General features: G+C 49.0%; 59 protein-coding genes and 1 riboswitch (2 of these 60 cut by a window edge). Of the genes, 17 read left to right on the forward strand and 42 right to left on the reverse strand.

Annotated elements, in window-relative coordinates; genetic code table 11:
• Positions 1-47, reverse strand: the beginning of a protein-coding gene (locus KB559_RS17660) for a glycosyltransferase family 4 protein (RefSeq protein ID WP_211023406.1). It extends 1,138 nt beyond the left edge of the window; only the first 47 of its 1,185 coding nucleotides appear in the window; the start codon lies at positions 45-47; its stop codon lies beyond the left edge, outside the window.
• Positions 48-544: 497 nt separating this feature from the next.
• Here KB559_RS17660 and KB559_RS17665 point away from each other — a divergent pair, with 497 nt between their 5' ends.
• Entirely contained in the window at positions 545-1,648 is a 1,104-nt protein-coding gene (locus KB559_RS17665; RefSeq protein ID WP_211023408.1) for a YheC/YheD family endospore coat-associated protein, read from the forward strand.
• A 70-nt stretch (positions 1,649-1,718) separates the two neighbouring features.
• Here KB559_RS17665 and KB559_RS17670 read toward each other — a convergent pair whose 3' ends face one another.
• From KB559_RS17670 to KB559_RS17680, 3 genes are read right to left on the reverse strand one after another with little or no spacing between them, the layout of a single operon-like run.
• Positions 1,719-2,531, reverse strand: a complete 813-nt coding sequence (locus KB559_RS17670; protein WP_211023410.1) for an energy-coupling factor transporter transmembrane component T family protein — start codon at positions 2,529-2,531, stop codon at positions 1,719-1,721.
• Complete coding sequence (locus KB559_RS17675) at positions 2,528-4,132, reverse strand: ABC transporter ATP-binding protein (protein WP_211023412.1); 1,605 nt, start codon at positions 4,130-4,132, stop codon at positions 2,528-2,530. Before KB559_RS17675 ends, KB559_RS17670 begins: the two co-directional genes overlap by 4 nt.
• Before the next feature lie 2 nt (positions 4,133-4,134).
• Positions 4,135-4,767 (reverse strand): ECF transporter S component, encoded by a 633-nt coding sequence (locus tag KB559_RS17680; RefSeq protein ID WP_211023414.1) that lies wholly within the window; start codon positions 4,765-4,767, stop codon positions 4,135-4,137.
• Positions 4,768-4,875: 108 nt separating this feature from the next.
• Positions 4,876-4,987: riboswitch (TPP riboswitch) on the reverse strand.
• A 156-nt stretch (positions 4,988-5,143) separates the two neighbouring features.
• On the opposite strand from KB559_RS17680, the gene asd reads away from it, so the two are divergent.
• The gene (gene asd, locus KB559_RS17685; RefSeq protein ID WP_211023586.1) at positions 5,144-5,938 is read left to right on the forward strand and encodes an archaetidylserine decarboxylase; all 795 of its coding nucleotides are present in this window, start codon (positions 5,144-5,146) and stop codon (positions 5,936-5,938) included.
• Positions 5,939-5,951: 13 nt separating this feature from the next.
• Here asd and KB559_RS17690 read toward each other — a convergent pair whose 3' ends face one another.
• The 3 genes from KB559_RS17690 to pdxR all read right to left on the reverse strand — a co-directional run bounded on the left by KB559_RS17690 (position 5,952) and on the right by pdxR (position 9,838).
• Positions 5,952-6,833, reverse strand: a complete 882-nt coding sequence (locus KB559_RS17690; RefSeq protein ID WP_211023416.1) for a hypothetical protein — start codon at positions 6,831-6,833, stop codon at positions 5,952-5,954.
• A 479-nt stretch (positions 6,834-7,312) separates the two neighbouring features.
• Entirely contained in the window at positions 7,313-8,098 is a 786-nt protein-coding gene (locus KB559_RS17695) for a helix-turn-helix domain-containing protein (protein ID WP_211023418.1), read from the reverse strand.
• Between the two features lie 276 nt (positions 8,099-8,374).
• Positions 8,375-9,838, reverse strand: coding sequence for a MocR-like pyridoxine biosynthesis transcription factor PdxR (gene pdxR / locus KB559_RS17700; RefSeq protein WP_211023420.1), 1,464 nt, complete (start codon positions 9,836-9,838; stop codon positions 8,375-8,377).
• Between the two features lie 147 nt (positions 9,839-9,985).
• Between pdxR and KB559_RS17705 the strand changes: the two genes are divergently transcribed.
• The 3 genes from KB559_RS17705 (at position 9,986) to KB559_RS17715 (ending at position 12,236) form a co-directional block, all read left to right on the forward strand.
• Positions 9,986-10,600, forward strand: coding sequence for a pyridoxamine 5'-phosphate oxidase family protein (locus tag KB559_RS17705; protein WP_211023422.1), 615 nt, complete (start codon positions 9,986-9,988; stop codon positions 10,598-10,600).
• Between the two features lie 113 nt (positions 10,601-10,713).
• Positions 10,714-12,009 (forward strand): aminotransferase class I/II-fold pyridoxal phosphate-dependent enzyme, encoded by a 1,296-nt coding sequence (locus KB559_RS17710; RefSeq protein WP_211023424.1) that lies wholly within the window; start codon positions 10,714-10,716, stop codon positions 12,007-12,009.
• Positions 12,010-12,119: 110 nt separating this feature from the next.
• Entirely contained in the window at positions 12,120-12,236 is a 117-nt protein-coding gene (locus KB559_RS17715; protein ID WP_211023426.1) for a YjcZ family sporulation protein, read from the forward strand.
• A gap of 180 nt (positions 12,237-12,416) precedes the next feature.
• Here KB559_RS17715 and KB559_RS17720 read toward each other — a convergent pair whose 3' ends face one another.
• From KB559_RS17720 to KB559_RS17740, 5 genes are all read right to left on the reverse strand, one after another.
• Complete coding sequence (locus KB559_RS17720) at positions 12,417-13,634, reverse strand: ABC transporter permease (RefSeq protein WP_211023428.1); 1,218 nt, start codon at positions 13,632-13,634, stop codon at positions 12,417-12,419.
• Between the two features lie 3 nt (positions 13,635-13,637).
• Positions 13,638-14,384 (reverse strand): ABC transporter ATP-binding protein, encoded by a 747-nt coding sequence (locus KB559_RS17725; protein ID WP_211023430.1) that lies wholly within the window; start codon positions 14,382-14,384, stop codon positions 13,638-13,640.
• A 61-nt stretch (positions 14,385-14,445) separates the two neighbouring features.
• Positions 14,446-15,996: a DEAD/DEAH box helicase gene (locus KB559_RS17730; protein ID WP_211023432.1), complete on the reverse strand. Its 1,551-nt coding sequence runs from the start codon at positions 15,994-15,996 to the stop codon at positions 14,446-14,448.
• 568 nt (positions 15,997-16,564) lie between these two features.
• Positions 16,565-17,341 (reverse strand): SDR family NAD(P)-dependent oxidoreductase, encoded by a 777-nt coding sequence (locus tag KB559_RS17735; protein WP_211023434.1) that lies wholly within the window; start codon positions 17,339-17,341, stop codon positions 16,565-16,567.
• A gap of 33 nt (positions 17,342-17,374) precedes the next feature.
• The gene (locus KB559_RS17740) at positions 17,375-17,836 is read right to left on the reverse strand and encodes a chemotaxis protein CheX (protein WP_211023436.1); all 462 of its coding nucleotides are present in this window, start codon (positions 17,834-17,836) and stop codon (positions 17,375-17,377) included.
• A 236-nt stretch (positions 17,837-18,072) separates the two neighbouring features.
• Between KB559_RS17740 and KB559_RS17745 the strand changes: the two genes are divergently transcribed.
• Together KB559_RS17745 and KB559_RS17750 are read left to right on the forward strand one after the other, a co-directional pair.
• Complete coding sequence (locus tag KB559_RS17745) at positions 18,073-18,975, forward strand: LysR family transcriptional regulator (RefSeq protein WP_211023438.1); 903 nt, start codon at positions 18,073-18,075, stop codon at positions 18,973-18,975.
• 36 nt (positions 18,976-19,011) lie between these two features.
• On the forward strand, positions 19,012-19,821 hold the full coding sequence (locus tag KB559_RS17750; RefSeq protein ID WP_211023440.1) for a histidinol-phosphatase: 810 nt from the start codon (positions 19,012-19,014) through the stop codon (positions 19,819-19,821).
• Positions 19,822-19,943: 122 nt separating this feature from the next.
• On the opposite strand, the gene KB559_RS17755 is transcribed toward KB559_RS17750, so the two are convergent.
• The 6 genes from KB559_RS17755 to KB559_RS17780 form a co-directional block, all read right to left on the reverse strand.
• Positions 19,944-20,558, reverse strand: coding sequence for a GNAT family N-acetyltransferase (locus KB559_RS17755; protein WP_211023442.1), 615 nt, complete (start codon positions 20,556-20,558; stop codon positions 19,944-19,946).
• A 31-nt stretch (positions 20,559-20,589) separates the two neighbouring features.
• A complete protein-coding gene (locus tag KB559_RS17760; RefSeq protein ID WP_211023445.1) occupies positions 20,590-21,264 on the reverse strand; it encodes a potassium channel family protein in 675 nt (224 codons plus the stop codon).
• Between the two features lie 77 nt (positions 21,265-21,341).
• Entirely contained in the window at positions 21,342-21,785 is a 444-nt protein-coding gene (locus tag KB559_RS17765; protein ID WP_211023447.1) for an aminoacyl-tRNA deacylase, read from the reverse strand.
• Complete coding sequence (locus KB559_RS17770; RefSeq protein WP_290406547.1) at positions 21,739-22,530, reverse strand: DUF1361 domain-containing protein; 792 nt, start codon at positions 22,528-22,530, stop codon at positions 21,739-21,741. Before KB559_RS17770 ends, KB559_RS17765 begins: the two co-directional genes overlap by 47 nt.
• Before the next feature lie 98 nt (positions 22,531-22,628).
• On the reverse strand, positions 22,629-23,135 hold the full coding sequence (locus KB559_RS17775; protein ID WP_211023449.1) for a GNAT family N-acetyltransferase: 507 nt from the start codon (positions 23,133-23,135) through the stop codon (positions 22,629-22,631).
• 1 nt (position 23,136) lies between these two features.
• Positions 23,137-23,691 (reverse strand): GNAT family N-acetyltransferase, encoded by a 555-nt coding sequence (locus KB559_RS17780; RefSeq protein WP_211023451.1) that lies wholly within the window; start codon positions 23,689-23,691, stop codon positions 23,137-23,139.
• A 48-nt stretch (positions 23,692-23,739) separates the two neighbouring features.
• On the opposite strand from KB559_RS17780, the gene KB559_RS17785 reads away from it, so the two are divergent.
• Complete coding sequence (locus tag KB559_RS17785) at positions 23,740-24,048, forward strand: MGMT family protein (RefSeq protein ID WP_211023453.1); 309 nt, start codon at positions 23,740-23,742, stop codon at positions 24,046-24,048.
• Between the two features lie 408 nt (positions 24,049-24,456).
• On the opposite strand, the gene nagZ is transcribed toward KB559_RS17785, so the two are convergent.
• Both nagZ and KB559_RS17795 read right to left on the reverse strand, forming a co-directional pair.
• Complete coding sequence (gene nagZ, locus KB559_RS17790; RefSeq protein ID WP_211023455.1) at positions 24,457-25,770, reverse strand: beta-N-acetylhexosaminidase; 1,314 nt, start codon at positions 25,768-25,770, stop codon at positions 24,457-24,459.
• Complete coding sequence (locus tag KB559_RS17795; RefSeq protein ID WP_211023457.1) at positions 25,767-26,309, reverse strand: hypothetical protein; 543 nt, start codon at positions 26,307-26,309, stop codon at positions 25,767-25,769. Before KB559_RS17795 ends, nagZ begins: the two co-directional genes overlap by 4 nt.
• A 156-nt stretch (positions 26,310-26,465) precedes the next feature.
• Between KB559_RS17795 and KB559_RS17800 the strand changes: the two genes are divergently transcribed.
• Both KB559_RS17800 and KB559_RS17805 read left to right on the forward strand, forming a co-directional pair.
• Positions 26,466-27,056, forward strand: a complete 591-nt coding sequence (locus KB559_RS17800; RefSeq protein WP_290406548.1) for a bifunctional transcriptional activator/DNA repair enzyme AdaA — start codon at positions 26,466-26,468, stop codon at positions 27,054-27,056.
• A gap of 1 nt (position 27,057) precedes the next feature.
• A complete protein-coding gene (locus KB559_RS17805; protein WP_211023461.1) occupies positions 27,058-27,570 on the forward strand; it encodes a methylated-DNA--[protein]-cysteine S-methyltransferase in 513 nt (170 codons plus the stop codon).
• 233 nt (positions 27,571-27,803) lie between these two features.
• On the opposite strand, the gene KB559_RS17810 is transcribed toward KB559_RS17805, so the two are convergent.
• The 6 genes from KB559_RS17810 to KB559_RS17835 form a co-directional block, all read right to left on the reverse strand.
• The gene (locus KB559_RS17810; protein WP_211023463.1) at positions 27,804-28,451 is read right to left on the reverse strand and encodes a hypothetical protein; all 648 of its coding nucleotides are present in this window, start codon (positions 28,449-28,451) and stop codon (positions 27,804-27,806) included.
• A 293-nt stretch (positions 28,452-28,744) separates the two neighbouring features.
• On the reverse strand, positions 28,745-29,491 hold the full coding sequence (locus KB559_RS17815) for an adenylate/guanylate cyclase domain-containing protein (RefSeq protein WP_211023465.1): 747 nt from the start codon (positions 29,489-29,491) through the stop codon (positions 28,745-28,747).
• Between the two features lie 53 nt (positions 29,492-29,544).
• Positions 29,545-30,099 (reverse strand): Pycsar system effector family protein, encoded by a 555-nt coding sequence (locus tag KB559_RS17820; RefSeq protein ID WP_211023467.1) that lies wholly within the window; start codon positions 30,097-30,099, stop codon positions 29,545-29,547.
• Between the two features lie 313 nt (positions 30,100-30,412).
• A complete protein-coding gene (locus KB559_RS17825; RefSeq protein ID WP_211023470.1) occupies positions 30,413-31,690 on the reverse strand; it encodes a hypothetical protein in 1,278 nt (425 codons plus the stop codon).
• A 137-nt stretch (positions 31,691-31,827) separates the two neighbouring features.
• On the reverse strand, positions 31,828-32,538 hold the full coding sequence (locus KB559_RS17830) for a hypothetical protein (RefSeq protein ID WP_211023472.1): 711 nt from the start codon (positions 32,536-32,538) through the stop codon (positions 31,828-31,830).
• A gap of 287 nt (positions 32,539-32,825) precedes the next feature.
• Positions 32,826-33,119 (reverse strand): DUF6809 family protein, encoded by a 294-nt coding sequence (locus KB559_RS17835; protein ID WP_211023474.1) that lies wholly within the window; start codon positions 33,117-33,119, stop codon positions 32,826-32,828.
• Positions 33,120-33,270: 151 nt separating this feature from the next.
• Between KB559_RS17835 and KB559_RS17840 the strand changes: the two genes are divergently transcribed.
• Entirely contained in the window at positions 33,271-33,495 is a 225-nt protein-coding gene (locus KB559_RS17840; RefSeq protein ID WP_211023590.1) for a helix-turn-helix domain-containing protein, read from the forward strand.
• A gap of 236 nt (positions 33,496-33,731) precedes the next feature.
• Positions 33,732-34,544 (forward strand): class I SAM-dependent methyltransferase, encoded by an 813-nt coding sequence (locus tag KB559_RS17845; RefSeq protein ID WP_211023476.1) that lies wholly within the window; start codon positions 33,732-33,734, stop codon positions 34,542-34,544.
• Positions 34,545-34,571: 27 nt separating this feature from the next.
• Here KB559_RS17845 and KB559_RS17850 read toward each other — a convergent pair whose 3' ends face one another.
• Entirely contained in the window at positions 34,572-35,213 is a 642-nt protein-coding gene (locus KB559_RS17850) for a hypothetical protein (RefSeq protein WP_211023478.1), read from the reverse strand.
• A gap of 167 nt (positions 35,214-35,380) precedes the next feature.
• Between KB559_RS17850 and KB559_RS17855 the strand changes: the two genes are divergently transcribed.
• A complete protein-coding gene (locus KB559_RS17855; protein ID WP_211023480.1) occupies positions 35,381-35,848 on the forward strand; it encodes a hypothetical protein in 468 nt (155 codons plus the stop codon).
• 3 nt (positions 35,849-35,851) lie between these two features.
• Here the strand turns inward: KB559_RS17855 and KB559_RS17860 are convergent, their stop codons facing one another.
• From KB559_RS17860 to selD, 8 genes are all read right to left on the reverse strand, one after another.
• Positions 35,852-36,868 carry a serine hydrolase domain-containing protein gene (locus tag KB559_RS17860; protein WP_211023482.1) on the reverse strand — a complete coding sequence of 339 codons (1,017 nt, stop codon included), beginning with the start codon at positions 36,866-36,868 and terminating at the stop codon, positions 35,852-35,854.
• Positions 36,869-36,894: 26 nt separating this feature from the next.
• Complete coding sequence (locus KB559_RS17865) at positions 36,895-37,719, reverse strand: MerR family transcriptional regulator (protein ID WP_211023484.1); 825 nt, start codon at positions 37,717-37,719, stop codon at positions 36,895-36,897.
• Between the two features lie 137 nt (positions 37,720-37,856).
• Complete coding sequence (locus KB559_RS17870; RefSeq protein WP_211023486.1) at positions 37,857-38,483, reverse strand: DNA-3-methyladenine glycosylase family protein; 627 nt, start codon at positions 38,481-38,483, stop codon at positions 37,857-37,859.
• Between the two features lie 131 nt (positions 38,484-38,614).
• Positions 38,615-39,283 carry a DinB family protein gene (locus KB559_RS17875; protein ID WP_211023488.1) on the reverse strand — a complete coding sequence of 223 codons (669 nt, stop codon included), beginning with the start codon at positions 39,281-39,283 and terminating at the stop codon, positions 38,615-38,617.
• Between the two features lie 12 nt (positions 39,284-39,295).
• Positions 39,296-40,048, reverse strand: a complete 753-nt coding sequence (locus tag KB559_RS17880) for a MerR family transcriptional regulator (protein ID WP_211023491.1) — start codon at positions 40,046-40,048, stop codon at positions 39,296-39,298.
• Positions 40,049-40,600: 552 nt separating this feature from the next.
• Entirely contained in the window at positions 40,601-42,994 is a 2,394-nt protein-coding gene (locus tag KB559_RS17885; RefSeq protein ID WP_211023493.1) for a YcdB/YcdC domain-containing protein, read from the reverse strand.
• 148 nt (positions 42,995-43,142) lie between these two features.
• The gene (gene mnmH / locus KB559_RS17890; protein WP_211023495.1) at positions 43,143-44,192 is read right to left on the reverse strand and encodes a tRNA 2-selenouridine(34) synthase MnmH; all 1,050 of its coding nucleotides are present in this window, start codon (positions 44,190-44,192) and stop codon (positions 43,143-43,145) included.
• A gap of 28 nt (positions 44,193-44,220) precedes the next feature.
• Entirely contained in the window at positions 44,221-45,270 is a 1,050-nt protein-coding gene (gene selD / locus KB559_RS17895; RefSeq protein ID WP_211023497.1) for a selenide, water dikinase SelD, read from the reverse strand.
• Between the two features lie 177 nt (positions 45,271-45,447).
• Between selD and KB559_RS17900 the strand changes: the two genes are divergently transcribed.
• Entirely contained in the window at positions 45,448-46,512 is a 1,065-nt protein-coding gene (locus KB559_RS17900; RefSeq protein ID WP_211023499.1) for a permease, read from the forward strand.
• 49 nt (positions 46,513-46,561) lie between these two features.
• On the opposite strand, the gene KB559_RS17905 is transcribed toward KB559_RS17900, so the two are convergent.
• From KB559_RS17905 to KB559_RS17935, 7 genes are all read right to left on the reverse strand, one after another.
• Positions 46,562-47,590 (reverse strand): LacI family DNA-binding transcriptional regulator, encoded by a 1,029-nt coding sequence (locus KB559_RS17905; protein ID WP_211023501.1) that lies wholly within the window; start codon positions 47,588-47,590, stop codon positions 46,562-46,564.
• Positions 47,591-47,767: 177 nt separating this feature from the next.
• Positions 47,768-48,601, reverse strand: coding sequence for a carbohydrate ABC transporter permease (locus KB559_RS17910; protein ID WP_211023503.1), 834 nt, complete (start codon positions 48,599-48,601; stop codon positions 47,768-47,770).
• Positions 48,601-49,443, reverse strand: a complete 843-nt coding sequence (locus tag KB559_RS17915; RefSeq protein ID WP_211023505.1) for a carbohydrate ABC transporter permease — start codon at positions 49,441-49,443, stop codon at positions 48,601-48,603. Before KB559_RS17915 ends, KB559_RS17910 begins: the two co-directional genes overlap by 1 nt.
• Before the next feature lie 126 nt (positions 49,444-49,569).
• Positions 49,570-50,964: an ABC transporter substrate-binding protein gene (locus KB559_RS17920; protein WP_211023507.1), complete on the reverse strand. Its 1,395-nt coding sequence runs from the start codon at positions 50,962-50,964 to the stop codon at positions 49,570-49,572.
• Positions 50,965-51,616: 652 nt separating this feature from the next.
• Positions 51,617-52,387 carry a succinate dehydrogenase iron-sulfur subunit gene (gene sdhB, locus KB559_RS17925; protein WP_211023509.1) on the reverse strand — a complete coding sequence of 257 codons (771 nt, stop codon included), beginning with the start codon at positions 52,385-52,387 and terminating at the stop codon, positions 51,617-51,619.
• Positions 52,388-52,400: 13 nt separating this feature from the next.
• Positions 52,401-54,146: a succinate dehydrogenase flavoprotein subunit gene (gene sdhA, locus KB559_RS17930; protein WP_211023511.1), complete on the reverse strand. Its 1,746-nt coding sequence runs from the start codon at positions 54,144-54,146 to the stop codon at positions 52,401-52,403.
• Between the two features lie 73 nt (positions 54,147-54,219).
• The gene (locus KB559_RS17935) at positions 54,220-54,891 is read right to left on the reverse strand and encodes a succinate dehydrogenase cytochrome b558 subunit (RefSeq protein ID WP_211023513.1); all 672 of its coding nucleotides are present in this window, start codon (positions 54,889-54,891) and stop codon (positions 54,220-54,222) included.
• A 240-nt stretch (positions 54,892-55,131) separates the two neighbouring features.
• Between KB559_RS17935 and KB559_RS17940 the strand changes: the two genes are divergently transcribed.
• The 3 genes from KB559_RS17940 to KB559_RS17950 form a co-directional block, all read left to right on the forward strand.
• On the forward strand, positions 55,132-56,034 hold the full coding sequence (locus KB559_RS17940; protein WP_211023515.1) for a LysR family transcriptional regulator: 903 nt from the start codon (positions 55,132-55,134) through the stop codon (positions 56,032-56,034).
• Positions 56,035-56,174: 140 nt separating this feature from the next.
• Entirely contained in the window at positions 56,175-56,549 is a 375-nt protein-coding gene (locus KB559_RS17945) for a GntR family transcriptional regulator (protein WP_211023518.1), read from the forward strand.
• A gap of 20 nt (positions 56,550-56,569) precedes the next feature.
• A protein-coding gene (locus KB559_RS17950; protein WP_211023520.1) for an ATP-binding cassette domain-containing protein crosses the window boundary here: on the forward strand, positions 56,570-57,068 show its 5' portion. The gene runs 404 nt beyond the window's last position; only the first 499 of its 903 coding nucleotides appear in the window; the start codon lies at positions 56,570-56,572; its stop codon lies off the right edge, out of view.

Raw genomic sequence — 57,068 nt, forward strand, 5'->3', positions numbered from 1 at the left:
ATCACGAACGATCCTGGGGTGACCACCGCTACTTTACGGAAACTCACGGGAATACTCCCTCCTTGCCTCCATTTTCTTATAGAGGTTGTTCAAAAAGTCATCTTTCCACGACGAAGCTGATCATGATGAGAACTCGGCATCGAATCTTGAATTCAGCCGGGCCTTCCGTTGCTCACGTACCTCATGTACGCTCCGCTACTCAGCCCCTAGCTTCATCCAACCTTCTTGGTCCTAAAAACCTAACTTTTTGAACACGCACTTATATTGTAGTTATACGATGCGAGCGTATCCGGTGTGACTTATTTTTTAAAGTGTACGAACATCAAACCATAGTTTTCTCTTAACAATCGCTATAAAAGGCAGGCACAAAAAAAGCCGGAATTCTCCGGCCCGAAGTATGTGGAATTACGAATTACCCTGCTAAGTCAAATCAGGCTGTTGACTTCCCTCATCCGTCCATGCTGAATCGGGACGAACAACATAAATTAAAGGGAGCCACAACAAGGTCAAAGGAGATTTCAGACTTGCAGAAGGAGGGAGGAACATGCCGCCCGATTATGTCGGTATTCTGTTAAACGCCAAAGCACACCAGGGAGCAGGGAAAGGCAGAACCGGTCAGGAGGCTCTACCCTTCTACGAAGAAGCCGCCGCCCGATACGATCTCAAACCTTGTTATCTGCGTCTGGATGATATCCATCCCGAATCCGGCAAAAGTCTCGTTTACCTGAAAGAAAACGATAGATTCAGGAAAGCGCTCATTGAAACCCCGCCGGTTATTCATAATCGTGCGATCTATAAAGCGCCGTCCGCGCTGGGGAAAATCCGGGGCCTGCAGCAGCAGGGAATAACCATTTACAATCACAACAACCGGTATGGCAAAGATGAAATCCACCGACTGCTGGCTGAGCATCCCCGACTCTCGTATCATCTGCCTGCTTCCCTGCGCGCCACGCCGGGAAATATTGACCTGATGATGCAGCGCTACAGCGACTTGCTGCTCAAACCGGCAAGCGCTTCGGTTGGCCGCGGAATTATGCGCCTGAAGCTGGACAACCGGGGATGGTGCCTGCTCTACAAGGGACGCCGGACAGTAGACCGGTGGAAGGCGCTCCGTCTTGATAAGCGAACTCCATTACCAATCTGGGTGAAGCGAAGAATCACGCAAATTCCATACTTGATACAGGAAAGACTGCCCCTGGCTGAAACGGATGGCCGCCCCTTGGACGTCCGCGTAACCGTTCAGCGGGGACTGACCGGAGACTGGGGCGTAACGGGGCTATATGCCAAGGTTTCCGCTCCCGGCCGTTTCCTTTCCAATCTTGCCCAGGGAGGCAGCGCTTTTCCGGCAGCTTCGTTATTCCGCCGCATATTTCCGCCATCCACGGCAGCACGCGTCCTTGCGGACAGCCAGACTGTAGCCCTTGCGGCCGCCGCTTACCTGTCCGGCCGGTTGCCTCTGCTCGCCGACCTGGGCATGGATATCGGAATTACCAATGACGGGCGGATTTACATTATTGAATGCAACGGCAGAGACCAGCGTTACGGATTTCGTAAAGCCGGCATGAACGAAATATGGTTTGACACCTACCAGCAGCCTATGGCTTTTGCCCGCTATTTGCTGCAGCATCATTCAGGCCCTCGCGGATAACTCTGTACAGCAAAAAACACAAGTCTTACCGGAAAAAGCCCTGACATGGCGAATACATGATGAACGCTTATTACGGATTGGCGGAATACCTGACATCCGCAATGTGAAACAGCGGGAAAACGTCGCTAAGCATCAGGGCCAATACTACTGCCGCTGCGAATACCGCAGCGGCCAGCGGATCATAGCGCGTGAATAGCGAAGGATAATAGTAGGATCTCCGGCCGTTCCCGTTGAAAGCCTTCGCCTCCATCGCTACCGCCACGCGATGGGCTCTCCGTATACTCTGGGACAGCAACGGGACCGCGTACATCTTGATGCCGGCAAACCATCCCCGCGGCCCTTTCAGACTCCGCGCTCCCCGGATACGGAGGGCGTTCCGCCGGATCAGGAATTCTTCCCAAACCATCGGTAGCAGCCGGATCGAGGCCATAAAGCTGTACGCATATTTGGGGGGAAGCTTTACTTTCTGCATCAAAGCATAGAACAAATCCACAGAAGATGTCGTGAGAACAAACAACAGCCCCTCCGACGCAAAGGTTACGGATTTAAACCCGATATGAATGCCGCGATAGAAGCTTTCCTCCGTAATCCGGATCAACCCCCACTCCCACCACATTTCATCCCCTTTACCGAAAAGGATCATCGTCGAAGAAGACGATATAAACACCAATCCGAAAGACAGCACGATCAACAACACCTTCCAGAAGGCATATCCGCTTTGCCAGAACAGCAGCAGCGTGAACATCACCGCCTGGTAGAACATAAAATCAAGCCGATGCGTAAACAAAGCCACGAAAAAGAGCAGGATGACAAGCACCAGTTTAAGTACCGGATTGGCTCTGTGCATCCATGTCGTAAAGGAAGGATTCAGCCATTTCTTCATAGCAATACCTCTACCGCGCCGGTCTCGCACACTTTATGCGGAAGTGAGGATCCCCGATTCGTATATCCGCAATCGGTCAGGGTCCCCTCTCTGACTTCCCATCGGCGTGTCGCTACCGCTTCCGCAATCTGTTCCTCGTGGGTTACCATCACGACCGCTGTTCCTCTACGCCGCATTTCCTCGCACAAATTCAAAATAGCAAAAGTGTTCACGGCATCCTGCCCGAACGTCGGCTCGTCAAGCAGCAGCACCGGTCTCTCCATGACAGCTGCTCCCGCCACGCTCAATCTCCGCTTCTGTCCGAGCGATAATTGATACGGATGACGCAGCTCTAATCCGACAAGACCGAATTGGTCCAGCGCATGATCTACTCGCCGCTGAATCTCTTCCGAAGAGAACCCTTCTTCTATTAACGAAAAACCGATTTCCCGGTCGACCCGGTTCTCGACAAACTGAAATTCGGGATTTTGAAAGACGAATCCTATTTTTTTCGACAGCGCCAGGATTTGCCGGGTTCGAGTCTTCTTTCCGTCGAACCGTTCACCGCATAGAAGATAGCTTCCCTCGGAGGGAAGCAGTCCCATCAGCGCAAGCAGGAGCGAGCTTTTTCCGGCCCCGTTCGGGCCCGTAACCGCAATGAAATCCCCGGGGTACACTTCAGCCCGCTCGATCTGAATAACCGTGCGGTCCCCGCGAAAGCCTTGGAACTCGGAAAGCTCGATAACCGGCCGGAGTAATGGTTCCCCGGCAGTCAGCCGGGTGGAATTGGCCCAAGGCATGATCCCCTTTTCCGCTTCCTGTGCTTGGCCTTCCGATGCCCGAAAACGATCCCAGACGCCGGGATGCCAGATCCCGTATTCCTCCAATTCCGTTTGGCAGCGGACAAACAACTCCTCCGGAGCCCCTTGCCCCAACAATTGTCCCTGGGGGCCGAACAAGGCTACCCGATCCACCAGCCCCAGATCAAGCACCTCCTCGATCCGGTGCTCGACAATAATGAGTGTCCTTCCCTCGGCCACCCGGGAAACTGCCTCCCAGATTTGCCTTCGCCCCTCTGGATCCAACAGAGCGGAAGGCTCGTCAAGCAGCAGTACCTCCGGATCCATCAGCAGAATTGAAGCGAGGGCCAGCCGCTGCTTCATTCCCTGGGACAACGAATCAATCGGAAGATGAATCTCCGGCAGATGAAGCCCGACTTGTTCTAGAGCATCTACCATCCGCGGTCGCATTTCCTCTCTTGGAATTCCCCGATTCTCCAGCACAAAGGCCAGTTCCTCATCAACAAAAGGCATGCAAAACTGAGTATCTGGATCTTGGAACAGCATTCCCCACGATGGGGGAATCACTTGCTCCGAGCTCCTCATAGGCACCTCCACTAGCCCCGGAATGATGCCCGCAAGCACCTGCAGCAGCGTTGACTTTCCGCTGCCGCTTGGCCCAAGCAGCAGCAGTCTCTCTCCGCGCCTGACCGAGAAGGAGAGATCTTTAAACACAAAGGAGTCCGTCTCAGGATATTTGAGACGTAAATCCCGAACCGCCGCAGCCGTATTGAATTCCGTGTATGTACTTGATGCTGTGGCGTTGTTCCGCAAAAGATCCATCGTTAATCTTCCAATGCGGCGTAATCCTTCGCCGCAACGGGCCGAAGCAGCGAGGTGACGCCGGTCGCTTCTACCGCCTTAGCCAAAGCATAGGCCAGATAACCGGCAATCAAAGCGGAGCTGACTGCACGCATCGAGTATTTGGCAATGAGCATCCAAGTGCTATAGTCAGCGACGTAACCGTAATAAATATCGGGGATCAGAGAGCCCACGGAGGCGCCGACTCCCGCCAGAGCAGCCACGGAGCCGGAAAATTTACGGTAACGGAACAAAGCGAACACGAGCTCAGCTCCTAACCCCTGGAGCACACTGTATAGCACCAGTTGAATCCCCCATTCGCTCCCGAACAAAATCTCCACGTGGGCCGCCGCCACTTCGGCCAGAACAGCTACACCGGGTTTTCGAATCAGCAGAAAGACGAGGGTTGCAGCAATAAACCACATGCCGTAGACCAGTTCGTCCGCTTGAAAGAACAATGGGGAAAACAGCTTGTAGACGGAAGACCAGAAGTGATAGATTACTCCGAGCACAAGCGATACCAGTATCGTCACCAGAATGTCGCTCAGCTTCAGACCCCTTCTCTGGGCGGGAATAGGCGCCCCAGGGCCATTTCCTTGATTCAAACTCTCTTGCATGATAAATCCTCCTTTTGACTAAATAGTGGTTTGGACGCAAAAAAACCGGCTGAATAAGCTCAGACGGTTGCTAGGTCCACGGGAGAAAAGCATGAGTAATAAACATGCATTCCGGAACGTTAGATTCTCTACGCTGGCATTATCCAGTTCAGATTAACGGTCTGCAGCGGGTTAAGCTGCCATCTCAGCCTGATTCACTCAAGCCCCCGTATCCCTTATGCGATTGGAATAAATATACTCTAGAACCTTCCAAATAATCAAGCAAAAAAACAAGAAGGCACTTTCGCAGTTGATTTCAAGCCTATTCTATGTCAATATTAGCGGAAGTGGAAAAGGGATTATTGTCCCGTTGATCATGGTGTTAGGGGGATACGACTTGGCCGCAAACTGGATGAAATGGATGACAGAACTGACCTCCCGAAAGTGGATTTCCAGGCTAATGGGCCGGTTCTCGCATTCGCAAGCGAGCCGCTATTTAATTCCTTGGTTCGCAAAATCATACGGTATTCCGCTGCATGAGGCAGAGATGGAATTGAAAGAATACCGTACGCTAAACCAATTTTTTACGAGAAAACTAAAGAGCGGCATGCGGCCGATTGCTCAGCTGGAAGGCGGGTTGATCAGTCCGGTCGATGCGCTCATTACTTTTATGGGGGAAATCCGGTCGGGCACGATTCTGAATGTCAAAGGCCAGGATTACACCCTGAAAGATTTGCTTAACCATTCACCGCATGCGCAGACCTATGAGCATGGATATGCCTTTGTCCTTTATCTGAGCCCGACCGACTATCATCGGATTCACGCTCCCGTAGCCGGTACCTTGGTGGAAAGCGAGCATATTAAAGGCCGTGTGTATCCCGTCAATGATTTCAGCATGCGGAATATGAAATACGTGCTCAGCCGCAACGAGAGGTTGATAACCTACATATCGCATGAACGCGGAGAGATTGCCGTGGTCAAGGTCGGAGCGATGAACGTAAGCAGCATCCGCTATACCGACGATCAAGCCGAGATATGGAATCAAGGCGACGATCTGGCCTACTTCGAATTTGGCTCCACAGTGGTGCTCTTGACCGAGAACGGCACCTTCGAGCCGTCCCCGGAGCACGCCGTCGGCCAAAAGGTCAAGATGGGCGAACTCCTGGGGCGCTTCTACCCGCCTTCCAAATAACCCGAGGGGCCAGTTACTTTACGGTAATGGCCCCTACGGATGCGTTCAGCGACAGAAGCGGACCTCCGTCTCCCCGCTTGCTCTTGCCTTTCGGTGCCCCATCAACCCCGCCGATATCGGCATTCGTTTCCAGATCGCAGTTCACCGAATCGGCCAGCGTGGCTTCAATGCTTCCAATATCCGCATTAACATATAAATTCCCGCCGCTCTCCATCCGTCCTATGCTAAGCTCGATACTGCCCGTTGAGGTGTTCACCTTCGATTCACCCGTAATTCCCGCATCCACAATTACAATTCGGCCTACGTCATTATCAACATCATAGCTTCCGCTCAGCCCGGTAAGAGTGATGTCTCCGACATTGTTGGTCACCCGGAAATCGGTAATATGTTCGGGAAGACCGATCGTGTAATCAATGCTGAACTCGGAATAATTGTATTTCTCTTTTGCCCACTCCCAAAGACTTCGGTCCGGATCGTCCTTCGCATGTGTAGATACGATAAGCCCTTCTCCTTCAGGGGTGATGGATACGGCCGCCTGATCAAGCACTTCTTGCAGATCAACCTTACGGAAGGTGCTCTTGTGCGCCCAAATCTTCGCTTTTACCGTAACTTCGTTTCCCTTCGTCCCCTGAATCTCCACATTTCCAACACTGTTATCCAGCGTAAGCTTTGAAGCCGAATCGCCTTGTGTCGAAGCCGAAAGCTCCAGCGTCGTTCCGTTTTCCTTCAGTCTTTCTACCTGACCGTCGACGGTTTTTTCTACCGTTTGCCCGATCGCCCCTGTCGCCGCTTCGGCGATTTCCTTCGCTTTTTCGTTCGCTCCCGAACAAGCGGTAAGCATAACCAATACTGCTGTCGCCGCCGCAATCGCTAACGGTTTATATTTTGTATTCATTCTTTGTCCTCCTCATATGGGGTTCTCTATGTATTCTTGTGCGCTCATATAAATCGATGCTACTATCGTAATCCACCGGAGGATAAATGAACACTGGCTGCAGACCAGATTCCTCCTGGACCAAAGTCGGAAGGACAGCCGCCTCTAAATAACCCCATAAAAAAACAGCCGTCCAGAGCAAGCTCCGATCGACCGTCTTTATCAATCATATCTTATTTGAACACCGGAATCGTAATTCCCGGCGCATGAAATTAATGTTGGAAATGACATATCATATCCCAGCCAATCGGCTTAAAACCAGGTTTCATCATCCCGGTCGGACCGTCTTGGCCGACGAAAACGGTAACGAAAAATACCGCTTCCCGGTACTGAACATGCTCTGCTGCGCATCCGCCGTCTCTTACTCATTGCTGTACACCTCCTCCCGGACCTCGGCTATAAAAAACAATTACCCGCCAAGAATAAAGGTGAAACAAGAATCAGCGAATTTCGGACGGACTTTTTCCGGTATACTGCTTGAACTGACGGCTGAAAAAGAAAATATCACGGTATCCAAGCGCGTCGGCCACCTCGGTAACGTTCATGCCGGCGTGCAAAAGCAGATGCTGGGCCCGGTCGATCCGGGTCTTGATAATGTAGGATTGCACGGATAACCCGATAATTTCCTTGAACTTAATCGAGAAATATCTTGGCGACAATCCGGCACGCGCCGCTAAATCTTCCACTTTATGCGGCAGCCCCGGGTGCTGCGAGCAATAATTCGCCACCTCTTGAATCACTTCGTTCAGTTGATGGCTTACTTTTTTCTCCCGGGGCACTTCCCGTTCTTCCCGGAGTAAATAAATCAGCAGCTGCTTTAAAATGAGGCGCGCTTCCTCTTCGGCTCCGTACGCCTTAACCAAAAACAGCCGGACATAACGCGAAAGCATGTATTCAAAATCCAGCCTATCCTCCAGCTTCCGGTAAGATGAAGGTACCTCGGTGACAGGCTCGTCGACGTCAAAATGAATATAAGTTAAAACTAACGGACGCTGCGGATTATGCGTAGCGCTCGTATGATCGCCCTTGCGGAACAAAAAACAGCTTCCCGGGCCGACCTGAATGGGTTGATCGTTCAAAACCACCGTACCTTCGCCGCTCCATACATAGAATAAATCGTAGTTTTGCAGCGCTTTTTCCCGCTTATGCCATTTCCAACCTGGTTCGCATACGATCTTGGCAAAGGCCGGCTTCAAAATGAACGAGGACGGGGATATATGGAGCATCTCCTTACCTCCTGAAGACTATTAGAGGTTGTTCAAAAAGTCATCTTTCCACGACGTAGCAGATCATGAAGCGGATTCGACGTCGAATCTTGAATTCAGCCGGGCCTTCCGTTGCTCACGTACCTTATGTACGCTCCGCTACTCAGTCCCTAGCTTCATCCAACCTTCTTGGTCCTGAAAACCTGACTTTTTGAACTCGCACTCTTAGAATTTGAATGATACCTGCATAAAAATACAGCAAGTATTATTTCGATTATACTCCTATTCGCAAATTTCTTAAATATCCTTCCACGCAAGAGCCATTCGAAATACGCCTTCTATGATTTGGTCGTCTTCCAGATGGGAAAGGCTGAAGCAAGCGGCAGGCGGGCCGGGGGTCAACCGGTAAACGTCACCGTCCCTAAATTGCACGCCACGATTCCGGGCCGCCTTCTTAAAAGCCGCATATTCCTCCGGCGAATGCCGCCAATCCGCAAACAACAACAGGCCCGCATCCGCCTGCTTAAGCGCGAATAAACCAGGGACTTCCGCCTCCAGCGTGCGGCGGAACAACTCCTGCTTCGCGCTGTAAATTCTGCGCATCCGGCGCAGATGCCGCTCGTAATCGCCCCGGCGCATGAAGCGGGCCAGCGCCCGCTGCTCCAGCCGGGCCGGGGGCACCGGCTCGTAAAGCCCTTTGGCCAGCAGGACCGGCGGGACCAGGCTGCGGGGCAGCACGGCATAACCGATGCGCAATGAGGCGAACATCGTCTTCGAGAACGAGCCGATATAGACGACGCGCTCATCGCGGTCCAGCGCCTTGAGCGGCTCCAGCGGGCGGCCGCCCCAGCGGAATTCCGTGTCATAGTCGTCCTCGACGATGACGGCATTCCGCGCCGCGGCCCACGCCAGCAGCTCCTGCCGCCGCTCAGGCGAGAGCACCGCCCCGGTCGGGAACTGGCGACCGGGGGTTACAAACAGCACCCGCGCGTCCCAATCGCGCGGGATGATGCCGTCCCCGTCCACCGTCCCGGGGACGGCGATCCCTCCGCAGGCGGCCACCGCCTTGGAGATCCCGTGGTAACACGGGTCCTCCAGCACGGCCTGCTCGCCCTCACCCAGCAGCAGCTGGGTGAGCAGCATAATCGCCTGCATCGAGCCATTGAACAGGCAGATTTGCTCCGCATCTGCCGCTATGCCGCGGCTGCGCCGCAAGTACGCTGCGATGGCGCCGCGCAGCTCCGGATCGCCCGCCGCCGTGTCCGCGGCGGGTCCGCCGCCTGGGCCGCGCTTCTCCCGGGCGGCCCAGGCGAGCGCGCTCTTCCACTCGGCGTGCGGAAATGCGGACGCCGATGGTCCGGCGTCCTTGAACGAAATGACGCCGCCCGCGGGACCGCTCTCCGGCTCGCCACTTCCCGGATCATCCGGCGGCGCCTGCTCCATCACTCTTGTCCCCCAGGGGGACAAGCAGATATCCGCCGCCTCCCCGCCGGGCTCTGCACTGGGCCGCATTACCTTGGACACGAACGTTCCGCTTCCCATCTCGGAATGGACGTAACCCTCCGCTTGCAGCAGGTCGTAAGCATGGGCCACGCTTCCCCGGGACAAGCCGTAGATCTCAGCCAATTCCCGAGAAGAAGGAAGACGCGTGCCCGCCGGGAGAGTTCCGTCATGAATGGCAGCCCGGATCGCATGATATAAAGCGAGATATTTATACCGGTACTGCTCGCTATAAACATCTAACGGAATGGAGAAGTTCAAACCAAACCCTCCTCTAACTTTTAAAGTGGACTATTAAAATTAATGTAAATTGGTTCTTTTTTTATGTCAATTCCGGAAATAAACTGTTAGAAATATACGGGTTGTTCGAAATCGAAATGCAACCCATTCAAGCGGAGGGGAACTGAAATGAGAAGAAAAGAATTTGAAGTAGAGGAAGCACAGGAAGTCGAGGCCTTTTTGAAAGAGATGAGCTTCGGATTTCTCGGCACGGTCGGAGAGGACGGATGGAGCCGGGTAACTCCGCTCTACTTTGCGTATGACGGGCAAAATTTTTATTTTCACGGAAGTCTGGCCGGGGAGAAGATGAAGCATCTTGCGCATGATCCGAGGGTGAGCTTTACGGTAGCCAAGGAATATGCGATCATTCCGTCTTATTTTACCGATCCGAATCTGGCTTGTCCGGCTTCCGCCTTTTTCAAGAGCGTAATGGTCCGGGGCAGAGCGGAAAAAGTTCAAGACCCGGAGGAAAAAGCGACGGCATTGACGCTGTTCATGGAGAAGCTTCAGCCGGAAGGCGGCTACGACCCTATTCGGGCCGATGATCCTCAGTATACGGGACAGCTTAAGAGCGTCGCATTATTTAAAATCGTTCCCGAAACGGTCAGCGCCAAATTCAAATTTGGACAAAATATGAACGAACGAAAGTTTTCCGGGGTTATGGACGGGCTTCAGGAGCGGAACCTTCCGCTCGATCCCGAAACGATTGAATTAATGAAGAAATTTTGTCCGCGGCATGCTTGAATTCCCGGGTAGAGCGCGATTTGACCGTGACGGTAATGGGACGAAATGATATAATGTTAGGCAGTCAAAACGGAACTGTCCATTATCAAACCCGATCGGAAGGATGAAACGTGATGAACCCACTCGCGGAGCAGTTAAACGAGAATTTGAAGTCCGGCAATATCCATGTGTACGAAATGCTGTCCACTCTTGGCAAGGAGATTTATTTCCCGAAAGAAGGCATTCTGAGCCAGTCCGCTGAAGCGACGGCCGGAGCGAAAAAATACAATGCCACGATCGGCATCGCAACCGAGAACGGCGGACCGATGCATCTGGCCGCTATTCAAGACACCCTGTCCGCTTATAAGCCGCAGGATTTGTACCCTTATGCGCCTCCGGCCGGCAAACCGGAGCTTCGCACCGTATGGCGCGAAAAAATGATCCGGGAAAACCCGTCACTTGCTGACCGCAACTTCGGCAATCCCGTCGTTACCACCGCGCTTACCCACGGCCTCAGCATCGTAGCCGACCTGTTCGTCGATGAAGGCGATGCGGTCATCTATCCGGATAAAAACTGGGAGAACTACGAGTTGACGTTCGGCATCCGTCGTCACGGCTCGATCGTCAACTATCCGCTGTTTACCGACGATATGAGATTCAACAGCCAAGGCCTGCGCGAAGCTCTCCTGGCCCAAAAGGACAAGGGAAAAGCGATCGTAATTCTGAACTTCCCGAACAACCCGACCGGATACACGCCGGGAGCCAAGGAAGGCGAAGAGATCATTGACGCTGTCACGGAAGCCGCCGAAGCGGGAATCAACGTCGTGGTGGTTACCGATGATGCCTATTTCGGACTGTTCTTCGAGGACTCCTTGTCGGAATCGCTGTTCGGCAAGCTGGCCGGACGCCATCCGCGCATTCTGCCTGTCAAGGTTGACGGCGCTACAAAAGAAGAGTACGTATGGGGATTCCGGGTCGGGTTCATCACTTATGCCGCCGAGGAGGCGGGAGTTCTGGCCGCCTTGGAGCAAAAAACGATCGGCATTATCCGTGCGACCGTATCCAGCGGCGCCCATCCTTCCCAGACCTTTGTGCTTCAAGCCTTGAAGTCTCCGGAGTTTGAAGCTCAGAAGGAAGATAAATTCAAGGTCATGAAAGGCCGCGCTAACAAAGTCAAAGCCCTGCTGGACAGCGGCAAATACGGAAATGTTTGGGAATACTACCCTTTCAATTCGGGTTACTTCATGTGCCTCAAGCTGAGCACGGTGAATGCGGAAGAATTGCGTCAGCATTTGATCCGCGAATATGGCGTAGGCACCATCGCCCTCGGCGATACCGATCTGCGGATTGCCTTCTCCTGCATCGCCGAGGAGAATCTGGAGGATCTGTTCGATCTCATATACCGGGGCGTTCAAGATTTGCAAGGCTAGGCTGAACCCATTTACGCAACTTCCCGTTATATCCGCCCAAGCACTCAGTACGCCCTGCTCATAGAATATTTTGTACGAACGATCTATTCTTTGAGAAAGGGGAATTGTACATGAGCGGAGTTGGAGATGAAGGAAGAGGCGGCTACGGCGGCGCTTTTACTAGCACAGGAGTAATTTTGGTACTCTTTATTCTGTTGGTAATTATCAGCCGCACCATTTTCTTATAAGAAATTTATAAACGTAAAGAAGACCGCCGGAGTAAGTTCCGGCGGTCTTCTTTTGCATGTACTTGAGATCTTGCATGCTTATGTTTTTGTGATCTTGAATGCTCTTGCATGCTTTGTGCTCTTGCCTGCTCTTGCCTGCTCTTGCCTGCTCTTGCCTACTCTTACATGCTCGCGCATGTTTCAATCCTCTTCTTCTTCCTTCCATTTACGGTTCCAGGAAGACTTCATTCCGAAGGCCAAGCCGACCCCGACAACAAGACTGCCGATAAGGATCGTCAGATTGCCCCCCGGAGCAAATATCATCGGTACCCACATCAACACTGTGATCGCCAGCAGCACGCGCGAGGCCAGAGCCACGACTTCCTTCTGCCGGGAGCCGGCGGGAATCGGGTAATAAGCATCCGCGGGAGTATCTCCATGAACATGGCGAAGGGCGGTCAACTGCGTACCCGCCAGGAAAATAAAGAACAGGTACAGCACGGCGCCAAGCCAGTTTTTCCCGTTCCAACCTACGACCAACATGCCCAGCAAGGTCAAACGGACCACGATACCAAGCAATTCGCCGCGCAAAAACGTTTTGGCGAGCAGGAAGCGGTACGCTCCCTCGCGCGACCAGGAGATGCCGTTACCGAGCTTGGAAAGCCAGCGCCGGTGAGAGACCTTTTGCCCTTCCGCAGGAACATCCACAAACCAGCCGAGCAAGAGCATTACCCGGGCAGCGCCGGACTTTTCAGCCGCAATGAGGTTCTCCCAGGGAACAGCATGCTTCATCGGGAACCGCAACGCGAGTATATAATTGATACCGACCAGCAGCATGAACAAGACGCTCTTCCATGCCGGTTGCCATAACCAAGCCGCGAGCAGCAGCAAAATAAAACTCCACCGGAGCAGCCTGTATCCGGTTCTGGCCCGGGCCGTCGAAATTCTCAGCTCCTGCCAAGCTCCATAGGCACTCAACAACTTGAGAAACAACAGAACGAGCAGAACGACCCAAAGCGGATGCTTCACTTCGGCCTCACTGCGGATGTACATAGGCCATAAGATCATAAGAACGATATAAAGCCCGATCAGTTTATAAATGATACCGCTGCGAAACGCGGGCTTGAAATACTCCTTCATCCCGGTTTCCTGGGGCAGCAGAAAAACAACGTCCGCCGGCTGCACATACGTCCGAAAACTGGAATATACAGTCAATGGGCCCAGCAGAATCAGCATGATCCATTGGACCGGGAGACCTGCGGGCATATTTTGCAGGAAAGTCGTATACCAGGCGGAAAATGCGATCAGCAGCAGCAGGAAGAGGACCGCCACTCCGCTCTGAAAGACGTACGGCAGATACGGGAGCACTTTACTCCAGAAGGACGACTTGCGCCGGCTGCGCAGCTCTCGAAGCTTCATGGTTTATTCTCCGCCCTTTACTAAACTGTAGAAAATATCCTCAAGCGCCGCTCCGGGCATGCCGGCCTGTTGAGCGATTTCCGTTAATGATCCTTGCGCGATAACCACTCCGCGGTGAAGCACGATAAAGCGGTCGCAGTAATTCTCGATCGTGGATAAAATATGCGAGCTAAGCAGGATCGAAGCTCCCGCCTCTTTCATTTCCATCATGAAATCAAGCAGCGAACGGATGCCCAGCGGATCAAGCCCGAGAAACGGCTCGTCGATGATATACAGCGGCGGCCGAGCGACGAACGCGCACATGATCATGACCTTCTGCTTCATACCTTTGGACAAATGGATGGACAGGCTGTCCGCCTTTTCCTCCATATGAAAAAGTTTAAGCAGCCGCTGACTTCTTTCACGGTAATCCTCGGTTCCCACCCCGTAAGCCCGGGCGGCAAACTCAAGATGTTCCCGTACGGTCAACTCCTCATACAGCATCGGAGACTCCGGGACAAAAGCCAGAGAGCTCTGGTATCCTTCCGGGTCCTCATCCCGGGTCTTCCCCTGTACAGCTACCCCGCCGCGATGCGGAGTCATCAGCCCGAGAATATGCTTCATCGTTGTGCTTTTCCCTGCCCCGTTCAATCCGATCAGGCCAACCATTTCCCCCGGCTTCACTTCGAAGTTAATATTATGGAGCACCGGGCGCCCGAGGCTGTACCCCCCGGTCAGCTCTTCAATTTGCAATACGGGCGTCTCACTCAAAACGGCTCCCCCTCAATAAATATTGATTCATCCGATTCCAGTTCAGTTATTCTGCAAAAAGCTAGCTTCGCGACTGTTTATCTTTCAGCCACTTAGGAGCGCCTTTATTCTTGCGGTCCTGCTTGCGGTCGTTTTTGCGGGCACTTCCCGGCGCCGGGTTTCTCGTCCCAGCGGAACTGGTGCGGGCCGGTCGGACCGCATCGCGTTCGGCAGATTCCTTTGGTGCGCCATTTTCGCGCCCGGATGGAGCATAGCCAGTTTGAGCCTTGGCTCTTCCGCCATTTTCAGCTCCTCCGGATTGGACTCGTCTTCCTTGGTCTCGTCCTTGGTCTCTTCCTTGGTCTCGTCCTTGGTCTCTTCCTTGTTCTTGACCTTGGTATTGTCCTTGCTCTCGTCCTTGCTGCTCTCGTCCCTGTTCACGACCCTGGCCTGGGCTCTGCCCCTGCCGTTGTCCGCCCTTGCGTCCGCCAGATTGATCACTCGGATCTATGACCCGGCCGCCAAAGAGCCCGCGCTCCAAAATATCGATTCCCAGCTCCCGTGAGAACTTACGCATAATAAATTGCTCTTTCGGCGCGATGATCGACACGGCCAGCCCTTTACGGCCCATCCGTCCGGTCCGGCCAACCCGATGCACATAGTGCTCCGCATCGATCGGTGGGTCTAGATTGACAACAAGGGACAACTCTTCGATGTCGAGTCCCCGTGCCGCAACGTCCGTAGCCACGAGCACCCGGATTTTCCCTTCGCGGAATTTGCGGAGGGTTACGCTTCGGACCGTTTTGTCCGCATCGCCATACAGCGCGCCTGCGCTTAATCCGACGAAGTTCATCTTTGCCTCAACCTCGGCGATGTCCGCCGTGTTGTTGATGAACACGATGGACCGGGCCGGATCGTAGTGCCGGATCACCCGGCGCAAAGTATCGATTTTGTCCCGATCGCTGATAAAGTATAGATGCTCCACACTCTTCGAGGTCCGATGCTCCGGTTCGATTCCGACCTCTACCGGTTCCCGCATTTCCTTGCCGGCCAGCGTCCGGATTTCCGGGTTAATCGTTGCCGAAAGGAACAGCAGTTGCCGTTCGCGCAGCGTCCCGCGAAGGATATGCTCGAGATCGGCTGTGCCGCCGAGCTGGAACATTTGGTCGACCTCGTCGACGACAACCGTACGAACCGTGTGCAGCTTCAGCTTGCGCAACGCCACGATCTCCCTGATCCGCCCCGGCGTCCCGACGATAAGCTGGGGATGCAACTTCAGCCGCTCAAGCTGGCGCTTGATCGCCGCGCCGCCGATCAGGGCTTGTACCCGTACTCCCAGTGACTCTCCGTATTTTTCCGCTTCCCGGACAATTTGCATCGCCAGTTCCTGGGTCGGGGCAAGAATAAGCCCTTGCAGCGTTTTAGCATCCGCATCAATGTTTTGTAGCAGCGGAAGAAGGTAAGCTAATGTCTTGCCGGTCCCGGTTTGCGATTGAGCAAGCACATCCCGCCCTTCCAACGCAGCAGGAATGCATTCGGCCTGCACCGGTGAAGGCTCCGTTATTCCGTAATCGGCTAATTTTGCGGCAAGCGCCTCATGGATTCCGAGTCCGGTAAAAGTAGTTATCGTCATGAATGTTCATCCTTATCTTAAAAAGATCATTATTTTCATTATATGCCAAAATCCTAATCCAACCAAATTCATTATAAAAAACCTCTATCGCGGGTTCCCTTTGAAATACAGACCATCGTGCAAAATGTTCAAATAATGTGGAGAGGGGGGAACCTCATCACGCTGAGTACAAAAGAGAACTATTCCCGCTGAGTAAGACAGGCCTAAACTCGTTGACTTGCTGCCCGTTGACTCGCTAACTAGTACAAAATAAAAAAATAGCTGTATTTTCTGCAGTTAATTTTTAGATTTTAGCCTTTAAAAACAAATTAACTGCAAAACCTCCAGTTAATTTATCCAAACCAACTAATTATTCGTCCGTTTCACTGAATTAGCTGTAGAAATTACAGTTAATTCGGCTGAACTCGATAAAAACGAGAAAATAACTGTAGGTTTTACAGTTAAATATTTTTCAGCTCCAAATACTCTCCGGTTTTCGCCAAAGCGGGCTCTCTTAGCCCCTAACCTCGCCCCCCACAACACACCCTTACATGGCCACAAAAAAATCGGCTGTCGCCAGCCGATGTCCTTATTTCTTATTCAACATGCGATAACTCACAAGGTCCGCCAAACGGGGAAACAACTGATACAGTTTGGCTCCCGCTCCCGCAATCCGGGGCAGATTGATCTCGGCTGTTCCGGTGCGAACTGCGGATACCATCGCTTTGGCCACCCGTTCCGGTTTCATCATGAACCATTTGACGTTCGCGACGTAATGGCCGTCCGGGTCCGCCAGGTTAAAGAACGGTGTATCGATCGGTCCCGGATTGATCGTTGAAACCGTAATCCCGTACTCCCGGACCTCTTGGCGCAGTGCGCTACTAAAGCCAAGCACCGCATGCTTCGTCGCGGTATAGGATGTTGATTTCGAGGTGCCGATCTTCCCGGCGATAGAGGCGATATTCACGATCCGCCCGGAGCGCGCCTCTTTCATGTGAGGGAGAACGGCTTTCGTGCAGCGAACCATGCCCATATAATTGACATTCATCATGTCATCAAACTCCTGCAAGGGCATCTCGTCAAAATAGGCGAACTTACCGTACCCCGCATTGTTAACCAGACAATCCACACGTCCAAACTCGGCGTATACTGTCTTGAATCCTTGTTCCACCGAGTCATCATTGCCGACGTCAAGCTCCAGAATCATGCTTGGCCCCATCATTCCGGAACTCACAGCTTTAAGCTTATCCGCCGATCTGGCGGCAAGCACCACGGTCGCCCCTTGCTCCGACAGCATTTGCGCGGCCAGGGCTCCGATTCCGCTGGATGCCCCGGTCACGACGATTACTTTATTGTTAAGTGACATGATCTTCATCCCTTCAGACATTTCATGTCCATTTTAAGAGATTAAGACTTGAATATCCAGTTCCCCGATTCCGTCCATATGCAACGGGATGCACAGTGCTTTCCGCGGAACGCCGGAATGGTTCTCTTGCTCCGATTTGATCACTCGCGGAGGAGTAATATCTACGACATAACCTTGATTGGATAGAATCGTGCTAGCGTTGCCGCTGATCATATTGCCCAGTTCCGAAATAGCGCTCTGGCCCATTTCATCCATTTCCGTCAAAACAAATCCGCCCATCATGGCGGACACGATCCGCAGGGCTACCGTTTCCTTCAATCCGAACATGACCATGCCGCTGAAATACCCCGTCATATCGATTTGGATCCAAATATGATCTTGAACCGGCATGATATCCTTCACGCCCAGACTCCCGGTAGATGGAGATACTTGTATCACCTGCTCGATTACCGAACATGCGGATTCCAGAAAAGGATTGATCACTTCTGCTCTCACTATTACGCCCCTTTTCACATAGAAGTACTTAACCGATACAAAAGTCCCGACTTTAGATGAAATATATTATACTTTATTCCCAGATATAAGTCATTAAAAATCGAACGGTGCAACCTCTATAGCGAAATAGCTCGATTCCGATTCCATGATTGTCAGGGCTCTGCAATTGATTTAATTAAGAAAAATCCTCTATAATTAACTAAATATGAAGACTACGGAGGAAAGGAGGATTCGGCATGAATATCAGCCAATTGGAAACGCTTATCACGATATCGAAAACAAAAAGCTTCCGCAAAGCCGGGGAACTGCTTAATCTTACCCAGCCTGCGGTATCCGCGCAGATCAAAAGCCTGGAGGACGAATTCCGCACCGTGCTCGTCGATCGGAATCAACCTGTAACATTGACCGATCGGGGACAGGTATTTCTCGAAAAGGCAGAGCAAATACTAGATATTGTCGAAGAACTCAAGCAAAAATTGTCCGACTTGGAGCACACGCCGCAAGGGCATATAGTCCTAGGTACAACGACCTCCATCGCCATTCAGATTTTGCCGCGGATTCTGTCTTATTTTCAGGATCAGTTTCCTTTAATCAAAACGACAATTCAATCCATGCCCTCAAGCCTGATTTATCAGAACGTGGAGCAGGGAATGGTCGACATAGGGATCGGTTATTTGATTGAAAATAACCCGCAGGTCCTTTCTTCGGTACTTTATTACGATACGTTTGAACTCGTCGTATCTCCGCTCCATCCATTGGCAGGCAAAACCATTCCCACCCTTGATTCCTTGCGTGAAGTTCCGCTCATTATGCTGTCCCCGGATACGGTTGGCCGTCGCTTCGTCGATGAAGTGTTCAAAGCGCATGACATCGAGCCACATATCGTCATGGAGCTGTCCAGCAGCGAGGAAGTAAAACGGATGGTCGAAATTAATCTGGGAGCGGCCATCATCTCCAGGCAATCCATTCTCCGTGAACTGCGGCAGGGATCCTTAAAGGTAGTGTCCATTCCCGAGCTGGAGGTTACACATCCCGTAGGTGTTATTTATAAATCCAGCAGATACGTCAACTCCGCGATGCAACAGTTCTTAGGCGATCTGAAAGGCATGCCGGAGACCCACTTTATCAGCTCTGAATAATCCTAATCCGCTTGTTTAGACGAAAGGAGACACAGCATGAAGTTTGATCTGCACACACATCATTTTCGCTGCGGCCATGCCGACGGGAACATCCGGGATTACGTGGAAGCCGGCATTGCTGCCGGACTGTCGGTCATCGGAATCAGCGACCATACGCCGTATTTCGGTAACCCTGAGGAGCACCCTTTTCCCCATATCGCAATGGCCAAAAAGGAATTCGCAAATTATGTCGAGGAAGTATTGAAACTGAAGCAAGAATACGAGGGCAAGATCGATGTTCTGCTTGGCATTGAGTCCGACTTTTTCCCGGCTCACGCCGAAACGTACCGCCAGGTTCTGTCCCAATATCCGTTCGACTATATCATCGGCTCCGTTCATAGCGTCAATGAGGTTAGCATTTTCAATAAAAGACGTTGGAAGGGCTTGAGCGAAAAGCAGCGGATCGCGGACAAACAATCATATTACGAACTAATCCAGCAATCGGCCCGGAGCGGAATGTTCCAGATCCTCGGCCATATCGATGCCATGAAGGGCAATTACCCGGCCTTTTCCGATATCCCCGCCGCCGAAGCGATCGATGAAACCTTGCAGGTCATTGCGGAGAACGGTGTAGCGATCGAAATCAATACATCCGGCAAGACGAAGCTGTCCGGAGGATGGTATCCTTCCGATTCCATATTGGAACGCGCGCTCCATTTCGGGGTGGATGTCACTTTTGGCTCCGATGCTCATACGCCTAAGCGTGTAGCGGATGAATGGGAAGACGTAGCTAAACGTCTGAAAGAGATCGGTTTTGACGAATGGGTTTATTATAAAAATAAACAACGGGTTGCTGTTCCTCTTTAAATACCTGTAGGTTAAACAGACAAAAAAAAGGGAACCCGCACGTTACTCGCCGGATTCCAAAAGACAAATATATTCAAAAGGGGGTCATGTATTAAGTGTACCCTCTTACTATTAGGGATTGATCACAGGTATATTTCATTTGTGTAACAAATCCTCTTTTGTTCCTCAGCAGGTTCCGGACGGGTTAAATTATAGCATTTCAATGGTTCGCCCGACCCGTTACCCGGATAAGCATTTATACTTGTGGCTTCCCCGTCCTCGATCAACGAAAATCCGCATTTGCGCAAAACTTGTTCCGAAGCCGGATTGTCGACGCTGCATCTCGCTTCGATCCGGTTCAGGCGCAATGTCTCAAATCCAAACTTAAGCAGCGATTTGGCCGCCTCCGTCGCCAAACCCCGATTCCAGAAATCGGGAGCAAGCAGGTAGCCCAGTCTCGCTTTCCCGGCTTCGGGTGCCCAAAATTGGAGAGAGCAAACGCCGATCAAGCCGCCCTTTTCCTTTCGTTCAATCGCAAAGTGAAGATCTCTCAGGCTTTGGTACGTGTCGTCAAAATAACGGAACAATCGGGCGGGAAACATCAGGGTTCCCCTTTGAAAAGAAGTTTGACGGCGCACCAAAGGATCGGTGACGCATCCAAACAAAGCGTCCGAATCTTCAGCCCCGATTTTTCGAAGTAGCAGTCTTTCACTCTCCAGTGTCGGAAACTTCTCCCTTAAATGATTCCGCAAGTCCATCCTGACCGTCTCCTCTCCGGCTCTTCTTCGGCTACAATCCGGCGTCTTCTTCCAATTCGTTCTCGTCCAGAACTTCGTCCGGTGTCTGGTTCCCCGTTTCCTTCATGAAAATTTGCCGAAATACTCCGATCATGGACAACGCATATGCTACCGTAATAAAGCTGAAAAAAATCTCCATGACGACCACCAGGCGGGACGTATTGTCTACCGGTCTTACATCCCCGTAACCTACTGTAGTGAACGTCGCCACACTGAAATAGAAAAACGTAATCAATTGGGAAAGCGTGCCCTCTCCTAAGTTATCTCCCGCAAAGCTGCCGCCTTTAAATAGCTTGTATATCGAAGTATACACCACCGTAAAAAAAACGATGCAGCTTAGTGTGGCGATGCTGATCCGGATGACGGCCGATTTCAGGCTGACCTCCCGCTTCACTGCGGAATCGGCAATTTCGCGGAAAATATAGAGGATATAGAACACGACCGAGCCAAGGACAAACAACAATATGATCGCCCGAAGCAAGGCGTCGGACTTCAGCACCGAACCGAAATCGACCCAGCCGAGAAGATCCTCCAGCGAAACAGCGACATAAACCAGGATCGGGGCCAGCAAAATGACCCGGCTGGTTACCCGCTTGTCCAGCAAATAAAAAAGAAGCGCCAACCCGATCAGCACGACGACATTGAGCCAAAGGATCCATGAATGCATCTTGATCTACCTCCCGGATTCTTCATCACCGCGGGAATCCTGATCATCATTACCCAAACCGCCGAGCTTAGTATCTGTTAAAGACGGGCAATCACCCTGTTTAATCTTTCCACTTCGGACGGTTTGATCTTCAAGGTGGCTTGCGGTACCCCGGTGCCGCCGAAAATCCACTCATACCTGAACAGCTTAGAATCCAAAATAACCGGCAATCCATGACCTATTAGGGGAACGCACCCTATCGTGAATCCGGTGACCTCTACTACCTCCTGGGGCTTCGCCAGCTTGAGCTTGTTAAAACCGACCTTTTGCGCAAGCCCGGCAAAATCGACCCGCCCGTAATCCCCCGAGATGATCAGAGCCGCATACTCCTCATCATTTTTCAAAATCAGCGTGGGAGCTGTCTGTCCCAGCTTAATTCCAAATAAGTCGGCGCCATCTTGGGCGGATACGATAGGTTTTTCGTGGCCTAGGATTTCAAATTGAACCTGGTTTTCTTGCAGGAAATGCACTAGTTTCTCCATGTTCGTTCTCCTTTTTGATTAGAACCGGATTGCCACGCATCGAACCAAACAAATAAAGTAAAACATAGCAAAAACAAGTAATCATGAACATCCATTTACAAAAATGGATCGCATGGCTCAAATTATCCATATTCGTGAAATACACCGCAATATCCTTCAATAACTGGCCGGGATGACGTACAAGATCCCAGCTATTGAATCGGAAAAAGCGGCCCAGATAAATTCCGAAGCTGCTAAAGGCGAGTACGGCAAGCGCGAAGATCCATCCGGTAATCCGGCCGAAGGCATTGCGGACCAGCCGGTGAACCGAAGCCAGCGAGACCGAGCCTAGAGCGAGTCCCAGCAAGGCTACGAAAAGAACAGTATATAAATGGTCCCAGAATAACATTTCCGACCAGAATCTTCCTGTCGAAGAAATTGGATAACGCGCGAACGGATGTAATAAGTCCGTAACTAAATAAGCCGCATTGGGATAAAAGAAAAACCACACAAGTCCTACTGCAAGAAATAGTATACCTTTGAGTAACCGTGCTCTCATGAGACTGATCAAATCCAGACCAATCGCAAGTCCGGCCGGAATCCAGGCCAAAAACGTATTCCACACCAGAAATAAATAAGGCGGTCTTCCCCCACCCGGCAGCCGAGTATCCACCACGTATTTCATCCCTATGACTGTAGCTACAAACATAACCGCATATAAAAAAAGCTTGGCGGGGTAGCCTAATTGCCGAAGCTGTTGCTGCACTTTGCTTTCCTCCCGTCTGTTTATCCTTCTCTATGTCTTCACCATACTTACAGCCTATATACGTATGGAATTGGAAGATAGTTACGACAGGAGTGCTTCTACGCGAGCAGCTTGGCCATATAAAGCTCATCGACGAAATTGTCGCCTAAACGGATCGAATCCTTCTTGATACCTTCAACTTCAAAACCTGTCTTTTTGTATAAAGCAATTGCCGCCGCATTATGAGCCATCACCGTGAGTTCAAGCCGATGGAGGTTCCTCGCTTCCGCCCAACGGTGGAGCTCGGTGAACAGCGCGGTCCCCACGCCTTTTCCTGAATAGGTTTGCAAGATGCCGAGTACCAGATACGCCGAATGCCGGTTTCTTCGATAGGATGAGCCATAGGTTCCTAAATATCCGACCAGTTGCCCGTCCATTTCGGCCACGAATATCATCGAATCGTCTGCTGCCAGCAACGCAGTGATTTTCTGCCGCTGTTCTTCCGGAGTGATCATCCGTTCCCCCGGCTCCAGGAGCATGAATTCCGTCTCCCTGTCTAAACGGAGGCAAAGTTCCAGAAAAGCCCCCGCATCTTCTTCCTTGATGTTCCTGATATTCACGTTCATTTCATTCAATCCTCTCGTTTCGCAGCACCATATGAATATGATCTTCCCAAACTCCGTTGATCCTTAGAAAATTCAGGGCCACTCCTTCGTGATAAAAGCCCACCTTTTCCGCCACTTTGAGCGAAGCCTTGTTCCGGGGCATAATGTTCGCTTCGATCCGGTGCAGTCCCAATTCGTAAAAAGCGTAATCCGCCACCGCAGCTACCGCTTCCGTCATAAAGCCGCGGCCCTGTGCCGATTGGTCGATGCGATAGCCCAAATGACAGGACTGGAATACGCCATACACGATGTTGCTGAGCGTAAGGGAACCGATCACCTGGTCAGGCTCCTCTTTCCGGAACATCCACAGCTTATAAAGTTCCCTTTTTCTGAATTGCGAGAATTCCTTGGCCAGTAAATCCGCCTGATAGTCGAGTGTGTAATAATCCTCGCTCCGCTTGGGTTCCCACGGTTCGAGAAACTCCTTGTTCCGCAGCACAAATTCCAGTACGTCCGCTGCATTGCTTTCGTCCAGCACTTTCAAAACCAACCGTTCCGAGTGTAAAATAGGTTTCATAACCCGCCTCGATTCTAAAGTTCATCTAATGACTTAAGGAGTGCCCATATGCAGCCGTTTACCATGCAAGTTATTGAAGTGATATTATCCATCCCGGAGGGAAAAGTCATGACCTACGGACAAGTCGCCAGAGCGGCGGGAAGCCCGCGTGCGGCGCGGCAAGTCGTCCGGGTCTTACATTCGATGAGCAGCAAATATAGTCTGCCATGGCACAGGGTCATCAATGCGCAAGGCGAGATAGCCGTAAAGGATGACGAGTCTTTTTTTCTGCAAAAAATGTACTTGGAAGCGGAAGGGGTCACCGTACGGGAAGATGGGCGAATTGACCTCGCTGAATATCAGTACGAGCCCTGTTGAACTAGTACTAGTTGGGTATGGTGCGTGTAAGGAGCTAGCGAAGTGGCTTGATGGGGCGGTTGGTGTGCGGCCAGTGTATGAGGAAGAGGGGCAGGGGCTCGAGAGTAGCTTCTGGCTTTCCGGGAGCAACATTGGCTTCTAACGGCGCCTCTCATGTGCTTACGGACATAGCGGCCCTTATTCGGCCCATTTCCCTTGTTTTTGTAAACTAACGGACACCACGGACCTTAAACGGCGGTTTTGCCGAGTGATAGGCCTGTTTTTGGCAGAATAACGGCCTGTATGTCCGTTAGATTCTTAAATAAGCTGATTTGCCCCCAATAACGGCTGTGGTGTCCGTTAGAACTCTCGAAACCAAACGTTACTCCATCCACCGCCACCTTACAGAACGCCTCGCAACCAGTCCATTTATTGCAAACCGTAATTCTTTCGCGCCTCTTTGATGGCGGCATTAACCGCCTTTACATCCGGCCCGTTCATCGGCTCTCCGCTCAGCTTATACTTCGCTTTAAGCTTCAAAATAGTGCCAACCCGCTCGTCGAGCATCGTTTCACTGATGATCCCTTGTTCGACCGCTTTCGTGATCGCCCGGATGACCGCCTCTTCTTTGTCATAGTCGTGACCGACCAGAACGATATTTCCGCCTGCTGTGATGAACTCAACCGCGGCCTGCTCGATGCTGTAATTTTCCGTAATGGCCCCCATCGTCATATCATCCGTAATAATAACACCTTTATAGCCGAGCTCTTCCCGGAGCAGATCATGAATGACCGCTTTGGAAAAAGACGACGGGTGATCGGGATCCAGCTTCGGCAGCAACAAATGGGCAACCATGACCATATCCGTGCCGTTCTCAATCGCATCTTGAAACGGAACCAGTTCAAGCTCCTTTAGCCGCTGCAGATCATGATTCACTACAGGCAGACCGAGATGGGAATCCACCGAGGTGTCCCCATGACCCGGAAAATGCTTCACCACGGGAATCACTCCCTTGCCGCTCAATCCCCCCATTGCTGCGAGGCCCATTTTGCTCACCGTTTCCGGTGTATCCCCGAATGAACGGTCCCCGATCACCGGATTGTCAGGATTGCTGTTCACATCCAATACAGGAGCAAAATCCAGGTTCAGGCCAAAACCGGACAGCTCGTCGCCGATGACCCGATAAAAGTCTTCCGCCGCTTTCGGATCGCCTGTATTCCCAATGCTTGCCGCAGTCGGTATTTTTGCGAATTCCTTAGGCATGCGGGTTACCCTTCCGCCCTCTTCGTCCACGCCCAGAAACAGCGGAAGCTTGTTGACGGAGTTATCCTCCTTCAACCGGTTAATCAAGGACAGCGCCTGATCGCTATTTTCAATATTATCTTTATAAAAAATAAATCCTCCGACACGATACGTCTCAATCAGCTTACGGGTATGCTCGTCCGGTGCAGTCCCTTCCATCCCGACGAGGACCAGCTGGCCGATCTTTTCGGTAGTGGTCAACTTATCCAGTTGTTCGGCAACGGCGTCCGTCGTCTCTTGTTGCGGTGGGGTCGGTTCCGTGTTCCCCTGCTGCTGCGGATCGTTTGTTGGGGGCGAGGATGGAGCCGCGCTCCCGCCCTGGTTCACGCCAGTTCCCTCGGACTCAGGAGAGGCCGAGTTTCGGGGAGCACATCCTGCGATCGTAAGAATCATCAGAGTCAACACCATCGTCCATATCAACCAACTTCTATTTTGTTTCATAATTCCTCCTTACCGGCATTTCCTTCTGCCGTTTCCCAGCGGTGTGCGAATTTTTGCAATCGGGGATGAATAACGGATGGCTGCTCCGTCAAAATAAGCCGAATGTTTTTGATCCATTCTTCAAAAGAAGAAAAGGAAGCAAATAAATTGGCCGTTTCCGGCGTTATTAGCAAAAAGTAAGGAGCGGGGTATTTTTCCGCCAAAAAACGGAGCGCCGAGTCGATCGGCGTGTATTTTTTGCGTTTCCCCTCCCAGCCTTCCACGGTGATATCCGCATGCATTCGTGCCCGCCGCCAGTCATGCAGTTCGTCCTCCCTTTTATAAAAAGAACGCACCGGCTCTTTGGACATACGCCTAACCGTCTCTTCATGAAGGGGATACAACACCAGCGTACCAAAGGAGCGCTCCTCCAAAATCGAAACGGCGCGTTCCAGATTCGCTTCGGATGTATTCTCGAATGTATCGTAATAGATTAACGTTCCTTTTCGTTTTGGGACAGGCGGTTCATAGCCAAAAGGGACTTGAATATTTTGTCTCATGTTCGGGTTCCTCCGGATTTGAAGTGGATATTCTAGTTAAAATTACCCTGCCAGACTTGATTTATTCCATTATAACGCCCATATGTTGCAATTTCATTATCTTGCTTTTTCATCCTAAAATGAGTACATACGTTCAGGCCAAGGGGTATAATGGGCGTGGAGGTGAATGATGTGGCCGACTATATAGTGACTGAGGCTCAATGGCTGTCTATAATTCAGAACGATGCCGCTAGTGACGGAAAGTTCTTTTACGCCGTAAAAACGACGGGCATTTTCTGCCGTCCTTCCTGCAAATCCAAGCCTCCCAATCGAGAAAATATCACCGTGTTTCCGAACGCCGATCATGCCCTTTCCGCCGGATACCGTCCGTGCAAACGCTGCAAGCCTACCGGCCTGCGGCTTCCCGATGAGGAATGGATCTCGGTGGTGGCCGAATATATCGATAAGCACTATATGGAGGAATTAAGCCTGCAACTGCTCGCCGACCTCGCCCATGGCAGTCCTTATCACCTTCACAGAACATTCAAAAAAGTGAACGGGGTCACACCAGTGGAGTATATTCAAAAAATCCGCATCGAACAGGCCAAGTCACTCTTATCGACAACTAATCAGCCGGTGGCGGAAATCGGCAAACAAGTCGGTCTCTCCAATACACCTTATTTTATAACTTTGTTTAAAAAACTCACCGGCCTTACGCCGGCCAACTATCGATCATTGCACACTACGATCTCAAAAGGGGGCAGTTAATATGACGCAGAACGACCCGATTTACTGGAGTCATCTATTTAACGAAAATTGGAGCCTAATTGTTGCCGCCGGGGAACAAGGGCTTTGCTATGTGGGCTCCCAAGGGGCAGATGTGCAGGAATTGGAGAACTGGGCGAATCGCCGCTTCCCCGCCCGTCCCTTGATCCGGGATGATGCCCGGCTTCAACCCTATGCCGACGAAATAGAAGCCTATTTGTCCGGCAAGCTCACGAGCTTCTCCGTTCCATTCGAAGCAACCGGCACCCCGTTCCAGCAGGCTGTCTGGAAAGCGCTATGCGACATCCCATACGGGCAAACCGCCTCGTACTCCGACATCGCGCTCCGCATCGGCAAACCGTCCTCGGTCCGCGCCGTCGGAACGGCGATCGGCGCCAATCCGGTGCTGATCACGATTCCATGTCATCGGGTGATTGGTAAGAATGGAGGGCTGACCGGGTACCGGGGCGGGTTTGAGATGAAGACCAGGTTGTTGGAGATTGAGGGAAGGAGGTAGCGGGTGATATTGAATAGCAGCAATGAAAGAACCGCTTCCACGACTTGGGAAAGCGGCTTCTTTTGTTGTGGCGCTTCTCGTTAATAATATAACTTCACTAATTCTCTTTCGCATCTACAAACTGCAGCTAGTTATATATTAATGATATTCTATATAAATGTTCTTATTTCACTATAATCCGAGCCCAGGGCTCCGAAAGGAGCCGCTGCTTGAATATTTTGTTATCTGATAGACTACACTGCTTTGAAATACAATTCACGTAAATCATTAGCTATGGTTTTATATTTTTGATAGTCGCCATTTATAAAGTCATCATATAGAAACTTAAAAACAGAGAGATAAATAAATATAAGTAAAATAGTAATTATAATTATTAAGAATATCAAGATTACAGTTTCCAAATTATTTGTATATTTATTCAAAACAATTGTATAAGTGGCAGAAATAATTGGTAATAGAATAGATAGAATTATTCCCCGTCCTATAAAAAAGGGAACCTTCTGTTCCTCAGCTTGCTTTTCCACCAACTTTATTAATAATTCTATCTTTTTAGGATTTGTATCAATACCTTCATTTTTCAGGAACTTTTTTAGTCCCTCGGTTCGAACCTGATAATAATTCTTGCCTCCATTGTCAAACTTAATTACCCTTTCGCTCTCCAGGGTTGAGTCTTTAAGAAATACAAGATACCAAATTACTAGAGAGGCAAAAGACAGATTAGTCCATTGAGATTGTACCTCATACTTCACTGTAATAATTATAAGAATACTCAATATTAATGTAATTATAGATCTATAAAAGTTCTTCCACTTAAGCTTTTTAATAATAATTTGTAAGAGGCTTAACTCACTCTTATAAAGCATTAAAAGTTTGTGTGCCATTTTCTATCTCCTTTGTAGTCTTCCAAATAACGTTCTTGTATTTACGAACCCGAGTTGGACTTTCAAGGTCCGACTCTCTTTTGTGTGTTTCTGATTCTGTTCTGTCGTTTAATGTTCCTGTATCACGACCCAGCGTACGTTGGATATCCGGCGAATGCCGGGCCATGAGCGAATGCTTGTAACATGAATATTATGTTATACGACGGAATCACTTCTTGGAAGTAACTCAAATGAGTGTTTTGATCGTCTCTTTTATTGTATTCAACTATCTCTATCCGATCATTCTTGATAGCTTAATCTTTCATACCATCATTAATCCAGTCGTTAAAAGCCGATTTTACTACATCCCCATGATAGTAAGTTCCATATGAACTATCGTACTTTTGTGTCCACCAATTCTTCGCCTCCTCAGAAGCGTTATCAATATAGTTACTATAAAAAACTGAAGACATAACAATAGCCCCATTTCCATTTTTGTTACCCAAATCAGATAAATTGGATGCTTTTGCAACAGACTCACCAATCCATACTAAATTATGAATTCCTGAAGACTTTCTACCGGCTTTCACTGCAAGTGTTGGATTGGTTGCTAAGCCTATACCCGCTTTAATAGTGGGCAAAGAACGGTTTGCCAATAATTTATTTAACATCTTCATATACGTATTGATATAAAAGGCTCTGTTTGCAATCTCATATATATCCGTTTTTAATGGGGTAGAATAAACAGCAAAAACACAATCACCTCTTATTCCAATCTCTTTCAAATCATTAGATTCAAGATCTTTTCTTAGAATTTCAATAATTTCTGATGTAAAGCCCCGGATCACTTTTGCAATATCTACATCATTATTACTGGTAAACAACGTAGTGGAGTCTCTTAAATCAACAAATATCGCTCCTGCCCACGCTTTATATGCATTCGTATAGGTAAAGTCCTCGTCTCTTGGAAACTTATCCACTTCATTAACCTTATCCGTATTATCTAATATCTCTTCAACTTTCTTCTTGCGATCTTTGTAATTATAATCTAAGCTTTCCATAGTTAGCCTCCAATATAGATAATTTGCAATTAATAATTGCCCAGTCGTAAGAATTAAATGTTGCTCAAAAAAATATATAAGAGTAATAAAACGAGGTTCAAAAAAAGATATTCCATTGCCTTCTTTAAACGATGTGTTTTTATTTTCATTATCTTTGAAACTTCGTACACTTGTCCTACTATCTCTTCTACCATGACTGTTTCATTTGCAGTTAAATATCTTTCTAATACATCGGATTTCTTCATACTTGCTATATGTTCAAAGTAAAAAATAGAGTGTTCATCGACCTTATAATTCATTGATAGCCTCGGCTTTAGAACTTGCATAATGATAAAGTAAAGTTGGTAAACTAATAAAATCACAAGAAATATTCCTTCAATAAGAATAAGCATAGACACCAGTGCATCATAAATATCCATCTTTGTGATATTTATAAAACTCATTTTTTTTGCTGTATCCATAAATACAGTTAAAATTAAGCCATACACGACTAAAAGCGCACTAGCTTTAGTATCTATAAAACGTATCAATTCTTGAATGTTCCTCAAGCTCTCCAAGGCAAAAGTGCTATTAGTCATACTATTTTCTTTGCTAAAATCTTCACTCATGCTTTTTTTACCTCTCCTTAAAAATTGTATTATCCCCTAACAAATAATAGAATTTAGTAATAAAGAAATACCAAGCAAGTTTACAGTTGAAAATTACTACAGTCTTTTTTTGCACTTCTGATTCTGTCGTATAACGTTCAGATATTTAAGACGTTCCACTGGCTTAGATAGTTTTTATCTTAGCCAGTGCGAATGTGTACGGCACACTTTTCAAAAAAAAACCTTCCCGGACCGAGCAGCGTCAGCGACGATGCGTAAATATGGTGTTAGTCGAGTTTCTTAGCATCTTTGAAAACTCTAGAATAAAACATTGTTATAAAGCACTTGCAAACTTCTTTTTATTTCTTACTTCCAACTTTCTAGCCTTATCAAAAAAATACTTTGGTTCCCACTTATTTAATACCTGTGGAAGTAGATATTCATTAGCAGCTGACAACACCACTGCTTCAACCGGTTTGAGGAACGACAAAAACTGTAGACAACCAAAAACAACAGTTCTAGTAGGAAGAGAAAGTCCTTTATTTGAACTGATTAAAAGCCTCGCCAATTCCTTAGAAAATGGTATTTCAGAATTTATACATTCCTTTGTAGTTCGATCTAACCATACCCTTAAAAACTGTCCCTCACTTTTCCTTAATGCCAGGATATCCTCCAATTTAAGTATTCCTGCAGCAATCGATTCCTTTATATCTGGAAAATCATAAATTTCACAAAGCTCTAATAAGTTATCACTTTTATGTCTATAATTAATTGTTCTAAATGATTTTCTTAACTTTTTAATAAAGAAATTTTCTAATTCACTTTCACAGATTACTTCATCAAATTGTGAAAGCAATGCAGATTTGTAATTCATATCTGCAAGAATATGTAATCCATAGGTAGCCTGGTCAATAATTTTAGCTGCCAAATCTTTATTCTTTGTTATGGGGTTTATGTAACATCCACCCTCTTCAATATCTAAAGTAAACTCAGGTAAGTCAAATTGATCTTTAACGTAATCAAAAATACTTGTGATAAGTTCTTTATTATTAAAATCAAAATCGATATTCTCAAGCAGTAAATTTGAATCAACTTGACAAGAAATCGACTTATCATAGACATCTTGAATTATACTTTTTGGAAATACAGGTTTAAATACCTGCTCCATATAGTTGTAGTCTAATGGAGGAATTCCATTCTTCATATAGTCGAGAATTAATACACTATTTAAAGTGTTTTTCGTTTGCTTGGCAATAACAGGCGCAAATGTATCATACACAGGAATTATAATTTCCTCCTGAAGTAACATCTCTATAGTTTTTGCATTAATGTTTGCTGCCAATACATTTATACTACTTTTTGTCGATAGATCAAGTGCGACTTTGTCATAAAGTAACAGAGCCTCGCCTAATAAAGGAACTAATTCGCTAGGCTTACTTGGAGTTACATATACCACCTTTTTGGATGTCATCATCATATACATACCTCTCTTATTTTTTTCTCCGAATATGCCTATAAAAGGTACTAGTAATATATCAAGAATCTCGTCTAATGTTTTGTATCCACGAACCCTCACTGGGTTAAGCCGCGCCAGCGGTGGGTCGTCAGACATAGCCAGTGCAAGGTTGTCCGGCTGCTCCCACTTCCCCGAAATTCCAAGGTCCGGACCGTGGGGCGGATGCCCCGATGCGTGAATATGGTGTTAGCTGAAGCTAACTCTTCTTTGAATAATCTAATAGGAATTAGTAGTTAGTTATTTCTATGATGATTAATATAAATCCAGCTCACTTGATCTACTTCTGAGGTATTTAACAGTTTATAACCAAAGCGAGATTTAACATAATAATGTTCTTTACATATAGTTTTACCTTGTTCACGTCTCACATCATAAACATACCTCATTTCCTCATTTGCAATTGTCTTATATTCAATAGTTGCTCTCTTAAGCAATTGAGGATGAGGATGGTTTTCTAAAGATTGCGCAAAGATAAACAATTCTTGATCACTCAAAAAAATAGGAACAACTTTCTTAATCTCCATGCTTGCTTGATTGCTCTCTATCTCAAGTGCAATACTACACTGCAAAACCATTGCTGGTCCTAGGTTTCTCAGTCTAAGATAATTCAATGACTCTCCTTGAATCACCCTATCTCGTACTAGTCGATCTAATTGAGTGAAATTATCCGTTTCAATAATCCTTAAATCCCTCTCATGTACATTGCTATAGCCTTCTAATCTAGAACCTAAACTATCGATTTCTTCAGCCACAATATACGTTCTATTACTTTGTTTATACTGATTTTTATCCCGACTGGATGTCATAAGGTAGGTTACAACCAATGTGATAATTGAACCTAATCCACCTGACAATAGTGTTATAAGTAGTGGATTGAATTCATTATCATTAGTTGAGAAGAGCTTTATTAATTCGCTTGCAGATTGTATAAATATGTCTCCCATGTTTTGTCTCCTAATTCTCTGCTTTTAGTTAATTTCTGCTAATGTCTCATTTATGAATTCGTGGATATGCAAAACTGCCGATTATACGAACAAGGATGTCCTAGTCTTTTTGAACTATATCCTTATTCTACTATAAAAATGGAATAATATGCCGAACAATTAGTTTTTATCTCGAAAATAGAAAAACCCCCGCTACTACTAGCGGAAGTTTTAAATCTAAATCATATCCACATAACAATCATATACACGTACCGCAATTTTAAACTCAATACCCAGATCTGCCACCATCAATCTCTTTTCTCAACCCCCTTCCCCTCCCCACAAAAAACCTCTATCATTACCAAAACTCCCATTCTAAACCCCTGAACAAAGGCTTCGCTCGTAAGCATGGAGTTAGACTCCCCGTTTAGATCCAAGATTTCCTCAAGAACTTTGAAGTCGTCCTCCGAGAATCTTTGTTTGAGTTCCTCCATCAAATCTGAAATTTTTCTATTGAGCAGGCGATATTCAGGAACCGTTGGAACCATTCTCTCTTGAGGGTTCAGGTTACCTCTGTAAAGTTCCTCTAGAATACTTTTCATTTCACTCTCTCCCTTTCAGACTTATGTAAACTATCATTAAGAATATTGAAATGCTGCCGACACTATAAATACAAATTAAATTTTATGCGAAAAATGCATATAATTCAACATGCAGTTTTCGCATATTTTAAACTTAGCTTGGGTGATAAAGATGTATAAAAGAATACGTGATTTGCGTGAAGATAGAGATTTAACGCAACAGCAACTTGCAGACAATCTAAATATCTCTCAAGCAACCTATTCCCGGTACGAAAGCGGGAACTTAGATGTACCGAGTTCCGTGTTGATCAGGTTATCGGAATTTTACAACGTAAGTATTGACTACATCCTGGGTCAGACGGATATTTCGAAGCGATTTAATGGAATGCGCAAATGAAAGACAATGATCCGGCTAATTCCAGCCGGATCATTGCTTTTTGTTTTTCTCTTTTACACTGAGTAATCATTCCCCTCATCTTTACCCCTTCCCCCAAAGAATAGCTCCACCCTCCCCCGGGATCAAACGTTCTATATGGGGAACATTTCAGATAGACTTCCCCCACACAAAATGCTAGATTACTCTATAACTCAACCTTTATGACTCAAATTATTTATATTGGAGGATGCTGCCGCATGGACAAGAATTCCGGTTATAGAACGAACGTGATAGGTGCTGGCGAGGTGGGACGAGCCGTTTCAGTCGACATGGACAATGATTCAATACATAAAACAAACGTCGCCTTTTGGGACACAAAAGGAAATGAAATTTTAGGAGCGACCGCGCTTCCTTTGTACGGATCATTTGTCTCGGAAGAGAATTGCCAACTGTTTGGTGATGTCTCAGGGAAAAAGATACTGGAAGTTGGCTGTGGAAGCGGTCAATCCTTGCAATATTTAGGGAAACGCCAAGCAGGTGAACTATGGGGCATAGATATATCGGAACGACAGCTCGAAAAGACCACCCAACTTTTGACGTCAAGCGGTCTTTCGGCCAAATTGATTTGTTCTCCTATGGAAGAAGAATGCGGTATACCGGAGGATTATTTTGATTTCGTTTATTCGGTTTATGCCATAGGCTGGACCACGGACCTTGAGGGTACTTTTAGCCGGATCGCTTCTTACCTAAAAAAAGACGGCGTATTTATTTTCAGTTGGTCCCATCCTATCCACAAATGTGTGGTTGCCGAGAATGATATGCTTATTTTTAAAAAGAGTTATTTCGATGAATCTTGGTATTCGGTATCCCTGGATGATAGTACGCTAACCTTATCGGACCGTAAACTATCGACCTATGTGAACGCACTCTCCAAAGCGGGATTCGTCATTGAGCAAATGGTTGAGCAATCCGACGATGAATTGTTGCAAGCGCGGGGCGAAAACAATGATTTTGCTAAAAAAGCAAAAATGCTTCCTGTAACTTTTGTAATCAAAGCAAGGAAACTGTAGGAGCCCACTTTATTAATTCGAGTGAACCTATCCAGTTTTACTCTGGTTTGCTTTTTCCATATATTCTATTATCAAATGATAGATGTCCATCTTCCATATTTGGTCTTCTTTTTGTAGTCCCAATGCCAAGGAATGTGTCGTAGTTTCTATACTAACCGTAACAAGGACCGTGACCTTATTCTCTTCGGACGTACTCTCATCGACTTTTATAGAATCATAATATCTGTAATGGACAGCTGTTTCGGAATCATAGGTCATGGCATACTCAAAATAATCTTCCCGAAACTTATCTTTATCAGGCAGCTGTCCGCCATTAAAAGTAATATCATATAGCAAATCCGGATCCCCTATGGATAGACAGTATAGATACACCAACACCATGTCCTCAGGGGTAAAATTGTAAAGGTAACTCCGTTTCCTCTCCTCTTCAAATCGGGTAAATGCCTCTTGTTTCTCTAAGGAAAGTTGTTTCAGATACGAGAATTTTTCAACGTACTCTTTACTAGTAGTCGTGTCTTTAGAGTTATTGTCAGGTGCTTTAACTTGCTCATTTTTTGTGAACTCTCTCGTGGTTACGGACCTTACGGTCTTATCTGAGTTGTCAGGACTGCATGCCGTCACCAAAGACATTACAGCTAACACTAATAACGCTAATCCTGTTTGCTTCAATCTATCACTCCGTTGCATAAGGAATTTATTGTTGGGTTCTTATTCGCTAGTAGTCCGACCCTTATTTTACCATACTTCACCAGTATGGGCCTTAGTGGAAAACGCACCCCCTTTTTGTTGAAACAAAAACCTCCGCCCTATCGTCTGTTTGGGTGGAGGTGATCAATTTGAAAAAGTTGGTTTTCATACTATTGCTGGCTCTTATGGGCTGTCAATCAGCCGAACCGATCTCACCCGCCGCGGTAGATTCAAACTCAAATTCAGCTTCGGATCACGATCCCTTCTCCGTACAGCTTTCGCTTCCGGAACAAGTGAATGTGAATGAGCAATTTACCATGGAGGCGGAGTTAAAAAATAAATCGGACCGAGCTTTCGAAATCATGACCGGGGAGCCGTTATTTTTCTATGTCATCCGAGACAGTGACGGGAACTCAGATCCTGTTCTGCGAACGGATATCGGGGTTGTTCGTCCTTTGGATCAGAACCAAGCCATTTTAGAGTCACACACCTATCGCTTTAAGAATCCCGGTGTCTACGAAATTACCGCTGTAGCGGAATTTACATTACAAGGCGAGGACGACAACAATCAAGTCTACAAAATAGAGACCGATCCAAAGAAGATCGAGGTATATTAAGCACTACACTGCCGGTAATATCTTCTCTTTAATCAATTCCCACCGGTCCCGGGGCTGCATCATAAATCCTGACGCTATCGCGATGACCAGTTCTTTATCAGGGATACAGCAGATGACATTTCCGCCATCACCCATGGCCATATAAACAGAAATGCCCTCCTCCTCCCTCAGCCACCATAAGTATCCGTAATGGTTGGGATTCATTGCCGTGGACTCAAGCATCCAGGACTCAGGAACGAGCTCCCGGCCGTCCCACATCCCGCGGTTTAAACACAGCAAACCAAACCTTGCCATGTCGCGGGGCGTCAGCGTTAATCCCCATCCCCCGGTTGAGTTTCTACTCGGGTCTTTGACCCAACCCTTCACCTTGGCTCCAAACAATTCATCAAAACCGAAATTTTCCATCGGATAATCCGGAATCGTCCTCATCCCTATAGGACCGAACAAGGCTTCATTGGCGAATTCACGGGCGCTTTGGCCCGTGGCACGGGTGAGAATGGCGGATAGCAGATGCGCTCCCGCGGTGGAATATTTAAAAACGCCTGGTTCCCCTTTTTCCCCCAATATTTGAAGCGTATACTCGACCCAGTCGGGCTGCATGCATAGCTTGTCCAACGGTTCCTGCCAATCCTCAAAAGGATAAGGAGCCGTCATCGTGAGCAGGTGACGCAGCGTGATTTCTTTTTTTACCGGGTGATCACGATCAAGCGTATATTCCGGAAAAAAGTCCAACACCTTCTGATTCACATCTCGGATCAAACCGGCTTTGACGGCCATCCCGACAAGGACGGAGAGGACCGTTTTGGTCACCGACGCCACATGCTGCGCATCGTCCGGTCCGCAGCCGTTGAAGTATTTTTCATATGTCAAAAACCCGTTCTTCACGATCACGATACCGTTCATATTTCCATAATTCGCCGTAATCTCGGATTCCAGCCCCGATAGCTGATCCGCATCCATCCCCAGACTTACGGGATCGGCGGCTTGCCAGACATCAGTCGGCCAAACGTTTTTTGGCATGTGTTCATCCCCTTGATTCAACCTTGTTATTTTTTCTTAACAGGAAAATACACTTCGGTCACCAGCCCCGCATCCTCTGCGGTGTTAAAAGGATCGGTCAAGTAAATTTCATAAGGCGCTTCCGTTAGCTCATAACCTTCCCGCTCCACCCATTCTCTCAATCTGGCATAGACCGAGATCAGTTCCTGGTATGAACCCGTTAAAACCGATTTCGCGCAGAGGCCTCCGGGAAAATCCCTCGTCCCCTTGACCGCCTCCTTGATGGGGATCGCAAACTCCGTATCATTGCCGGCCGGATTATAATCCGGGCTGTGATAAATGGTCATCGGCGTCCCTTGTACGGTTAGTTTCCCGGTAGCGATTCTTTCATAGAGCTTGGCAAAATACATTCCATAGCCTGCCGCATATTCCTCGCTGTTCAAATTTCGCCGGAGGGAGAGGAGCTTCTGCGGCCGGGTCTCCACCAGTTCCACTTCGATGCGGTCAAGGAAGGACATTACGGATAGCCCTTGCTCCAGGCTGCCGATGTCAGAGTTCATTTGTTCCAGTACCAAGGCATAGGCCCGAATCTTCTCCTCGATTTCTCCTCTCTTGCTCTGCAAACGTAAGCGCAATAGCTCCTCCGCTTGATCCGCTTCCCATGCAAGCACCTCTTTGATTTCATCCAGCGAGAAATAATAGGACTTCAGCCGCTGGATCAGGAGCATCCTTTTGAGTTGGGCAATCGAGTAATATCGGTACCCGTTTTCGGGGTGAATCTGATCCGGGTGAATCAGTCCGATCTCGTCATAGTAGCGCAGCGTTTTAGTCGAAACCCTGCATATTTTCGAGAATTCTCCAATCGAGAGCATGCGGTCACCTCCTCTGTTGTTTACCAGTGTGAGCCTTCCCCTAAGGGCAATGTCAACTCCTAATTTATAAAAAGCAAACAAGCAACCTCAAGAACACGGGCCGTTCTTCAAGGTTGCCTGTTGTTATAGCCTATGTGTCACCCGTTTTGCCGAAACGATATTTCCCACAAGTATATGGAGGCGACCGAACCGTATGGCGAGTATCTGAGGCGGTATTGTTCGAATTCCTCTCTCGTGAGGGCCGGAAGCCCGTACAGATTCATAATGCCGCGCCGGATTGCTATATCGCCCCAGCTAAGAATATCCGGCCGCTCCAGACAATTCATGAGCAGCATTTCGGCCGTCCAAACGCCGATACCGGGCAGCACCGTCATCCTGGCGGCTACTTCCGCATCTGGCAAACTTCGAAGACCCTCGAGGTCGAATTCGCCCGAAGCGACCTGCGTGGCGATCCGGTGGATGCAAAGCGCCTTTTTCATCGTTATGCCGCAGCGTTGGATCTCATCGGCCGAGGCTGCCGCCAAACGTTCCGGACGTATATCGCCGAAAGCTGCCTGCATGCGACTCCAGATGGTCTGCACGGCTTTTACGGAAATGAGCTGGCCGACAATCGCGTGAACGAGCGCGGGAAACAGCTCCGGAATGATCACGCGCTCCACTTGGCCCCGGCGTGACATGAAGTCCCCGAGCACCGGGTCCGCTGCCGACAAAGCTTCAATTTCCTTTGGTCCGTATTCAAAAAACTTGGTTACCACGGCGCACATGCCGATTCCTCCCAGTAATCAGATTCCAGCGGCCTTTGTCCGCAAAGACGACAGAAGCCGTACACCTACTATAGCTTATCCGCTAGCAGAATGTACGGCGGTTGGATTGAAACCGCAAGATAGTGAATACCTTATTTTTTTAATCGCTGGGATTTGTTCAGATGAACAATGAGGTGCCGGGTGGCCGGCATCAGAATAATTCCCGCCTTGGTCAGGCCGCCCCAGTAGTCGAGCAGCCATTCGCCTTCCTCGCGGACATCCTTGTTGCTTTTGATCACAGCGATCCGGATAGGATCTACCTTCTGCTTCAAATCGCCGGGACGCATAGCCCTGATGATTTCCCGGGTACGAAGCCCCACCGCATTCCGGTAATCCCGCAGAGCCGGGATATCCACGGAAGCGCTAAGTTCTCTCACGTCCTCGTCATTCATACCGTTGCCCGTGTCACGATACCGGATCCCCATTTTACCGGACCAATTCTGTTCTTGTTCGTCAAACACCTGCGGCAGTTCTCCTACCAGCGTGTTCAGCGTAATATCCTCAATCCGTGTGGAGTGGTAAATATGCCAGGCAATCGAGTTCACACCCGGCTTGGGAACCCTCCGGAAATTTTCCTCGCTCATATCATCCAGTACTTCGTCCTCGAAAGACCACGCATTCGGTTCGGCGATTCGGGCCGAATGAACCGCTGCATGCTGCGCAAGTATGATTTCAATGACCGATTCGTGATGCTCCGGTTTGGCGATGATCGATTTCAATTCTTTTTGCCGGGTATTCCAAAGAACTCGCTCGTTCGACAATGTTATCTTCCCCTATTCTCCTGACTTGGCCAGCGCTTCGGCAGCAGCGTTCAAATAGTACGCCAGACCGGTTTGCTGCCCCTCCAGCATGCTCCGGTGAAAATCGTCCTCCAGGAAAAAGGAGGTTTGGAGCGCAAATTCCGCAACTGTCGCGGGATGACCATGCTTTTTCAAAAACTGTAGATGTCTATGAATATTGTTCTGTACGCTCTCGTCGTCATATTTGAGTCCGTTTCTTAGACTGTCGGCCATTTCCTCCATGAACCCTGCGGCTTCCGCAGCCTGTTCGTTCAGCGCCGGCACATCCAGCGGTTCCTCGCCGATTAAGTCAACCTTGTAAGTTTCCTGCAAATACCGATTCTGCTCCTGCAGTGCATCTGCCCACTCTTCTTCGCTGTTAAACCCTTTGAACATTTCGCCCTGATCCATGATTTCTCCTCTTTCCGTATAGACGATCGATTTTTCCAAAGTTGATAAAATATGCTCGAGCCTTTGTTTCTGACGGCTAAGCAGCTCTTTTTGCTGCGATAAAATAGCCAGACGCTCGGGATTCTCCGCCAGCAGCTGCTTGATCTGATCCAATGGGAAATCCAGCTCCCGGTAGAACATAATTTCCTGAAGCCGCTCCAGTTCCTCATTTCCGTAAAGACGATATCCCGATTCATTGACTTGAGCCGGTATAAGCAGACCTACCTTGTGATAATGATGCAGTGTCTTGACAGTAACGTTGGCGATGGAAGCCACTTCTTTTACAGTGAACAGCATTTTGTGTCACTCCTTTCACTTTCAAGCCTAATCCCTCCCCTAAGGTAAGAGTCAAACAAAAAAACTCATTGGATATTTTCCAATGATATCAACCAATTTGCCGCAAGTTGTCTCTTTCATGGGAGAAATTCCAACGAAATAACCGATCATAGCCCATTTGCACGAATTAAGAGATTTTGATTGGATAATATCCAATCAAACCCCGAAATCCACCCGCCGAGGCCCAACTCGTTGGAATTTATCCAACGAGTCAAATTAATTTTACTGGATAGTTCACTTAACAATGTGTCACAGGCCCAGCCTAACAATAAATGTAGCAGTTATAGCGGAGTTTGCTCAATTCCATCTGGCCTAACGGGCCTCACTCGCCATCCTAACGCTCAACGCACCACATCGTGCACTATCTCAACAGCTAAAACTAATTTTGCACTAATCCCAACACACCCTAATCGCTCCTCAACACTCCGCGCTCCCCCAGTTCACCCCCACGCAAAAAGGCTGCCCCGCGCAGCAGCAACTGCTACCGGGACAGCCCCCTCGCCTAATAGATAACTACTGGGCGACCGTTTGATCCGTCTTGCCTTGCAGCTTCACGAGCTGCATGATAACCGTCGCCGCATCCGCTTTCGTGACAGTGCCTTGCGGATTGAACTTGCCGTTTTGGCCTTGCAGCAGCCCCAGTTTAACGGTAAGCGCCACTTCGCCTTTGCTGCCGATCAAGGACTTGTCGCTGAATTGATTCAAGCTCTCATCCTCGGCCAGGAACCCTGCCAGCTTGTTGTATTTGACAATCGTTGTCAGCATAACGGCGAGCTCTTCTCTCGTCAATTTGGAATCGACCTTCAACACGGCATCTCGCTCGATCCATTTATATTGGGCAGCATAGGCTACCGCATTATAATATGGACTATCCACCGGTACCCCCGATACCGGCTTTCGTTCTCCCATTCCGTAATAACCGCCAAAGTCCTTATAATAAGGAGTTACGGCTTGAGCCATCATACCAAGCCATTCGCCTACCGTAACTTCTTGATTCGGCTTCACGTTGCCGCTCTCATCAGGCACTATTACCCTATGCTGAATCAAGGTCATGAGATCCTGCTCGGCCGGATGCCCTTTCACATCGGCAGGTATAGTCACGGAAGGATTTCCGTCCCCATACCGGATGTTATCATAGGTCGTCACCCATTGCCCCGAAACGGCATCAATAACTTGAAACGGGCGATCCGGATTTTTGGACTCCGCCCCATACGCGAGCCAAGTTTTCTGCTCGATATAATTGTTATCCACAAAATGACCGCCGGTATTCATGTACTGCAGCTTCATGACGTACAGATCCCGGTATGCCTTCAGAGCTTCTTCTTTTGCCACTTTTGCGGTCGATGGTCCGGTAATTTGATCGAGTCCCGGCGTTCGGCCGAAACTGTAATATTTCAGGTTACCGTATAAATCAAAGGATAGCGAAATTCCGCCGTTACTTACCGGGATTCCTAGCACAAATCTAGTGAAATGATATTCGTAGCTCTTCTTATTCTGAATGTTAGAATTGGTCTCCTTCTGCTCTGCCAGCCTATAATCCCGGCTTGCATTTGGAACCAAAGCATTTACGAGTTCGATCGCTTTCTGACGGACTGTCGCTTGGCTCAGCTTCACAGCTCCGGCTGGAGGACTTGATGCGTCTTCCTCCCCCATTCCCGCGTATTCTTCCATGCGAAACTCAAGAATTTGTCCTGTCAAAGCATCAACCTCTGCGATTGTTTGTGACGAGAATCCTCCCGCGTACAATCTTCCCGGCTGTTCTCCCCAGGTCAATCTCCGCAATTTGCGCTCAGGATCGGCGTAATCGGAATCAAGCGATGAATACAATAAAGTTCGACCCTTGGGAATCGTAAAGACTTGTTCCACCAGTTTTTTCGCCTCGTCAGCTGTCAGTTCTGTCTTGGCCGTACGAGGAGCAAACTGTTTCTTGCCCGCCGGGACTTCCGCATATACGGTCGGGGCTGCATTCGCTTCTTCCCCCTGATAACTTAGCCTTTTCCCGGTTAAGGCATCAATCGGATAAGTCGCATTCTCCGACGGATTCCAAGCCAGGATATATTTACTGACCTTATTATCCTTGTATATCGGAATATAACTGAGCTCGACATCCAATCCTTTAGCAAAAGTTTGCTCTGCAACGGCCTGGGAAATGGCAGCCGTCTTCTCCGGGTAGTTCAATTGGTCATAGGATTTGGAAAAGGAGATCAGATCGCCGTTGCCGTTGAGCGATACATTGACGTATTCGGGTGAAGGAATTCCATTCTTCAGCAGGCTAAAATAGAAACTGTATTGAACCGGTCCGAACAAGGAAGTCTCGTTCAGTCCCCAGGACGAGTACCCCTCCTGTTTCAGATCGCTCAGCGTAATGGAGGGAGCCGCTTTAACGATAAAAGCTTTGGCTGCTTCCAACGCTTGATCCCGGGTCAGCTTTGGAGGATAATAATTTTCATTTGCTTCTTGGGCGACACTTAAATAGATACTGATCAACTCTCCGGTCAATGCATCAACCTGGGAACTAAAACCATATCCCATGCTTCCCGACGGATAGGTCCATTCGATATTCCAAACCATTTGATTCGGTGGGGGAGGATATACATTCGTTACCCCCAGCGTGATGTTCTGCGCGACGGCATCCTTCAACTCCGGCAACAGTGCCTTCACCTTCCCGACAGCCTGCTCTTTTGTAATTTTGGCTTGAGACGGATCCGGTGCGGTTGTTCCCGGCATCGGAATTTCACCGGCAGCAATCTTCAACCGGGTCTCGATCGGCAAATAATCATAAGTTCCAGAGCTTGTCTCAGCTCGGGCCAAACCCGGAGGAAGCAACACTGAAACCGCTACCAACCCGGTACATGCCATTTTCGTCACTCGATTGAACCGGCTTACTCTCGTTCTTTTCCTATTCAACTCATCCCAACCTCTCTCCCTGGATACTTCTCTCCATTCTAAGGCGTTTTAAACAAAATATCCAGAATTACCCTATACTCACAAAAAAGAGACCGTCCGCCAAACCATCAGCGTACGGTCTCAACTTCATTTCTACTCACTTCGTAACTCATCCATTTACACGTTGACCCGAGGTTCGTTCAAGCAATTGCTCGACCGCAAGAACCGCCTCATCTACCGAATCGGCACGGATGGTCGTAAACTCGGCCCCCTCATACTGCTCTTCCGAATGTTCGTACCGCGGATCGTAATAATAGAGCAGCAGAAGCTCCACGGCTCGTTCATAATTGCCGTTCTTCAAACTGTCTCCGATTTCTACGGCGATGGGCCGGTGGATGCGGGACTCGATTTTTGAAAAAGCCTTGGCGCAAGCCTCCGGATGATCCCAGGGCTGGTAATCTTCCAGGATCGTTTGCACGCGTGCTTCTATCGGAAGCTCTACCCGGATATGGGTACCCTGATCCTTCTTCGCCATGACCAGCTCCGGAATAACAACCTTCCCGATCCGCTTGCTCTCCGCCTCCATGAGTACGTAAGGAGCCTTCTGATACAACAGCAGCTCATTCAGCAGCAAGGCGTCGAACGTTTTCTGGTTATGGGAGCGAAGTCCGATTTCGCCGAAAACCGATCCGCGATGCCCGGCCATGTCCTCCAGGTCAAGGACCGGATAGCCCTTTTGTTTTAGCTTCCGTAACAATGCCGTTTTGCCATTTCCGGTATTTCCATGAATGACATAAGCCGGGGGTTCGAACGACATGGTCTCCAGCATAGCTACGACCCATTGGCGGTAAGCCCGGAAGCCGCCGGACAACCGGTAGGCATGGATGTTCATCAGGGACAACAGCGTTGCCGTCGTTTTACTGCGCATGCCGCCCCGCCAGCAGAACACGGCTTTCTTCTCTGGAATCGCCGCAAACTCTTTAATAAATGCCGGCAGCTTGGCCGAAACGACTTCGAGTCCGCGTTCCTGCGCCGCATCTACGCTGACCTGTTTATACAGCGTACCAATCTCCGCTCTTTCCTGATCGTTAAACAGCGGGATGTTGATACTGCCGGGAATGCTGGCCTCGGCATACTCCGAAGGAGAACGAACGTCGATCAGGACCAATTCCCCTTTTTTGCGCTCAGCCAGATCTTCTATGGTTATGTCTTGAAACATGATGTTTTAACTCCTTCTATAGGACTTCCTACTCCACAACGATGCGTCCAGGATGCTGTTCGGTAACTTCCCCGATCAGGCTTGCCTCGACACCGGCTTGCACAAGCGCCTGCAGCAGCTCATCAGCCTGTCCGGCCTCCACCGAAATGAGCAGGCCGCCCGAGGTCACTGCATCGCATAGAATCCAGCGGCCGATTTGATCCAGCTCCGCAGGGAAATCGATATCTCCCTCAACATGGGCAAAATTGTTTTTCGTTCCGCCCGGTACATTTCCTTGCTCGGCAAGCTCCCGCACGCGCGGCAGAACAGGAACATCGCTCTGTTTAATACGGATGCCGCATCCGCTTCCTTTCGCCATTTCCAACGTATGGCCCATCAGGCCAAAGCCGGTCACGTCCGTGCAGGCGTGAACATCGTAAGGCTCCATCGTCTCGGCAGCCGTCTTGTTCAAGGTCGCCATCACGCTAGTAACCCGTTCCGTCTCTTCCGGGGTCAGCGCATCCTTTTTAATCGAAGTCGTCATAATGCCCACTCCGATCGGCTTCGTCAGGATCAGCTTGTCCCCGGCCTTCGCTCCGGCATTGGTTCTGATTCTGTCGGGATGAACAAGGCCGGTCACGGCGAGGCCGAACTTGGGCTCCTTATCGTCGATGGAATGACCGCCTACCAGCGTAGCTCCCGCTTCCCGGACTTTATCCGCAGCCCCGCGCAAAATATCCGCCAAGATGCTTTTATCCAAAGTGGAAATCGGAAAAGCTACAATATTAAGCACGGTCAGCGGCTTGCCGCCCATGGCGTAAATATCGCTGATCGCATTGGCTGCCGCAATTTGGCCGAAGGAATACGGATCATCCACGATCGGCGTAAAAAAATCCACCGTCTGCACCAGAGCCATATCCCCGGACAAACGGTACACGCCCGCATCGTCACTCGTATCCAAGCCCACGAGCAAGTCGGGATTCGGCTCCGATTGAGGCAGACTCCGAATCACCTGCATCAAGTCGGCAGGGCCGATTTTACAGCCGCAGCCCCCCTTACTGGATAATGAAGTCAACTTTACTGAATCCGCTGCTGCCATCTATGAATCACTTTCCTTCCGTATATAAAAATATATTTAAAGGTCTTTCCATTGCCTGCTCCACTCTAAATCGTACTCCAATCGGCCCGGGAAAGGCAAATCAATAATGCAGCCTTGTCTCATTATGTTATACTGTATTTCGTCTCTTTTAAAATTACAAACTGTGGGGGAACATACATGGCAACATCAACGAAAACACACTCTCTCCATCCACGTACTCCTCGTACGCTCAAGACTATATTCTTCGTCGTCCTCTTTGTCATCATTGCCATTGCCGGCTTAAGTTATGTTAAGTGGTGGCCGTATTATGAAAAAGCATTCAAAGCCGCGGCGAACCACTCCATCGGCTCGTCGATTCTCGGCTCGGACGTCTCCGCAGCTCCTTCCTGGAGCTCGGCTATCGATTATGCGGCCGCCTATTTCAAATCGGTATGGAAAGCCGCCGTTCTGGGCATCCTGCTCGGCTCCCTTGTACAAGTGCTGCTGCCGTCCAAATGGCTCTATAAAGTGCTTGGCAAAGCCAACTTTAAGAGCACGCTTCTCGGCGGCGTCGCTTCCTTGCCCGGCATGATGTGCTCCTGCTGTGCTGCGCCCGTCGCCTGCGGTCTTCGCCGTAAAAACGTCTCGGTCGGCGCAAGCCTCGCCTTCTGGATCGGCAATCCGGTGCTGAATCCGGCCACGCTCATATTTATGGCGTTTGTGCTCTCGTGGAAGTTTACCCTGCTCCGGCTTGCCTTCGGGTTGATCTTGACCTTCGGAGTCAGCTACTTTGCGAACCGGTTTGCGAATACGAATGAAACGGCAGCAATCCCTGAGCCGCCCGTTCAGGAGATGGAAGAAGAGCAACGCTCTTTCTGGGTGCGCTGGCTCAAAAGCCTAGGCCTGATGATTCTTAATGTCGTCCCGGCTTACGCCATTTCCGTTCTGCTGCTGGGTGCCTTTCAGCACACGATGTTCCCTGTTGCACTGGGAACCGGTATCGCCGCCATTATCGTATTTGCCATCGTAGGTACGCTGTTCGTTATCCCGACGGCGGCGGAAATTCCGATTATCCAGTCCTTCGTAGCCCTGGGCCTGGGGACCGGCCCGGCGGCGGCCCTGCTGCTTACGCTGCCAACCGTCAGCCTTCCGTCCATGCTCATGGTCGCGCGGTCTTTTCCTAGAAAAGCGCTGATATTCGTCTTTGTCTCCGTGGTTGCGATCGGCATTGTAGGGGGCATCGCAGGCTCGTTCTTCCTGTAAAAAGATAAATAACCCGGCCCGCAACCATCGTTGCGAAGCCGGGTTTTGTTTATTTCCTTGCGGTCGATTCCCGGATCATCAGTTCCGCCGGGAATGTTTTGTGGGCGTGAGTTATTTTTTTATTAATCAGGTCAAATAAAATTTTGATCGTCTCCTCGGCAATTTCCTCGACCGGCTGACGAATCGTCGTAATGGATGGATGGTAATAGTAGGTGATATCAAGCCCGTCAAATCCGGCGACCGCATAATCCTCCGGAACCGATTTGCCGCTCTCGAAGATCGCCTTGCAGGCGCCTACGGCCAAGCTGTCGGATACGGCAAACAATGCCGTAAATTCCTCGCCGGAACTAAGCAGTTCCTTAGTCACCTCGTATCCGTTTTCCATCGAATAGCTCTCGATGTTTTCTTTCATGCTGTAGACCAGCTTATCGTTCAACTCCAGACCGTGATCCTCAAGAGCCTGCTTGTATCCTTCATATCTTAATTTACCGATACTGACATCATCCATAGATGCCGTTATGATAGCGATTTTGCGATGGCCCTGATTGCATAAATAATCTACCATCTTGTAGCTTTCTTTAAAGTCGTCGACGGAAACGGAAGAATACTCATGCGGATCGTAGTCCGGCGTCATACCGATCGTACTGAGAACGAACGGTACCGTAAGCTGATCCAGCTTTTCTTTGGAATGCGAGAAATATCCGCCGAGAAAAACAATCCCCTTCAAACGCTTCTCTTTTTCGAGCTCGATCGCGACTTCGATTTCATCCTGGTTCTCATCCACCCTTTGCAGAATGAACGAATATTTCTTTCTTTGAATCTCTTTTTCAAATACCTGAATCATTCGGTTAAAAAACGGATTGGTAATCCCCTTGATCAGCACGGCTATCGTCTTGGAAGCGGAACGCTTCAAATTCCGGGCGCTGTTGTTAGGAACGTAATGATTTTCCTTGATGACCTGCATAATCATTGCTTTGGTCTCTTCGCTGATGTCAGGATGATTATTGATCGCCCGGGAAACCGTAGTAACCCCAACCCCGCACATTTTAGCAATATCGATAATTGTAATTGAAGCCATGTCCGATCTTCCCTTACATTATAATCTTTCCTTCATATACTCATAGAAAATATAGCAATTAACCCCCCGGAAAACAAGGGCGGATACAAAAAAGCAGGGCTTCCCGGCAAGTTATTCCCCCGGTAAAGAACCCTGCTTCGCCCGCTGCGCCTATTGCCTCAGGCATTGTTTCTGACCTTAACCTTTAACAGCGCCGGCAACGACGCCCTCAATAATATATTTTTGACAGAACAGATAGAAGATTACGATAGGCAAAATAGCCAATACCAGCATCGCCATCATCGCGCCCATATCAATTGAGCCGTAACCGCCCTTCAAGTATTGAATCGCGATCGGAATCGTTCTGTGCTCGGTGCCGATGACCAGCATAGGCAGCAAGTAGTCGTTCCAGATCCACATGACATTGAGGATAGCTACTGTAATCGCAATCGGCTTCAATATAGGCAGAACCACTTTAAAGAAGGATTGGATCGGGTTACAGCCGTCGATCAGGTCCGCTTCTTCGATTTCAAGCGGTATCGACTTCACGAACCCGCTGAACAGAAACACCGATAATCCGGCCCCGAATCCCAGATAGATGAAAATGATGCCGACCAGATTGTCCACGTGCAAAATGTTAGCCACTTTCGACATCGTAAACATGACCATCTGAAAAGGAACGATCATCGAGAATACAAAAATGAAGTAGAGCATTTTAGTAAATTTCGTTTTGACCCGGGTAATGTACCAGGCGGTCATAGCTGTAAGCAGCACGATGACGGCCACGGAGCATACCGTAATAAACAATGAGTTTCCGAAAGCATTGAAAAATCCGATCTTGGCAACGCCGCCCGTATAGTTTTTAAGACCAATGAAGGTTTGGGCATCGGGAAGCTTGAACGGAGTGTCGCTGATGAAGAACTTTCCCTTGAAGGAGTTCATCAGCACGATCAGGATCGGTGCCAAAAACAGTACGGCTAGAATGAATAACACTGTAACTACAACAGAATCTCTGCCCCTTGTTTTTTGCATCAGCTCTCAACCTCCTTGCTTCTTGTTGCGACAAGTTGAATCAATGCGATCAGGGCGACCAGTACAAAGAATACAACCGCTTTGGCTTGGCCGACGCCTTCCCAGCCTACGCTGCCGTAGAACGTGTTATAAATATCCAGCGCCAGCATCGAGGTTTCCTTCGACGGTGCCCCGGCTGTTAGCGCCAGGTTCTGGTCAAACAGCTTAAACGAGTTCGATAGGCTCAGGAACAAACAGATCGTAATGGAAGGCATCACGAGCGGGATAGTCACGTTGCGCAATATACCGAAACGGGTACTTCCGTCGATCATGGCCGCTTCAATAACGTCCTTGGACACATTTTGAATGCCGGCGATATAAATGATCATCATATACCCGATTAATTGCCAATTCATAAGTACAACAAGTCCCCAAAAGCCGTAGTTGGCGCTGGAGGTCAAAGTTACATCGAATTTAATCAGTACGCCGTTAATGATAAGCTGCCAAATGTAACCCAGCACGATTCCGCCGATCAGATTTGGCATGAAGAAAATCGTTCTGAACAGATTGGTCCCTTTCTTTCCCCGGGTCAACAGCATGGCCAGAAGAAACGCGAACACATTGATCGTTAACACGGAGACAACCGTAAACTTGACCGTGAACCACAATGCATTCAGAAATTCTTTATTCGAGAAGGCTTTAAGATAATTGCTGAGGCCTACCCATTTCGCATCCGTGACTGTCGTAAATTCCGTAAAAGACAAGTACACGCCGAGAACAAACGGAATGATGAACATGACCGTAAAGGCCAGAACTGTCGGTAATGCAAAAAGGGCGAAATATCTTTTTATCGATTTCTGCATGGTGTTCTTCTCCTTACCCAGGATTAAAAAAATAGCGAGTCAGGAATGGTTCACTATAACTCACCGGTCATAAAATATGCCACGGTGCACCGGTTTGGCCCACCGTGGCATGAGAGTACATGCTAATTACTTGGCTTTTTCGGCTTTCCAGCTGTCTTTAAAGATCGTTACGACTTCGTCCCAAGTTTTGTTGCCTTGAGCATATTGCAGCAGTGCGTCGCCGAATACGTTCTTGAACTCTTCACTAGGGAATGCGGCGAACGTCCAAGGTACGGATACGATACCGTCTTTGGCCATCCAGTTCGTTACTTCTTTGGCCAGCGGATCGGCCGGTTTTTCGTTTTCGTTGAAGGTGTTGAAAGGAGCGATAAATCCAAGCTCATTCGTTACGTAAGCTTTACCTTTGTCACTGGAGAACAGCCATTCCAGGAAAGCGATCGAAGCTTGTTGTTTTTCAGGCGATACCTTGCTGTTGATGGAGAAGTAGTTCTCCGTACCGATTGCCAGACCTTGATTCTCTTCGCCGGCAACACCGGTGTAAATAGGCAGGAACTTGATGTCTTCGGCTTTAACTACGTTGCCGTCCACTTCGTTGATTTGGGACCATCCCCAGTTTCCGTTTTGAACCATTGCGGATTGACCCAGTGCGAACTCGGCCATCGAGTCGGTTACAGATTTGCTGCCCAAGAGGGAGCCTTTCGTAACCGAGTTGTTGATGTAGAGATCAAAAATGTTTTTGTAGTTCGGATTGTATTTGAATTCGACTTCGTTGGAGGCAAGACCGGCCAAAATCGTGTTGTCATATTCGGTGTTATCTTTGAATTCATAGTACAGCGGCATATTGGCCAAGTGAGTTTGCCATCTCCATTGTTCGCCGGCAGCCAGCGAAGTGGAGGAGAACACGCCCTTGATTCCCAATTGGTCTTTCTTCGCGGTCATATCTTCAACAACCGCTTTCAATGTATCGAAGTTTTTGACATCGGCCATCGAGGATACCGAAACGGCTTTATCCGACAACTCGAAGTATTTCTTCATAATCGCGTCATTGTAGATAATGCCATAGCCTTCTACGACATAAGGAATCCCGTAAACGCCGCCTTCATTCGTTACGGCCAGACTTTGGTCGGACAAGTAGCTGTAAAGCTTGGTGTCTTTCAAATCGAGGGAGTAATCCTTCCAGTTCTGGTAACCGACAGGACCGTTGATTTGGAAAATCGTCGGAGCGTCAGATTTGGCGATTTCAGCCTTAAGCGTAGTCTCATACGTTCCGGCAGCCGCAGTTACGACTTTCACTTTCACGCCGGTTTCAGCTTCATAATCCTTGGCGATCTTCTCGTAAACTGGAGCAATTTCCGGCTTAAAGTTCAGGAAGTAGATCTCTCCGGCTTTGGCTGGAGCGGTTCCGGAATTGGCCCCCGAGTTCGTTGTGTCGGATCCTTCGTTTTTGTTACCGCAGCCGACCGCAAGTCCGGCGACCAAAGTTAAAGCCAGCATCAAACTCCATAGCTTTCTGACTTTCATGTGTACTTTCCCCCTCGAATGTATTCGAATTATATAGCGGAATGAATACGCTTCCGATAATTCCGGTTTCGTTTTCGGTAACGGTTCCGAAAACGTGTCCGGCATCCTTTTCGGTAACGTTTTCAATCTCAACGTCATATTAGCATACACCTCAGGAATTCGGCAATATAAAGTTTAAAATTTCATTTATGTCGGAGTAAATCCGACGGTTTCGCTAGGTACGGTTTTCGATAGATGTTGATAACTATGCTCCCCATTGGATATCTCCAATGAAAAAGCATCTAGCCGTTTAACATCTGTGCTTTGATTGGATATATCCAATTAAAACAGCTGAAAATGATCTTCATTCACGAAAAAACTATAGTCTCATTGGATATTTCCAAGGAAACAGTTAAAGCATCTTATTCTCGCACCATCTCATTGGATATTTCCAATGGAGTAAAGGAACAGCAAACCACACACCACTGGTACGTACGGTTCACTAAGGTTGGCTCTTGGGATGACAAATGGGCTCCTATGGATCACGAACGTATCTCCCCACGCCAAACATGGATCAAGCACAATTCGCCACTCAACCCGCCCACCTTAAAGAATCACAAAAAAACCGGGCTCATTCGCCCGGTTTTTAACACTATTCCACAATGCTCGATAGTTACACGCCCAGCCAGCGTTTGAACATATGCTTGCTGGTCGCCTTGTTCATTTCGGCGATGGAGGTGGTCAGCGGAATGCCCTTCGGGCATGCGCGGACGCAGTTTTGCGAGTTGCCGCAGCCCTCGATGCCGCCTTCTTCCATCAGCGCCTCCAGACGTTCCTCCGCGTTCATTTCACCAGTAGGATGCGCATTGAACAAGCGCACCTGGGAAATGGCCGCAGGGCCGATGAAGTCGGTCTTCTCGTTGACGTTAGGACAAGCCTCCAGGCAGACGCCGCAGGTCATGCACTTGGACAGCTCGTAAGCCCACTGGCGCTTCTTCTCCGCCATCCGCGGGCCTGGTCCAAGATCGTACGTGCCGTCGATCGGAATCCAGGCTTTGACGCGCTTGAGCGCGTTAAACATCCGGCTGCGATCGATGACCAGGTCGCGCACGACCGGGAACGTCCGCATCGGCTCGACGCGGATCGGCTGCTCCAGATTGTCGATCAACGCTGCGCAAGCCTGGCGCGGCTTGCCGTTGATCGTCATCGAGCAAGCGCCGCACACTTCCTCCAGACAGTTGGACTCCCAGCATACCGCAGAGGTGTTCTCGCCTTTCAAATTGACCGGATTCCGCTGAATTTCCATCAAGGCGCTGATGACATTCATGCCCGGACGGTAATCGAGCTCAAACTCTTCCGTATAAGACGCCGACTTGGGATCATCCTGGCGAGTAATCACAAATTTCACTTTCTTCGCCGTTAATTTTGTATCCGCTGTTGCCATAGTCTCTCCCCCCCTATTTATCCTTCGAATAATCGCGTACCCGCGGCGGGATCAAAGAGACGTCCACTTCTTCATAAGAGATCTGCGGACCGTCAGGCGTCCACGTCGCCTTGGTTGTCTTCAGGAATTCCTCATCATTACGAGTCGGGAACTCCGGTTTATAATGGGCCCCGCGGCTCTCGTTACGGAGCAGCGCGCCGAGCGTCATCGCTTCGGACAGCTCCAGCATGTTCCACAGCTGGCGGGTAAAAGCGGCGCCGGCATTGTTCCAGCGGGACGTATCGTTAATATTGATATTTTTGTAACGCTGCTTCAATTCCTTGATCTTGCCGATCGTCGCTTCCAGCTTGCTGTTTGTACGAACTACGGTCATATTTGCCGTCATCCATTCGCCCAGCTCCTTATGCAGCACATACGGATTCTCCGTGCCGTTCATGGCCAGCAATCCTTCGTACTTATCTTCTTGCGCTTTACGATAGCTCTCATAAATCTGCGGGCTAAGATCCTCCGCCGATTTTTTCAGGCCGCGGATGTATTCCACCGCTTTCGGCCCGGCCACCATACCGCCATAGATCGCGGAAACCAACGAGTTGGCCCCAAGCCGGTTCGCACCGTGATACTGGTATTCGCATTCCCCTGCCGCAAACAAGCCGGGAATGTTCGTCATCTGATTGTAATCGACCCACATGCCGCCCATGGAATAATGGACCGCCGGGAAGATCTTCATCGGAATTTTGCGAGGGTCATCGCCCATGAACTTCTCATAAATCTCAATAATGCCGCCGAGCTTCACGTCGAGTTCTTTCGGGTCCTTATGGGACAGATCGAGGTATACCATGTTCTCCCCGTTAATCCCCAGCTTCATATCGACGCAGACGCTGAAGATTTCCCGGGTCGCAATATCCCGCGGAACCAGGTTACCGTACGCCGGATATTTTTCCTCCAGGAAGTACCATGGCTTGCCGTCCTTATACGTCCAGATCCGTCCGCCTTCCCCGCGCGCGGATTCAGACATCAGCCGCAGCTTGTCGTCTCCGGGAATCGCCGTCGGGTGAATTTGGATAAATTCGCCGTTCGCGTAGTTCACGCCCTGCTGATACACCGCGCTTGCCGCTGTTCCTGTATTAATAACCGAGTTCGTCGTTTTGCCAAAAATAATGCCAGGGCCGCCCGAAGCCAAAATGACCGCATCGGAAGCGAAAGTAACGATTTCCATTGAGCGCAGGTTTTGTGCGCAAATCCCGCGGCATACGCCTTCATCATCCAAAACGGCAGACAGGAACTCCCAGTTCTCATACTTGGTGACCAGACCTTCCGCTTCATAGCGGCGTACCTGTTCATCCAAGGCATAGAGCAACTGTTGTCCCGTTGTCGCACCGGCAAATGCCGTCCGGTGGCGCTTCGTGCCGCCGAACCGGCGGAAATCGAGCAAGCCTTCCGGTGTCCGGTTGAACATGACGCCCATCCGGTCCATCAGGTGGATAATCCCCGGCGCCGCCTCGCACATCGCCTTAACCGGCGGTTGGTTCGCCAAGAAGTCTCCGCCGTATACCGTGTCATCAAAGTGCTCCCAAGGGGAGTCGCCTTCGCCTTTCGTATTTACAGCCCCGTTAATGCCGCCCTGTGCGCAGACGGAGTGGGATCTCTTCACCGGAACGAGCGAGAACAGATGCACCTGCACCCCGGCTTCCGCCGATTTAATCGTAGCCATCAGGCCGGCCAGACCGCCGCCGACAATAATTACGCTTTGTTTAGCCATCTCTATCTTCAACTCCTAAAAGAGGTTGTTCAAAAATCAGCTTTGAACTCTCATCAATTGTTTTATATAGCCATTATCCTACGAATACACGAAGCGTCTCCAGCAATGCCGTCCCATCCGCCTGGAATTCCACGCCCCGGAAGGCGAACAGCGACCAGGTGAAGAGCACCGACACAATAACAAACAGGGTCATGCAAATATAAGAAGAAACCCGTTGGGCCCGCGGACCGACCGTGATACCCCAGCTGACCATGAACGACCAAAGTCCGTTGGCAAAGTGAAATGCCGCAGAGAGCACTCCGATCAAATATAGAATGAAGAAGAACGGATTCATCACGATATCGTGCATCACCCCTCCGAGTTCTTCATGAGTTACATTACCGATAGCGACCTGAAAGCGGGTCTCATAGAGATGCCAGATTACGAACGCAAAGACCAGCACTCCTGTGATCCGCTGAAGCAAGTAGCGCAAATTGCGTTCATTCCGGAACCGCGTATTGTTCGGCTTCGCCTGGAAAGCGATGAACATACCGTAAACGGCATGATACAGCAGCGGCAAAAAGATCCCAAAAATCTCAAGTACAAGGACCAGAGGCAAGCTATTAAGAAACGCGACGCTGTCCTTAAACCCTTGGCTTCCTCCTTCAACCGCGGAAAAATTCGTAATCATGTGTTCCAGAATAAAAAAACCGAGCGGGATGACACCCAGAAGCGAGTGCAGTTTTCTGGAATAAAACCCTTTCATAAGTCCATGTGCCCCTTTCCGTTTCCATCGTTCCTCTAATAATCTCATTATTCAACAAATCTCGACCGCGGGACGTATATGATAAATTACACAAAAGCGCGGTCTTATTCCCTTGTTACAAAAGTAACATGTGAACATCTTGTGTCATATTTCATGTTACTCCTTTTTATCTTATAATGGAATTGCAATATACTTATTAATACTTATAACAAATTAACATAAGGAAGGTTGGCCACGGCTATGATTGAAGATTTGCTGGTGTTTACCACGGTCGTTGAGCAATCCAGTTTAAACAAAGCTTCCAAGCTGCTTAATTTGTCACAGCCCGCCCTGTCCAGAAAAATTGCAAAGCTGGAGGAGGAATGGGGTGTCTCTTTATTCTCGCGAAAAGGAAAGCGGCTGGAGCTCACCCGCGTCGGACATGAAGCTTATATCTATGCCTTGGAGCAGCGGCAGCGCCATCAGAACTTTCTGCAATCCGTCTCCAGGTTCAAGGCGAGTGAACGCAGTGTAGTTACGCTTGGCGCCAGCCTCACTACAATTCAAACGACGCTCCCGCCGCTGGTTACGGCATTAATGAACAAGTTCCCCGAAATAGAGCTTAAGCTGGTTACCGGGAAGACGCATGAGATCGTCTCCTATGTCCGCGACCGCAAAGTCGATATCGGTGTTGTCGCCTCCTCAATCAGCGAAACGGGACTCCGGTGCATTCCCTTGTTCCAGGACCATTTGGAGTTAGTGGTCCCACGGGGGCATGAGCTGGCGGGCAATCGCCGCGCGGCAATGGAGGATCTCAACGGCCGGCCGATGATCATATTCTCGAAGGGCACATGGTACCGGAAGCTGATCGACGATCTGTTCGGACGTTACGGGATCATTCCGGACATCCGGATGGAGATCGATTCTTTTGAAGCCATCGTCCGCTTGCTGACCACTTGCAAAGCTGCGGCCCTTCTGCCGAAATCGTACTTACGCAAGCAATTGCTGAAAGACAACGACCTCGTCGCTGTTCCGATGAAGGAGCTTGAACAGACGCGCAGAGAAACATGCCTTGTCTACGGCGACAAATCGGAACTGAGCAAAGAAACGATGGAATGGTTTACGGGCATTAAGGAGAGTCTTGCAGAAGTGCTTTCTCAATAAAAAAGTAAATTCCAATATTCCATGCAGCAGTCGGATGATCCGGCTGCTTTTTTCATGAGCAGATCTTCGCCTGTTGACAAATAACCCCTCAGGTTGTATTGTTAGTTACATAAGTAATTAACCAACACGGTGGTGAAGAAATGGGTGTGTTAAGCGACGATGGTCGGCCGATTTTTCAGCAAATTGCCGAAAAGATCGAAGATGACATTATTGAAGGTAGATTGCCTGAAGAAGCCCAGGTGCCTTCTACCAACCAATTTGCGGCCTTTTATCAGATCAACCCGGCTACGGCGGCCAAAGGCGTTAATTTGCTGGTGGATCAGGAGATTTTGTACAAGAAAAGGGGGATTGGCATGTTCGTTGCATCGGGAGCGCAGGCGGTTTTGGTTGAGAAGCGAAAGCAGCAATTTTTTGACCAGTATATCGTAGTCATGCTGCGTGAGGCGGCTAAATTGGGAATATCGCCGCGGCAGATTGCGGAAATGATTCAAAAGGCAGAGTCTGCCGATTCATGAGGACGAGAGGAGAAATTGTTGTGAATCCTATTCTGGAATGCCGTCAAATTGCTAAAAATTTCGGCAGTACCGAAGCTATCCGAAACGTGACCACGACTTTTGAAGAAGGAGCCGTTCACGGGCTTCTGGGAGCCAATGGCGCCGGCAAGACAACCTTGCTTCATATTCTCTCCGGCCTGATCTATCCGAGCCAAGGGCAAGTCCTCTACGACGGCCAACAGGTCCATGACAACCCCGCCGTCACCCCGAACATCTGCCTGGTCAAGTCGGATGAACGTTCTTGGGCCGATTATAAAGTCAAAGATCTGATGCATTATTGTTCACTGCTGCTTCCGTACTGGGACGAAAAGCTCGCAACCGAACTGCTTAGAAAATTCCGCTTGCCCGCCAAAAAGAAATATAAGCAGCTTTCCAGAGGCATGCAGTCGATGGTAGGGATCGTGAAAGGACTGGCCAGCGGCGCCCCATTGACTTTGTTCGACGAGCCGACCCTGGGGCTGGACGCCGACATGAGAGAAA

Origin of the sequence: Paenibacillus sp. Marseille-P2973, assembly GCF_018101095.1 — a bacterium.
GTDB classification, from domain to species: domain Bacteria; phylum Bacillota; class Bacilli; order Paenibacillales; family Paenibacillaceae; genus Fontibacillus; species Fontibacillus vini.

Coding starts and splice junctions, on each gene's coding strand:
- KB559_RS17665 (WP_211023408.1), top strand. CDS start 545: ATGCCGCCCGATTATGTCGGTATTCTGTTAAACGCCAAAGCACACCAG.
- KB559_RS17670 (WP_211023410.1), bottom strand. CDS start 2,531: ATGAAGAAATGGCTGAATCCTTCCTTTACGACATGGATGCACAGAGCC.
- KB559_RS17675 (WP_211023412.1), bottom strand. CDS start 4,132: ATGGATCTTTTGCGGAACAACGCCACAGCATCAAGTACATACACGGAA.
- KB559_RS17680 (WP_211023414.1), bottom strand. CDS start 4,767: ATGCAAGAGAGTTTGAATCAAGGAAATGGCCCTGGGGCGCCTATTCCC.
- KB559_RS17690 (WP_211023416.1), bottom strand. CDS start 6,833: ATGAATACAAAATATAAACCGTTAGCGATTGCGGCGGCGACAGCAGTA.
- KB559_RS17695 (WP_211023418.1), bottom strand. CDS start 8,098: ATGCTCCATATATCCCCGTCCTCGTTCATTTTGAAGCCGGCCTTTGCC.
- KB559_RS17705 (WP_211023422.1), top strand. CDS start 9,986: ATGAGAAGAAAAGAATTTGAAGTAGAGGAAGCACAGGAAGTCGAGGCC.
- KB559_RS17710 (WP_211023424.1), top strand. CDS start 10,714: ATGAACCCACTCGCGGAGCAGTTAAACGAGAATTTGAAGTCCGGCAAT.
- KB559_RS17715 (WP_211023426.1), top strand. CDS start 12,120: ATGAGCGGAGTTGGAGATGAAGGAAGAGGCGGCTACGGCGGCGCTTTT.
- KB559_RS17720 (WP_211023428.1), bottom strand. CDS start 13,634: ATGAAGCTTCGAGAGCTGCGCAGCCGGCGCAAGTCGTCCTTCTGGAGT.
- KB559_RS17730 (WP_211023432.1), bottom strand. CDS start 15,996: ATGACGATAACTACTTTTACCGGACTCGGAATCCATGAGGCGCTTGCC.
- KB559_RS17735 (WP_211023434.1), bottom strand. CDS start 17,341: ATGTCACTTAACAATAAAGTAATCGTCGTGACCGGGGCATCCAGCGGA.
- KB559_RS17745 (WP_211023438.1), top strand. CDS start 18,073: ATGAATATCAGCCAATTGGAAACGCTTATCACGATATCGAAAACAAAA.
- KB559_RS17750 (WP_211023440.1), top strand. CDS start 19,012: ATGAAGTTTGATCTGCACACACATCATTTTCGCTGCGGCCATGCCGAC.
- KB559_RS17755 (WP_211023442.1), bottom strand. CDS start 20,558: ATGGACTTGCGGAATCATTTAAGGGAGAAGTTTCCGACACTGGAGAGT.
- KB559_RS17760 (WP_211023445.1), bottom strand. CDS start 21,264: ATGCATTCATGGATCCTTTGGCTCAATGTCGTCGTGCTGATCGGGTTG.
- KB559_RS17765 (WP_211023447.1), bottom strand. CDS start 21,785: ATGGAGAAACTAGTGCATTTCCTGCAAGAAAACCAGGTTCAATTTGAA.
- KB559_RS17775 (WP_211023449.1), bottom strand. CDS start 23,135: ATGAACGTGAATATCAGGAACATCAAGGAAGAAGATGCGGGGGCTTTT.
- KB559_RS17780 (WP_211023451.1), bottom strand. CDS start 23,691: ATGAAACCTATTTTACACTCGGAACGGTTGGTTTTGAAAGTGCTGGAC.
- KB559_RS17785 (WP_211023453.1), top strand. CDS start 23,740: ATGCAGCCGTTTACCATGCAAGTTATTGAAGTGATATTATCCATCCCG.
- nagZ (WP_211023455.1), bottom strand. CDS start 25,770: ATGAAACAAAATAGAAGTTGGTTGATATGGACGATGGTGTTGACTCTG.
- KB559_RS17795 (WP_211023457.1), bottom strand. CDS start 26,309: ATGAGACAAAATATTCAAGTCCCTTTTGGCTATGAACCGCCTGTCCCA.
- KB559_RS17805 (WP_211023461.1), top strand. CDS start 27,058: ATGACGCAGAACGACCCGATTTACTGGAGTCATCTATTTAACGAAAAT.
- KB559_RS17810 (WP_211023463.1), bottom strand. CDS start 28,451: ATGGCACACAAACTTTTAATGCTTTATAAGAGTGAGTTAAGCCTCTTA.
- KB559_RS17815 (WP_211023465.1), bottom strand. CDS start 29,491: ATGGAAAGCTTAGATTATAATTACAAAGATCGCAAGAAGAAAGTTGAA.
- KB559_RS17820 (WP_211023467.1), bottom strand. CDS start 30,099: ATGAGTGAAGATTTTAGCAAAGAAAATAGTATGACTAATAGCACTTTT.
- KB559_RS17825 (WP_211023470.1), bottom strand. CDS start 31,690: ATGTCTGACGACCCACCGCTGGCGCGGCTTAACCCAGTGAGGGTTCGT.
- KB559_RS17830 (WP_211023472.1), bottom strand. CDS start 32,538: ATGGGAGACATATTTATACAATCTGCAAGCGAATTAATAAAGCTCTTC.
- KB559_RS17835 (WP_211023474.1), bottom strand. CDS start 33,119: ATGAAAAGTATTCTAGAGGAACTTTACAGAGGTAACCTGAACCCTCAA.
- KB559_RS17840 (WP_211023590.1), top strand. CDS start 33,271: ATGTATAAAAGAATACGTGATTTGCGTGAAGATAGAGATTTAACGCAA.
- KB559_RS17845 (WP_211023476.1), top strand. CDS start 33,732: ATGGACAAGAATTCCGGTTATAGAACGAACGTGATAGGTGCTGGCGAG.
- KB559_RS17860 (WP_211023482.1), bottom strand. CDS start 36,868: ATGCCAAAAAACGTTTGGCCGACTGATGTCTGGCAAGCCGCCGATCCC.
- KB559_RS17865 (WP_211023484.1), bottom strand. CDS start 37,719: ATGCTCTCGATTGGAGAATTCTCGAAAATATGCAGGGTTTCGACTAAA.
- KB559_RS17870 (WP_211023486.1), bottom strand. CDS start 38,483: ATGTGCGCCGTGGTAACCAAGTTTTTTGAATACGGACCAAAGGAAATT.
- KB559_RS17880 (WP_211023491.1), bottom strand. CDS start 40,048: ATGCTGTTCACTGTAAAAGAAGTGGCTTCCATCGCCAACGTTACTGTC.
- mnmH (WP_211023495.1), bottom strand. CDS start 44,192: ATGTTTCAAGACATAACCATAGAAGATCTGGCTGAGCGCAAAAAAGGG.
- selD (WP_211023497.1), bottom strand. CDS start 45,270: ATGGCAGCAGCGGATTCAGTAAAGTTGACTTCATTATCCAGTAAGGGG.
- KB559_RS17900 (WP_211023499.1), top strand. CDS start 45,448: ATGGCAACATCAACGAAAACACACTCTCTCCATCCACGTACTCCTCGT.
- KB559_RS17905 (WP_211023501.1), bottom strand. CDS start 47,590: ATGGCTTCAATTACAATTATCGATATTGCTAAAATGTGCGGGGTTGGG.
- KB559_RS17910 (WP_211023503.1), bottom strand. CDS start 48,601: ATGCAAAAAACAAGGGGCAGAGATTCTGTTGTAGTTACAGTGTTATTC.
- KB559_RS17915 (WP_211023505.1), bottom strand. CDS start 49,443: ATGCAGAAATCGATAAAAAGATATTTCGCCCTTTTTGCATTACCGACA.
- KB559_RS17920 (WP_211023507.1), bottom strand. CDS start 50,964: ATGAAAGTCAGAAAGCTATGGAGTTTGATGCTGGCTTTAACTTTGGTC.
- sdhB (WP_211023509.1), bottom strand. CDS start 52,387: ATGGCAACAGCGGATACAAAATTAACGGCGAAGAAAGTGAAATTTGTG.
- sdhA (WP_211023511.1), bottom strand. CDS start 54,146: ATGGCTAAACAAAGCGTAATTATTGTCGGCGGCGGTCTGGCCGGCCTG.
- KB559_RS17935 (WP_211023513.1), bottom strand. CDS start 54,891: ATGAAAGGGTTTTATTCCAGAAAACTGCACTCGCTTCTGGGTGTCATC.
- KB559_RS17940 (WP_211023515.1), top strand. CDS start 55,132: ATGATTGAAGATTTGCTGGTGTTTACCACGGTCGTTGAGCAATCCAGT.
- KB559_RS17945 (WP_211023518.1), top strand. CDS start 56,175: ATGGGTGTGTTAAGCGACGATGGTCGGCCGATTTTTCAGCAAATTGCC.